49 protein-coding genes, 4 tRNA genes, 2 pseudogenes and 1 riboswitch (1 of these 56 running past the window's edge) are annotated in these 57,671 nt (G+C 60.9%); of the genes and pseudogenes, 26 read left to right on the top strand and 29 right to left on the bottom strand.

The features are described 5' to 3' along the window. The 7 genes from G7025_RS24070 to uvrB all read right to left on the bottom strand — a co-directional run. Positions 1-29: the start of a TetR/AcrR family transcriptional regulator gene (locus tag G7025_RS24070; protein ID WP_181081514.1), read on the bottom strand. The gene continues 511 nt to the left of window position 1, outside the view; the window shows 29 of its 540 coding nt (coding positions 1-29); the start codon lies at positions 27-29; the stop codon falls past the left edge of the window. 182 nt (positions 30-211) lie between these two features. Then, positions 212-287, bottom strand: a tRNA-Glu gene (locus G7025_RS24065). Between the two features lie 77 nt (positions 288-364). Beyond that, positions 365-440 (bottom strand) — tRNA-Ala (locus G7025_RS24060). A 49-nt stretch (positions 441-489) separates the two neighbouring features. After that, a tRNA-Glu gene (locus tag G7025_RS24055) sits at positions 490-565 on the bottom strand. A 78-nt stretch (positions 566-643) separates the two neighbouring features. After that, positions 644-719: transfer RNA gene (locus tag G7025_RS24050), tRNA-Ala, on the bottom strand. Between the two features lie 147 nt (positions 720-866). Continuing rightward, a complete protein-coding gene (gltX, locus tag G7025_RS24045; protein ID WP_181081513.1) occupies positions 867-2,348 on the bottom strand; it encodes a glutamate--tRNA ligase in 1,482 nt (493 codons plus the stop codon). Between the two features lie 186 nt (positions 2,349-2,534). Then, positions 2,535-4,550, bottom strand: a complete 2,016-nt coding sequence (uvrB, locus tag G7025_RS24040; protein WP_181081512.1) for an excinuclease ABC subunit UvrB — start codon at positions 4,548-4,550, stop codon at positions 2,535-2,537. A gap of 343 nt (positions 4,551-4,893) precedes the next feature. Between uvrB and G7025_RS24035 the strand changes: the two genes are divergently transcribed. Beyond that, positions 4,894-6,090 (top strand): amino acid aminotransferase, encoded by a 1,197-nt coding sequence (locus G7025_RS24035; RefSeq protein ID WP_181081511.1) that lies wholly within the window; start codon positions 4,894-4,896, stop codon positions 6,088-6,090. Positions 6,091-6,186: 96 nt separating this feature from the next. After that, positions 6,187-6,399 carry a hypothetical protein gene (locus tag G7025_RS24030; RefSeq protein WP_181081510.1) on the top strand — a complete coding sequence of 71 codons (213 nt, stop codon included), beginning with the start codon at positions 6,187-6,189 and terminating at the stop codon, positions 6,397-6,399. A gap of 45 nt (positions 6,400-6,444) precedes the next feature. Here the strand turns inward: G7025_RS24030 and ptrR are convergent, their stop codons facing one another. Further along, a complete protein-coding gene (ptrR, locus tag G7025_RS24025) occupies positions 6,445-7,317 on the bottom strand; it encodes a putrescine utilization regulator PtrR (RefSeq protein WP_181081509.1) in 873 nt (290 codons plus the stop codon). A 101-nt stretch (positions 7,318-7,418) separates the two neighbouring features. Here ptrR and G7025_RS24020 point away from each other — a divergent pair, with 101 nt between their 5' ends. The 3 genes from G7025_RS24020 (at position 7,419) to G7025_RS24010 (ending at position 10,712) form a co-directional block, all read left to right on the top strand. Continuing rightward, positions 7,419-8,810 carry an aldehyde dehydrogenase family protein gene (locus G7025_RS24020; RefSeq protein WP_181081508.1) on the top strand — a complete coding sequence of 464 codons (1,392 nt, stop codon included), beginning with the start codon at positions 7,419-7,421 and terminating at the stop codon, positions 8,808-8,810. Between the two features lie 73 nt (positions 8,811-8,883). Further along, entirely contained in the window at positions 8,884-10,326 is a 1,443-nt protein-coding gene (locus G7025_RS24015) for an ATPase domain-containing protein (protein ID WP_181081507.1), read from the top strand. A 23-nt stretch (positions 10,327-10,349) separates the two neighbouring features. Then, entirely contained in the window at positions 10,350-10,712 is a 363-nt protein-coding gene (locus G7025_RS24010; RefSeq protein ID WP_181081506.1) for a response regulator, read from the top strand. Positions 10,713-10,740: 28 nt separating this feature from the next. On the opposite strand, the gene G7025_RS24005 is transcribed toward G7025_RS24010, so the two are convergent. After that, positions 10,741-11,643: a LysR family transcriptional regulator gene (locus G7025_RS24005; RefSeq protein WP_181081505.1), complete on the bottom strand. Its 903-nt coding sequence runs from the start codon at positions 11,641-11,643 to the stop codon at positions 10,741-10,743. A gap of 111 nt (positions 11,644-11,754) precedes the next feature. On the opposite strand from G7025_RS24005, the gene G7025_RS24000 reads away from it, so the two are divergent. After that, positions 11,755-12,963 carry an MFS transporter gene (locus G7025_RS24000; protein WP_181081504.1) on the top strand — a complete coding sequence of 403 codons (1,209 nt, stop codon included), beginning with the start codon at positions 11,755-11,757 and terminating at the stop codon, positions 12,961-12,963. Between the two features lie 3 nt (positions 12,964-12,966). Here G7025_RS24000 and G7025_RS23995 read toward each other — a convergent pair whose 3' ends face one another. Both G7025_RS23995 and G7025_RS23990 read right to left on the bottom strand, forming a co-directional pair. Next, a complete protein-coding gene (locus tag G7025_RS23995) occupies positions 12,967-13,272 on the bottom strand; it encodes a protealysin inhibitor emfourin (protein ID WP_181081503.1) in 306 nt (101 codons plus the stop codon). Positions 13,273-13,300: 28 nt separating this feature from the next. Further along, positions 13,301-14,362 (bottom strand): M4 family metallopeptidase, encoded by a 1,062-nt coding sequence (locus G7025_RS23990; protein WP_181081502.1) that lies wholly within the window; start codon positions 14,360-14,362, stop codon positions 13,301-13,303. A gap of 132 nt (positions 14,363-14,494) precedes the next feature. On the opposite strand from G7025_RS23990, the gene G7025_RS23985 reads away from it, so the two are divergent. The 4 genes from G7025_RS23985 to G7025_RS23970 all read left to right on the top strand — a co-directional run bounded on the left by G7025_RS23985 (position 14,495) and on the right by G7025_RS23970 (position 18,557). Continuing rightward, entirely contained in the window at positions 14,495-15,424 is a 930-nt protein-coding gene (locus G7025_RS23985) for a DNA/RNA non-specific endonuclease (protein WP_181081501.1), read from the top strand. A gap of 36 nt (positions 15,425-15,460) precedes the next feature. Then, positions 15,461-15,654: riboswitch (cobalamin riboswitch) on the top strand. Positions 15,655-15,772: 118 nt separating this feature from the next. Then, the gene (locus G7025_RS23980; RefSeq protein ID WP_181081500.1) at positions 15,773-16,783 is read left to right on the top strand and encodes an ABC transporter substrate-binding protein; all 1,011 of its coding nucleotides are present in this window, start codon (positions 15,773-15,775) and stop codon (positions 16,781-16,783) included. Between the two features lie 8 nt (positions 16,784-16,791). Further along, the gene (locus tag G7025_RS23975; protein ID WP_169869018.1) at positions 16,792-17,796 is read left to right on the top strand and encodes a FecCD family ABC transporter permease; all 1,005 of its coding nucleotides are present in this window, start codon (positions 16,792-16,794) and stop codon (positions 17,794-17,796) included. Continuing rightward, the gene (locus G7025_RS23970) at positions 17,793-18,557 is read left to right on the top strand and encodes an ABC transporter ATP-binding protein (protein WP_181081499.1); all 765 of its coding nucleotides are present in this window, start codon (positions 17,793-17,795) and stop codon (positions 18,555-18,557) included. The genes G7025_RS23975 and G7025_RS23970 overlap by 4 nt, the downstream gene beginning before the upstream one ends. A gap of 741 nt (positions 18,558-19,298) precedes the next feature. Here G7025_RS23970 and G7025_RS23965 read toward each other — a convergent pair. After that, positions 19,299-20,243, bottom strand: a complete 945-nt coding sequence (locus G7025_RS23965; RefSeq protein ID WP_181081498.1) for an alpha/beta hydrolase — start codon at positions 20,241-20,243, stop codon at positions 19,299-19,301. Beyond that, positions 20,243-20,683 carry a tryptophan-rich sensory protein TspO gene (gene tspO, locus G7025_RS23960; protein ID WP_034099216.1) on the bottom strand — a complete coding sequence of 147 codons (441 nt, stop codon included), beginning with the start codon at positions 20,681-20,683 and terminating at the stop codon, positions 20,243-20,245. The genes G7025_RS23965 and tspO overlap by 1 nt, the downstream gene beginning before the upstream one ends. Positions 20,684-20,875: 192 nt before the next feature. Between tspO and chrA the strand changes: the two genes are divergently transcribed. Beyond that, positions 20,876-22,069: a chromate efflux transporter gene (gene chrA / locus G7025_RS23955; RefSeq protein ID WP_308811983.1), complete on the top strand. Its 1,194-nt coding sequence runs from the start codon at positions 20,876-20,878 to the stop codon at positions 22,067-22,069. Here chrA and G7025_RS23950 read toward each other — a convergent pair. After that, positions 22,058-22,630 carry a nucleotidyltransferase family protein gene (locus G7025_RS23950; protein WP_181081496.1) on the bottom strand — a complete coding sequence of 191 codons (573 nt, stop codon included), beginning with the start codon at positions 22,628-22,630 and terminating at the stop codon, positions 22,058-22,060. The two genes, chrA and G7025_RS23950, sit on opposite strands and share 12 nt — an antisense overlap. A gap of 133 nt (positions 22,631-22,763) precedes the next feature. Here G7025_RS23950 and G7025_RS23945 point away from each other — a divergent pair, with 133 nt between their 5' ends. Beyond that, entirely contained in the window at positions 22,764-23,366 is a 603-nt protein-coding gene (locus G7025_RS23945) for a hypothetical protein (RefSeq protein ID WP_181081495.1), read from the top strand. Positions 23,367-23,732: 366 nt separating this feature from the next. Continuing rightward, positions 23,733-23,963 (top strand): DUF6124 family protein, encoded by a 231-nt coding sequence (locus tag G7025_RS23940; protein WP_034136847.1) that lies wholly within the window; start codon positions 23,733-23,735, stop codon positions 23,961-23,963. Here G7025_RS23940 and G7025_RS23935 read toward each other — a convergent pair. Next, positions 23,960-24,193, bottom strand: coding sequence for a hypothetical protein (locus G7025_RS23935; RefSeq protein ID WP_181081494.1), 234 nt, complete (start codon positions 24,191-24,193; stop codon positions 23,960-23,962). The genes G7025_RS23940 and G7025_RS23935 overlap by 4 nt on opposite strands. Before the next feature lie 132 nt (positions 24,194-24,325). Continuing rightward, entirely contained in the window at positions 24,326-24,625 is a 300-nt protein-coding gene (locus G7025_RS23930) for a hypothetical protein (RefSeq protein ID WP_094066784.1), read from the bottom strand. A 573-nt stretch (positions 24,626-25,198) separates the two neighbouring features. Here G7025_RS23930 and G7025_RS23925 point away from each other — a divergent pair. From G7025_RS23925 to G7025_RS23895, 7 genes and pseudogenes are all read left to right on the top strand, one after another. Then, complete coding sequence (locus G7025_RS23925; RefSeq protein WP_181081493.1) at positions 25,199-26,836, top strand: restriction endonuclease; 1,638 nt, start codon at positions 25,199-25,201, stop codon at positions 26,834-26,836. A 443-nt stretch (positions 26,837-27,279) separates the two neighbouring features. After that, positions 27,280-31,071, top strand: a complete 3,792-nt coding sequence (locus G7025_RS23920; RefSeq protein ID WP_181081492.1) for a hypothetical protein — start codon at positions 27,280-27,282, stop codon at positions 31,069-31,071. Between the two features lie 224 nt (positions 31,072-31,295). Beyond that, positions 31,296-31,856: a Crp/Fnr family transcriptional regulator gene (locus G7025_RS23915; protein ID WP_181081491.1), complete on the top strand. Its 561-nt coding sequence runs from the start codon at positions 31,296-31,298 to the stop codon at positions 31,854-31,856. 169 nt (positions 31,857-32,025) lie between these two features. Then, complete coding sequence (locus G7025_RS23910; RefSeq protein ID WP_181081490.1) at positions 32,026-32,961, top strand: SDR family NAD(P)-dependent oxidoreductase; 936 nt, start codon at positions 32,026-32,028, stop codon at positions 32,959-32,961. A gap of 563 nt (positions 32,962-33,524) precedes the next feature. Next, positions 33,525-33,659, top strand: a pseudogene (locus tag G7025_RS26895) (GNAT family N-acetyltransferase); the annotation flags it as partial. Positions 33,660-33,845: 186 nt separating this feature from the next. Beyond that, a complete protein-coding gene (locus tag G7025_RS23900; RefSeq protein ID WP_181081488.1) occupies positions 33,846-34,898 on the top strand; it encodes a DUF1176 domain-containing protein in 1,053 nt (350 codons plus the stop codon). Between the two features lie 305 nt (positions 34,899-35,203). After that, positions 35,204-36,073 carry an AraC family transcriptional regulator gene (locus G7025_RS23895; RefSeq protein ID WP_181081487.1) on the top strand — a complete coding sequence of 290 codons (870 nt, stop codon included), beginning with the start codon at positions 35,204-35,206 and terminating at the stop codon, positions 36,071-36,073. An 8-nt stretch (positions 36,074-36,081) separates the two neighbouring features. On the opposite strand, the gene G7025_RS23890 is transcribed toward G7025_RS23895, so the two are convergent. From G7025_RS23890 to G7025_RS23880, 3 genes are read right to left on the bottom strand one after another with little or no spacing between them, the layout of a single operon-like run. Further along, entirely contained in the window at positions 36,082-36,747 is a 666-nt protein-coding gene (locus tag G7025_RS23890) for a hypothetical protein (protein WP_258197729.1), read from the bottom strand. A 3-nt stretch (positions 36,748-36,750) separates the two neighbouring features. Next, positions 36,751-38,112, bottom strand: coding sequence for a M48 family metallopeptidase (locus G7025_RS23885; RefSeq protein ID WP_258197728.1), 1,362 nt, complete (start codon positions 38,110-38,112; stop codon positions 36,751-36,753). 3 nt (positions 38,113-38,115) lie between these two features. Further along, on the bottom strand, positions 38,116-38,544 hold the full coding sequence (locus G7025_RS23880) for a hypothetical protein (protein WP_181081486.1): 429 nt from the start codon (positions 38,542-38,544) through the stop codon (positions 38,116-38,118). Between the two features lie 173 nt (positions 38,545-38,717). Here G7025_RS23880 and G7025_RS23875 point away from each other — a divergent pair, with 173 nt between their 5' ends. Then, positions 38,718-39,665: a helix-turn-helix transcriptional regulator gene (locus G7025_RS23875; protein WP_181081485.1), complete on the top strand. Its 948-nt coding sequence runs from the start codon at positions 38,718-38,720 to the stop codon at positions 39,663-39,665. A 12-nt stretch (positions 39,666-39,677) separates the two neighbouring features. Here G7025_RS23875 and G7025_RS23870 read toward each other — a convergent pair whose 3' ends face one another. The 3 genes from G7025_RS23870 to G7025_RS23860 form a co-directional block, all read right to left on the bottom strand. Further along, a complete protein-coding gene (locus G7025_RS23870) occupies positions 39,678-40,418 on the bottom strand; it encodes a BPL-N domain-containing protein (protein ID WP_181081484.1) in 741 nt (246 codons plus the stop codon). Between the two features lie 109 nt (positions 40,419-40,527). Beyond that, the gene (locus G7025_RS23865; protein WP_181081483.1) at positions 40,528-40,893 is read right to left on the bottom strand and encodes a hypothetical protein; all 366 of its coding nucleotides are present in this window, start codon (positions 40,891-40,893) and stop codon (positions 40,528-40,530) included. Between the two features lie 74 nt (positions 40,894-40,967). Then, a complete protein-coding gene (locus G7025_RS23860) occupies positions 40,968-42,425 on the bottom strand; it encodes an MFS transporter (RefSeq protein ID WP_181081482.1) in 1,458 nt (485 codons plus the stop codon). Positions 42,426-42,550: 125 nt separating this feature from the next. On the opposite strand from G7025_RS23860, the gene G7025_RS23855 reads away from it, so the two are divergent. Continuing rightward, positions 42,551-44,314 (top strand): S8/S53 family peptidase, encoded by a 1,764-nt coding sequence (locus G7025_RS23855; RefSeq protein ID WP_181081481.1) that lies wholly within the window; start codon positions 42,551-42,553, stop codon positions 44,312-44,314. Between the two features lie 76 nt (positions 44,315-44,390). Here the strand turns inward: G7025_RS23855 and G7025_RS23850 are convergent, their stop codons facing one another. The 4 genes from G7025_RS23850 to G7025_RS23835 form a co-directional block, all read right to left on the bottom strand. Next, entirely contained in the window at positions 44,391-45,017 is a 627-nt protein-coding gene (locus G7025_RS23850) for a glutathione S-transferase family protein (protein WP_181081480.1), read from the bottom strand. Positions 45,018-45,127: 110 nt separating this feature from the next. Then, the gene (locus G7025_RS23845; RefSeq protein WP_181081479.1) at positions 45,128-46,867 is read right to left on the bottom strand and encodes an OPT family oligopeptide transporter; all 1,740 of its coding nucleotides are present in this window, start codon (positions 46,865-46,867) and stop codon (positions 45,128-45,130) included. A gap of 402 nt (positions 46,868-47,269) precedes the next feature. Then, positions 47,270-47,728, bottom strand: coding sequence for an REP-associated tyrosine transposase (locus G7025_RS23840; protein ID WP_181081478.1), 459 nt, complete (start codon positions 47,726-47,728; stop codon positions 47,270-47,272). A gap of 410 nt (positions 47,729-48,138) precedes the next feature. Next, the gene (locus tag G7025_RS23835; protein WP_258197727.1) at positions 48,139-49,038 is read right to left on the bottom strand and encodes a hypothetical protein; all 900 of its coding nucleotides are present in this window, start codon (positions 49,036-49,038) and stop codon (positions 48,139-48,141) included. A gap of 117 nt (positions 49,039-49,155) precedes the next feature. Between G7025_RS23835 and G7025_RS23830 the strand changes: the two genes are divergently transcribed. Beyond that, complete coding sequence (locus G7025_RS23830; RefSeq protein WP_375139351.1) at positions 49,156-50,277, top strand: lactonase family protein; 1,122 nt, start codon at positions 49,156-49,158, stop codon at positions 50,275-50,277. Positions 50,278-50,333: 56 nt separating this feature from the next. On the opposite strand, the gene G7025_RS27290 is transcribed toward G7025_RS23830, so the two are convergent. The 3 genes from G7025_RS27290 to G7025_RS23815 all read right to left on the bottom strand — a co-directional run bounded on the left by G7025_RS27290 (position 50,334) and on the right by G7025_RS23815 (position 54,160). Beyond that, positions 50,334-52,391, bottom strand: a complete 2,058-nt coding sequence (locus tag G7025_RS27290) for a methyl-accepting chemotaxis protein (protein ID WP_181081476.1) — start codon at positions 52,389-52,391, stop codon at positions 50,334-50,336. Positions 52,392-52,722: 331 nt separating this feature from the next. Then, a complete protein-coding gene (locus G7025_RS23820) occupies positions 52,723-53,418 on the bottom strand; it encodes a tRNA (adenine(22)-N(1))-methyltransferase (protein ID WP_181081475.1) in 696 nt (231 codons plus the stop codon). Positions 53,419-53,449: 31 nt separating this feature from the next. Further along, on the bottom strand, positions 53,450-54,160 hold the full coding sequence (locus G7025_RS23815) for a FadR/GntR family transcriptional regulator (RefSeq protein WP_181081474.1): 711 nt from the start codon (positions 54,158-54,160) through the stop codon (positions 53,450-53,452). A 317-nt stretch (positions 54,161-54,477) separates the two neighbouring features. Here G7025_RS23815 and G7025_RS23810 point away from each other — a divergent pair, with 317 nt between their 5' ends. The 3 genes and pseudogenes from G7025_RS23810 to G7025_RS23800 all read left to right on the top strand — a co-directional run. Further along, positions 54,478-55,839 carry an MFS transporter gene (locus G7025_RS23810; protein ID WP_181081473.1) on the top strand — a complete coding sequence of 454 codons (1,362 nt, stop codon included), beginning with the start codon at positions 54,478-54,480 and terminating at the stop codon, positions 55,837-55,839. A 19-nt stretch (positions 55,840-55,858) separates the two neighbouring features. After that, entirely contained in the window at positions 55,859-57,184 is a 1,326-nt protein-coding gene (gudD, locus tag G7025_RS23805) for a glucarate dehydratase (protein WP_181081472.1), read from the top strand. A 246-nt stretch (positions 57,185-57,430) separates the two neighbouring features. Then, positions 57,431-57,671 (top strand): annotated as a pseudogene (locus tag G7025_RS23800) (IS110 family transposase); the annotation flags it as partial.

The following is a 57,671-nucleotide window of genomic DNA, read 5'->3' as shown; positions in this document are numbered from 1 at the left end:
TCGCGGGTTTGCGCTTTTTTATCGTTCATCGTATGCCTCCGTCTTCATGGGTTGAATATTATTACCATAATAATATTCCGCAAGCGACCGGCATGACCATTGGTCAGAACGACAGGAAGGTATCGAAAAAGAAAATTGGCAAACGCCAGACAAACAAAAGGGCCATTCAATAATTGAATGACCCTTAAAAATCCCGCAGAGCGGGTAATCGTGGCGTCCCCTAGGGGACTCGAACCCCTGTTACCGCCGTGAAAGGGCGGTGTCCTAGGCCACTAGACGAAGGGGACACAAACCTTCTATACATTGATCAGATCGACTCTGATCGATTCAAGGACGGTGTGGCCGGAACCTTGAACCTGTAAATTGGTGGAGCTAAACGGGATCGAACCGTTGACCTCTTGCATGCCATGCAAGCGCTCTCCCAGCTGAGCTATAGCCCCGATTTTTCGCCTGGCGGCGCAGCAGACCTTTCGAGCTGCTTGTTGAAACTGGCGTCCCCTAGGGGACTCGAACCCCTGTTACCGCCGTGAAAGGGCGGTGTCCTAGGCCACTAGACGAAGGGGACAAAACCTTCTGTACAACGGATCAGAGCTGAGTTCTGATCGATTCAAGGACGGTGTGGCCAGACCTTGAACCTGTAAATTGGTGGAGCTAAACGGGATCGAACCGTTGACCTCTTGCATGCCATGCAAGCGCTCTCCCAGCTGAGCTATAGCCCCTCATCGGTGAGGACGGGGCGAATCTTAATGGCGGTTTGGAAACGTGTCAAATTTATTTTCAACAATTTCCAAAATTTTTTGCCGGGATAACAATCACTTACCGACGAAACCCCGGAAAACCGGGGTTTCGTCGTTACCGCCGCGTGCTTAGGCGATAGCGCCCAGCAGCTTTTCCCACTCTTTGTTTTCTTTCTTCGACACACCACCCAGCAAATCAAGCGCTTGGCGCAGACGGAAACGCGTCAGGTCCGGGCCAAGAATTTCCATCGCATCGAGCACGGACACCGAACTGGCCTGCCCGGTGATCGCCGCAAACATCAGCGGCATGGCATCGCGCAATTTCAATTCCAGGGACTCGACCACCGCCTGAATCGTCGCAGTGATCGCGTCCTTCTCCCACTGCCGCAGGCTCTCCAGCTTCCAGAGGATCAACTGCATCAACTGGCGAACCTGGTCACCTGACAGCTTCTTGGATTCGAACAGCTTCGGATCCGGGTTCACACCCCCGGCAAAGAAGAAACTGGCCAACGGCGCGACCTGGCTGAACGTCTCCACCCTGCCCTGCACCAGCGGCGCGATCTTCATCATGTATTGAGGATTCAACGCCCACTGCTGCACACGGCTGGCGAACTCTTCCACCGGCAAGTCGCGCAGCCATTGGCCGTTGAGCCACGAGAGTTTCTCGATATCGAAGATCGGCCCACCCAGCGACACACGGGACAAGTCGAAGTTGTCGACCATTTCCTGCAGCGAGAACTTCTCGCGCTCGTCCGGCATCGACCAACCCATGCGGCCCAGGTAGTTGAGCATCGCTTCGGGCATAAACCCCATGCGCTCGTAGAACGTCACCGAGGTCGGGTTCTTGCGCTTGGACAGCTTGCTCTTGTCCGGGTTACGCAGCAGCGGCATGTAGCACAGTTGCGGCTGTTCCCAACCGAAATATTCGTAGAGCAGGATCAACTTCGGCGCCGACGGCAGCCACTCTTCGCCACGCAGCACATGGGTGATGCCCATCAGGTGGTCATCGACCACGTTGGCCAGGAAGTACGTGGGCAGGCCGTCGGTCTTCATCAGCACCTGCATATCCATGCGGTCCCACGGGATCTCGACATCACCGCGCAGCATGTCCGGCACCACGCACACGCCTTCGCTCGGCACCTTCATGCGGATCACATGGGGTTCGCCGGCGGCCAGGCGGCGTGCCACTTCTTCCTTGGACAACAGCAGCGCGCGGCCGTCGTAGCGCGGGGTTTCGCCACGGGCCTGTTGCTCGGCGCGCATCTGGTCGAGTTCCTCGGCCGTGCAGAAGCACGGGAACGCGTGGCCCATGTCGACCAGTTGCTGGGTGTATTGCTTGTAGATCTCGCTGCGCTCGCTCTGGCGATACGGACCGTGCGGGCCGCCCACGTCCGGACCTTCGGCCCAGGTGATGCCCAACCAGCGCAGCGCATCGAAAATCTGTTGTTCCGACTCGCGGGTGGAACGCAGTTGATCGGTGTCTTCGATCCGCAGGATGAATTCACCGCCGTGCTGCTTGGCGAAGCAGTAGTTGAACAAGGCGATGTAGGCAGTACCGACGTGGGGATCCCCAGTAGGCGATGGCGCAATGCGCGTGCGGACGGTGGTCATGGCAGGTCTCGAATGGGCGATATAACTGAAAATTGAAACAAGGGGCGAATGGTAACAGCCCTGGGGGATTTCTGGAAAACCGCGGCGTGGCTATCGGGGGCAAGCCCCCTCCCACGGTTGAAATGTGTTCACAGATCCAAGTGTGAAGGGGCTTGCCCCCGATAAGGCCAGTCAATTCAGCGCAGATCAAACCGCCAACAAGCGCTCACGCAACTTGCCAATCTCGTCACGCGTCTGCGCCGCTGCTTCAAACTCCAGGTCGCGCGCCAACTGGTACATTTTCTCTTCCAACTGCCGAATCCGCTTGGTGATCTCACTCGGCGAACGCAGTTCGTTTTCGTACTTGGCGCTCTCCTCGGCGGCCTTGGCCATGCCCTTGCGCTTCTTGCTGCGCGAGCCGGGCACGGTGGCGCCTTCCATGATGTCGGCGACGTCCTTGAACACCCCTTTGGGCGTGATGCCGTTCTCCAGGTTGAACGCGATCTGCTTGTCGCGACGCCGCTGGGTCTCGCCGATCGCCCGCTCCATGGAACCGGTGATGCGGTCGGCGTACAGAATCGCGCGGCCATTGAGGTTACGCGCCGCGCGACCGATGGTCTGGATCAGCGAACGTTCGGAGCGCAGGAAGCCCTCCTTGTCCGCATCGAGAATCGCCACCAGCGACACTTCCGGCATGTCCAGGCCTTCGCGCAGCAGGTTGATGCCCACCAGCACATCGAAGGTGCCCAGGCGCAGGTCGCGGATGATCTCCACGCGTTCCACGGTATCGATGTCCGAGTGCAGGTAGCGCACACGCACGCCGTGGTCGGCCAGGTAGTCGGTCAAGTCTTCGGACATGCGTTTGGTCAGCGTAGTGACCAGCACCCGCTCTTCCAAGGCCACGCGCTTGTTGATTTCCGAAAGCAGGTCGTCGACCTGGGTCAGCGCCGGGCGAATTTCAATTTCCGGGTCGACCAGGCCGGTCGGCCGTACCAGTTGCTCAATCACTCGGCCGGCATGTTCGGCTTCGTAATTACCCGGCGTTGCCGACACAAAAATCGTCTGCGGGCTGATGGCTTCCCATTCGTCGAAACGCATCGGTCGGTTATCCAGCGCCGACGGCAGGCGGAAGCCGTACTCCACCAAGGTTTCCTTGCGCGAGCGGTCGCCTTTATACATCGCGCCCACCTGCGGCACGCTGACGTGGGATTCGTCGATCACCAGCAGCGCATCCGGCGGCAAGTAATCGTAGAGGGTGGGCGGCGGCGCGCCGGATTCGCGGCCCGACAGGTAGCGCGAGTAGTTTTCGATGCCGTTGCAGTAACCCAGCTCCAGGATCATCTCCAGATCGAAGCGGGTGCGCTGCTCCAGGCGCTGGGCTTCCACCAGCTTATTGTTGGCGCGCAGGTATTCCAAACGCTCGGCCAGCTCGACCTTGATGCCTTCGATGGCGCCCATCAGGGTTTCACGCGGCGTCACGTAGTGGCTTTTCGGATAGAAGGTGAAGCGCGGCAGTTTGCGGATCACTTCGCCGGTCAATGGGTCGAACGCCGAGAGGCTCTCCACCTCATCGTCGAACAGCTCAATGCGGATTGCCTCCAGGTCCGATTCGGCCGGGTAGATATCGATCACATCGCCGCGCACACGGAAGGTGGCGCGGGCGAAGTCCATATCGTTGCGGGTGTACTGCAGGCTCGCCAGGCGACGCAGCAGCTCGCGCTGGTCGAGTTTGTCGCCGCGATCGACGTGCAGCACCATCTTCAGATAGGTTTCCGGGCTGCCCAGGCCGTAGATGCACGACACCGTGGTGACGATGATTGCGTCCTTGCGCTCCAGCAGCGCCTTGGTCGCCGACAGGCGCATCTGCTCGATATGGTCGTTGATCGACGCGTCCTTCTCGATAAAGGTATCGGAGGACGGCACGTAGGCTTCGGGCTGGTAGTAGTCGTAGTAGGAAACGAAGTACTCGACCGCGTTGTTCGGAAAGAACGCCTTGAACTCGCCGTACAACTGCGCGGCCAAGGTCTTGTTCGGCGCCAGCACCAGGGTCGGGCGGTTAACCTGGGCGATCACATTGGCAATGCTGAAGGTCTTGCCCGAACCGGTCACCCCGAGCAGCGTCTGGTGGGACAGGCCGGCCTCGATGCCTTCGACCATCTGGCGAATGGCCTCGGGTTGATCGCCGGCGGGTTCGAAACGGGTGACCAGTTGGAAATCCGACATAACGTACCTCTTGAAGTCACCCCAGACTGTAAAGCGGTCGGGGACGAAATAGACCACCACCCGCGAAGATTCAGAGCGGGCCGTAGGAAATAACCATGATAGCCATACAAGTGGAGGCGAATGTGATGGCTTTCAAGGCAAACGTCTGACCCTAGGTTTTCGATCAAGGTTGCAATATGACTAACGGTCGGCAAATAAACCGAAAAACTTGGCCGAAAAGCCGTTTCGGTGGTCGCCCTCGGCACTGATGGCCTCTATACTAGCTCCCCGTTTGTGCACCGCTCTAGTGCATTCGGCTGGAGCGCGACACGTCCCTCCTACCCCCCATAGAGCTGCCGCAAAAATGAGCCTGTTCTCCGCTGTCGAAATGGCACCACGCGATCCTATCCTGGGCCTCAACGAAGCATTCAACGCCGACACCCGAACCACCAAGGTCAACCTTGGCGTGGGCGTTTACTGCAACGAGGAGGGGAAGATTCCACTCTTGCGTGCCGTTGCCGAAGCGGAAGCCATTCGTGTGGCGCAGCATGCCGCTCGTGGTTACCTGCCGATCGATGGCATCGCCGCCTACGACAAGGCCGTGCAAACCCTGCTGTTCGGTCAAGCGTCGCCACTGCTCAGCGCTGAGCGGGTAGTCACCGTGCAAGCCGTTGGCGGCACCGGCGCGCTGAAGATCGGCGCGGACTTCCTCAAGCAACTGTTGCCGGGCGCCGTGGTGGCCATCAGCGACCCGAGCTGGGAAAACCACCGCGCGCTGTTCGAAACCGCCGGTTTCCCGGTGCAGAACTATCGCTACTACGATGCCGCCACCCACGACGTAAACCGTGCCGGCCTGTTCGAAGACCTCAACGCCCTGCCGCCGCAGTCCATCGTGGTGCTGCACGCCTGCTGCCACAACCCGACCGGCGTCGACCTGAGCCCGACCGACTGGCAAAAAGTCCTGGACGTGGTCAAGGCCAAAAACCTGGTGCCGTTCCTCGACATGGCCTATCAAGGCTTTGGCGACGGCATCGACGAGGACGCCGCAGCCGTACGCCTGTTCGCCGAGTCGGGCCTGACCTTCTTCGTGTCCAGCTCGTTCTCCAAATCGTTCTCGCTGTATGGCGAACGCGTGGGCGCGCTGTCGATCGTCAGCGAATCCAAGGAAGAAAGCGCGCGCATCCTGTCCCAGGTCAAGCGCGTGATCCGCACCAACTATTCCAACCCACCGACCCACGGCGCGGCCATCGTCGCGGCGGTGCTCAACAACCCCGAGCTGCGCGCCCAGTGGGAAGCCGAACTGGCCCAGATGCGCCTGCGCATCCGTGGCATGCGTGAGCAGATGGTCGCCGAACTGGCCAAGGCTGCACCGGGCCACGACTTCAGCTTCGTCGGCCGCCAGCGCGGGATGTTCTCCTACTCCGGCCTGACCGTCGAGCAAGTCACCCGCCTGCGCACCGAGTTCGGTATTTATGCGTTGGATACCGGGCGGATCTGCGTGGCAGCGTTGAACCAGGCCAACATCGATGCGGTCACAAAGGCAATCGTTCAGGTCCTGTAAACCTGCTGGTTGCACAAGGAGGGGAAGCCGATGGTTTCCCCTTTTTCGTATCCAGCCCCTAGACTGAACCCGACCGCCCCCTTCTGTGAGAGCCCTATGCGAAACGATGACCTGGATCTGCGCGCCGACCCCGACGATATGGACCCCTTCCCCCCGCGCGCCACCCACCACCCCAAGCGTGAAAAAAGCCTGGTGCTGCAGGTGGCGCTCGGCGTCTTCCTCGGTGGTCTGGCGTTGTGGCTGGTGCAACTGGGTGCAACGGCAATCATGGCGAAACTGGCCGTGGGCACCTTCCAGTTCGGCGGCTGATGACCATCAGGTGGGAGGGGACACACCCACTCCCATCTTGATCACTCAGGCGACAGCCAGGCTGCGCTCCTCCAGCAGCTTCACAAAACTGTTCAAACTCTGCGACACCGTGCCGCGCCGCCAGATCAACCAGGTATTCAATACGCGAAAGGTATCAGCCAGCGGCCACACACTCACCGCCGCCGACCCCGGCATGCTTTCCAGCATGCTGCGCGGCATCAGTGCCAGCCCGGCGCCCGCACTGACGCACGCCAACATGCCGTGGTACGACTCGATTTCGAAGATTTTGCCCGGCACCGCGCCATCCTGGGAAAACCAGCGCTCAAAGTGATGCCGGTAAGAGCAATTGGAGCGAAACGTGTAAATGTTCTCGCCATTCACATCCTGCCCTCGCCTGATCGGCGCATGGTGCAACGGCGCGATCACCACCATCTCTTCCTCGAACACCGCTACGCCTTCCAGGGTCGAGTGCAGCACCGGCCCGTCGACAAACGCGGCCGTCAGGCGCCCCGACAGCACGCCTTCGATCATGGTGCCCGAAGGCCCGGTGCTCAAGTCCAACTCAACCTTGGTGTGCTTCTGGTTATAGGCCGCCAACAACGCCGGGATGCGCACCGCCGCCGTGCTTTCCAGCGCGCCCAGGGCAAACGCGCCCTGGGGCTCCTCGCCCGCCACCGTGGCACGGGCTTCCTGCACCAGATCGAGGATGCGCCGCGCATAACCGAGGAAATTCCACCCGGCCGGCGACAGGCGCAAACGGCTCTTCTCGCGGATAAACAACTCGACGCCCAGGTCCTGCTCCAACTGCTTGATGCGCGTGGTCAGGTTCGACGGCACCCGATGGATCAACTGCGCGGCAGCGCTGATACTGCCCTGCTCGGCAACGGCCTTGAAAATTTCCAACTGCACCAGATCCAAGTCATTCTCCGATCGTGAACGTATTGCTCACTATTATTCAGTTCTCAGAAAAGATCCAGGCCCGTACGCTGAACCCATTCCCCCTTCAGCAGGACGGCACCATGCACGCAGTTACCTCTCAGACCCACGCCCTCTCGATTAACCCGGCCACCGGCGAAACCGTCGGCAGCTACCCCTATGAAACGGCGGCGCAGTTGGACGCCGCTCTGGACCGCGCCACCGCCGCGTTCCGCACTTGGCGCCGCCAGCCGGTCGGCCAGCGTGCCGAGCTGCTGCTGGCCCTGGCCACCGCTCTGCGCGATCAGGCCGAAGCCATGGCGCAGATGATCACCCTCGAAATGGGCAAACCCATTGCACAGGCCCGTGCCGAAATCGAAAAATGCGCCCAGCTCAGCGAGTGGTACGCCGCCCACGGCCCGGCCATGCTCGCCCCGGAACCGACCCTGGTGGACAACGGCACGGCCCACATCGAGTACCGCCCGCTGGGCCCGATCCTTGCCGTGATGCCCTGGAACTTCCCAGTCTGGCAGGTGCTGCGCGGCGCCGTGCCGACCCTGCTCGCCGGCAACACCTACGTGCTCAAGCACGCACCGAATGTGATGGGCAGCGCCTACCTGATCAAAGCCGCGTTCCAACAAGCTGGTTTCCTTGATGGCGCGTTCGAAGTGATCAACGTGACCCAGGACGGTGTGTCCACCGCGATTGCCGATCCCCGTGTCGCCGCCGTTACCCTCACCGGCAGCGTGCGGGCCGGCATGGCCATTGGCTCGCAGGCCGGCGCCGCGCTGAAAAAATGTGTGCTGGAACTGGGCGGTTCCGACCCGTTTATCGTGCTCAACGACGCCGACCTCGACGCCGCCGTGCAGGCCGCCGTCATCGGCCGCTTCCAGAACAGCGGCCAGGTTTGCGCCGCCGCCAAGCGCCTGATCATAGAAGAAGGCGTGGCGCAGGCATTTACCGCCAAGTTCGTCGAAGCCAGTCGTGCCCTGGCCATGGGCGACCCGACCGCCACCAGCACTTACATCGGCCCGATGGCGCGCTTCGACCTGCGCGACGAACTGCATGGGCAAGTCCAGGCGACCTTGAACGAGGGCGCTACCCTGCTGCTGGGCGGCGACAAAGTTGAGGGAACCGGCAACTATTATCAGCCGACGGTCCTGGCGGACGTCACCGATCAGATGACCTCTTTCAAACAAGAACTGTTCGGCCCGGTAGCCTCGATCATCACTGCCCGCGATGCCAACCACGCCGTGGCCCTGGCCAATGACAGCGAGTTCGGCCTCACCGCCAGCATTTTCACCGAGGATCCGGCCAAGGCACGCCAGATCGCCGACCAACTGGAGACTGGCGGTATCTTCGTCAATGCGTTCAGCGTTTCCGATCCGCGCGTCGCTTTTGGCGGTGTGAAAAAGAGCGGGTTCGGCCGTGAGTTGTCGCACTTTGGCGTGCGGGAATTCTGCAATGCACAGACGGTGTGGCTGGATCGCAAGTAGCCCCATTGAACAAATGGCGTTAGCATCCTGTCCACTCGGCTTAACAGCATGTTTTTAGGGTCAGGATCGCACTGTGGAAAAGCTAAATCGCCTTCAAAGCGGAATCGAAGGGCTGGATGCTCTGCTCAAGGGAGGGCTGGTGTCTGGGGCGTCCTATATCATTCAGGGGCGCCCCGGCTCCGGTAAAACCATCCTCGCCAACCAGCTGGGGTTTCATCATGCGCGCAACGGCGGCCGAGTCCTGGTCGCCACGCTGTTGGCGGAATCCCACGACCGCCTTTTCCAGTTCCTCTCCACCCTGAGCTTTTTCGACGCCGCCCGCGTCGGCGCCGAAATCCAATTCGTCAGCGCCTTCGACACCCTGGAAAACGAAGGCCTCGACGAGGTGGTGAAGTTGCTCCGGCGTGAGATCAGCAGGCAGAAGGCTACCGTTATGGTCGTAGACGGCTTGTTGAATGCACGCTCCAAGGCCGACTCGCCGATCGACACGAAGAAATTCATTTCCGAACTGCAAGGGCACGCCGCCTTCGCCGGTTGCACGGTGCTGTTCCTGACCAGCTCGCGCCTGGACGACGGCAGCCCCGAACACACCATGGTCGACGGCGTGATCGAAATGGGCGAGGAGCTGTTCGGTACCCGTTCGGTGCGCCGTATCCAGCTGCGCAAGACCCGCGGCAGCGGCGCGCTCACCGGTCTGCACGAATGCGAAATCACCAACGACGGCCTGGTGGTGTACCCGCGCCTGGAAAGCCTCTATGGCCGCCCTTCCGCACCGGACAGCGCCGACCTGACGCGCATCCCCAGCGGCATCACTTCACTGGACGCGATCCTTGGTGGCGGCCTGCACAGCTCCAGCGTGACCCTGGTAATGGGCCCGTCGGGCATCGGCAAGACCACCCTGGGCCTCAAGTTCCTGTCCGAATCGACGGTTGAAGCGCCGGGCCTGCACTTCGGTTTTTACGAAAGCCCGCAACGTCTGCAGCTCAAGGGCCTGTCCCTGGGCATCGACCTGCAGCAGATGCAGGACAGCGGCGCCCTGAGCGTGGCCTGGCAGCCCACCACCGAAGGCTTGCTCGACGGCCTGGGCGCACGCCTGCTGCGACTGGTGGAAGAAAAAGGCATCAAGCGGCTGTTTATCGACAGCCTCAGCGGCATGACCCGGGTGTCCACCAACCCGGCGCGCATCACCGATTTCTACAGCGCATTGATGAACGAACTGCGCGCCCGTGGTGTCACGGTATTCGCGACCTGGGAAATGCATGACCTGTTCGGTTCCGAGGTCAGCTCACCGGCATCCGAGCTGTCGAGCATTGCCGACAATCTGATGCTGATGCGTTTCTTCGAGATTCAGTCTGAACTTAGAAGGACGCTTTCCATTCTTAAGGTCAGAGACAGCTTCTATGACCCCTCGCTGCTGGAGGTGGTCATCCGCGACCAAGCCGTTGATCTAAGAAAGGTTTCAAGAAATGCCCCCTCAGTGGTGTCCAATTCAGCGCTGCCTGGTTCAGCTTTTTAAGTCTTTGTGTGGGTTGGACTGACATGACCACCATCCTGGTCGTCGATGACGAATATCTGATCGCCGACATCCTTGGCTTTGCGCTGGAGGATGAGGGGTTCATGGTCGTTACAGCGAGCAACGGACGCAAGGCACTGGACGTGCTCGAGCGCGAACGCCCGTCGTTGATCATCACCGACTTCATGATGCCGGTGATGGACGGCCAACAGCTCGCCGAAGCGGTGCGCGCCCTGCCGAACGTCAATCATCTGCCGATCATTTTGATGAGCGGCGCGCAGGCGCACATCGGCATGCAGCGCTCGGACCTGTTCGACGCGGTACTGGCCAAGCCCTTCAATATCGACCTGATTGTCGCCGAAGTGAAAAGGCTGCTGGCCTCGACTTGATGCCTCCCGCAGCCGGATACAGAGGGCCTTAACTCAGCCCCGCCATCAAGGCGTCCAACACCACGCGCACCTTGGGCAGTGCCTCGCGGCGCTTGACCCAGGCCACGCTGATGGCTGCGCCTTCGGTGGCCAACTGCGGCAGCACCTCGACCAATGCCCCTTGCTGCAACGGTTGCTGAATCAACCACGATGGGAATTGCGCAATACCGCAACCTGCCAGCGCAGCCATCATCAACCCCTCCCCATTACCGACCACCAACTGCGGCATAACCTGCCTGTGCCGGACCGCCCCCCGTTCATCCGCCACGTTCCATGGGCTGATGCGCCCATCCACCCAGCCATAGGCGATGCAGCGATGCTGGTCGAGGTCCGCTTCCAGCAACGGGGTGCCATGGTTCGCCAGGTAGGCCGGTGAAGCACACAGGGTGTGCCATTCACGGGCGAGCACACGGTGCCCCATCGACGGCGGCCAGGCCTCGGCGCCACCGATACGCACAACAATGTCAGCACCTTCCTTGATCGGGTCCACCAGCCCCTCGCTGAACGAAATATGCGGGATCAACAAGGGATGAGCCTGCAAGACCGGCAGCAGGACCGGCAGCACCTGTGAACGTCCGAACGCGCCGGGCAGGTCGATGCGTACCCGCCCACGTGGCTCGATATGCTCGGCCTGCAGGCAACGCTCGGCCTCTTCGAGGTCGGCGAGCACGCCCGTGCACGTGCGATAGAACGAGCCCCCAGCCTCGGTCAACGACAGGCGCCGCGTGGTGCGCTGGAACAGTCGTGCGCCCAGGCGCTTTTCCAGGCGCGCGATGCTTTTACTGACGGCGGACGCAGTCAGGTTCATCTTTTCGGCGGCGGCGGTGAAGCTGCCGAAATCCGCCACGCACACAAACACATCGATACCTTTCAAACGTTCGGAGGAGAACATGCACGTTCCGTATTCATGAATTGAGTTCACAGCACTTGATAAAAACCATCCTAAATCAGAACCACGCTCCACAGTAATCTCTGGTGGGTTAACCCAACGCTTGAGGCCAGGATGCTGACCACACTGAAAAACTACCCCCGTACCGTTAACCTGCTGCTCTGCGCCGCCCTGGTGCTGACATTGGCCCGTGCGATTACCCTGCCCTATCTGGTTATCTATCTGTCGCGCCAATTTGCGCTGAGCGTCGCCCATATCGGCCTGGTGATCGGCAGTACGTTGATCGTCGGCTCGCTGCTGAGCCTTTATGGCGGTTTCCTGGTGGACAGAGCGCGCGGCTACCGATTGATCCTGGGGTGTTGCGCAGTGTTTACCGCAGGTTTTCTGGGCGCATATGGGGCGCGCGACCTTTGGGTGTTCTACCTGTGCCTGGTCTCGATCAACCTGGCGTATGCCGTCATCGACATCGCGGTGAAATCCGGATTCGGCAGGCTGCTGCCCGTCGCCGAGCGCAGCGAAGCGTTTTCGATCAAGTACACCCTGACCAATATCGGCTATGCCGTCGGGCCTTTTCTAGGTGCCGGCCTGGCAACCCTGGCTATCAGCCTGCCCTTCCTTGCGTCGGCCGGGCTGGGGGCGGGGTTCCTGGTGATGTACTACGCAGCGGGCGACCGAACCCTGGCACCGGTTGCGGCCAGCCAGCCGACCGCGCCGTTCCTTGCAGTGGGCAAGCTGCTGTTGAGTGACTACCGGCTGGTGTGCTTTACCCTGGGCGGCCTGCTCAGCGCCGTGGTGTTCGGGCAATTCACCGCGTATCTGTCGCAATACCTGGTGGTCACCACCACCGCCGAAGCAACGTACCGGATTATCAGTAGCGTGGTGGCTACCAATGCGTTGATGGTGATCAGCCTGCAGTATGTGATCGGCAAGCGTATTTCCCACCGGCACCTGAACCTCTGGCTCATGGCGGGGCTCGGCCTGTTCCTGGTAGGGCTGGCGGGGTTTGGCCTGTCCACCAGCCTGGTGGGGTGGGTGGCCGCGATGGCAATTTTCACCCTGGGTGAAATCGTCGTGTTTCCGGTCGAATACATGTTCATCGACAACATCGCGCCCGAGCCGCTGCGCGGCATGTACTACGGCGCGCAGAACCTGAGCAATGTCGGCGCGGCATTGGGGCCGGTGTTGTGCGGGATCGTGCTGGCCACACAGCCCGCCCACTCTATGTTCTACATGCTGGCGCTGTTCGTGATCGCCGGCGGTGCGTTATACCTCTTCGGCGCCTCGCTGGCCGCGCGTGCGCGAACGCCCGCATGGCCAACGTGAGCGTCAGCAACGGGTATGCCGACGCACGCACTGCACCAGCCCGTCCAGCTCCCGCGACTTCACCGGCGCCAGTACGCAGACCGTGTGCTCGCGCTCGCCTTCGGACACCGTCAGGGTGTAGTGCACCTGCCCGGGGTTGCCGGGAGGCGGTGTGCTGCTTTGCGGCAACTGGAAAAACTTCGATGCTTCCACCAGTTGGCGCAACTCCTGCTGGTCCGGCTCGGGCAGTGAGTCCAGTTCCACCGTGCGGGGCTTGGCCAGTCCGGGAAAAAACGCCGGCCCACCGTTTTCCTTGATCGAAATGTGCATCGCTGTTCCTCACCGCCCAGGCGGTTTGTCAGACATTAATGCCGACCGCTTTCCAGCCTTCCTTGACTGCTTTGTGCTCCTCCTTGTTCTCGCCGTACAGTCGGGCGGCAACATCATAAGTAATACGCGCAAAGCGCAGGAACCCGGAATTGGGTCGCAGTCGCGCATCGCGCAACGCGTCGTACCAGATGCGCCCCGCGCGTTCCCAGGCAAACCCGCCAATCCGGGTGGCGACTTGATAGAACGCATGATTGGGGATACCGGAGTTGATATGCACGCCCCCGTTATCGTCGTAGGTTTGCACAAAGTCGTCCATATGCCCCGGTTGCGGGTCCTTGCCCAGCAGTTTGTCGTCAAATGCAGTGCCGGGGGCCTTCATCGAACGCAGGGCCGTGCCTTTGATTTTGCTGGTAAACAACCCCTGGCCGATCAACCAGTCGGCGTCTTCTGCCTTTTGCTTCAACGCGTACTGTTTGATCAACGAACCGAACACGTCCGACAGCGACTCGTTCAACGCACCGGATTGATTGAAGTACATCAACTTGGCTTCATCTTCGGTGACACCATGGGCCAGCTCATGACCAATCACATCGAGCGCCACGGTGAAGCGGTTGAACAACTGCTGGTCGCCATCGCCAAATACCATCTGGGCCGAATTCCAGAATGCGTTGTTGTAATCCTTGCCAAAGTGAACCGTGGCGTCCAGGGCCATGCCGGCGTCATCGATGGAATTGCGGTCGAATACCTCATCGAAAAAATCGAAGGTGGCGCCCAGGCCGTCGTAGGCTTCGTCCACGGCCGCATCGCCACTGGCGGGCTGCCCTTCGCCTCGGACCAGCTTGCCCGGCAGGCTATCGGAGCCTTCGGCGGTGTAGATCGACCGCCTTTTACCCGCGCCCATGGCCAGCGCCATGTGCGCCGGGCCTTTGGCAGGCACTGCAAGCATGCGCAGCGAACGGAATGTGCTGTCCTTGGCACGCGTGCGCAGGGCATTTTCCCGTTGCGCTTTATCGCCGTGGCGTGCGATCTGGTCGAGCATGTACGGCGGGATCAGGCAGAAAATCGGATTGCGGCTAGGGTGAACACACATAGGCTTGCTCCATAAGGCGTGTGGTGAATATCCGGTTGACCGTTCCAGCATAGCCTTGCGGACACTGCCTGGCCCAAATTGTCATGAATCTGTGTTGCAGTAGTATTTACCCAAGGCCCGCAAGGAATCGCTATGCCCGCACGTAAAGCCACAATCGACCTGTCACACCGCCCACGCCTCGCCGACCTGCGCCCGCTGGTCGCGCCCGGCCCGAGCCTCCTTGAGGCCAGGGCCGCGACCGCGCGCGTCACCGCCGCCAAGGACTTCAAGGACCGTCGCGGTTATGCCGAGGACTTTCTCAGCAGCTTCGCGGTGCCGTGGCCCACGGTCGACGACTCAATCGCCGACGACGTGCAGCCCGGGCGCCTGGACTACACGCATTTTTCGATCACCCTGTCGCGCTCGCGGCGACTGGCACTTTATGTGGGCGTCAATATCGACGGCGAACACCACGTGGATATCGTGCGCAGCAACGATACCTGGGCCTACGATGGCCGCCTGCCGATCGCCGCGCAGATCGGCGAAGACCTTTATGCCGGCAACGGCCTGGACCGTGGCCACCTGGTGCGGCGCCAGGACCCCAATTGGGGCGACGAGGCGAACACGGCCAATTTCGACACCTTCCATTTCACCAACTGCTCACCGCAGATGAGCGGCTTCAACCAGAAGACCTGGCTGGAACTGGAGGACTACATCCTGGACAACACCCAGCGCTGGAAAGCCCGGGCGACAGTATTCACCGGCCCGGTGTTCGCCGACGACGACCGCGTCTACCGTGGCGTTAAAATCCCCAAGGCCTTCTGGAAAGTGGTGGCCTATCTGGGCGACGACGGCAAGCCTTCCGCCAGCGCCTACATGATCGACCAAAGCCGTGAGCTGGGGCAGCTCGATCTGGTGTTCGGCCCACTGCGTACCTACCGACGCAGTGTGATCCAGATCGAACAACTGACCGGTATCCGCTTCGCCAACCTGGCCGACTATGACGGTTTCAGCAACGAAGAGCGCGCCACCGGCACGCGAATCGAGACGCTGATCCACGGCCCGCAGGACATTCGTCTGTGACCGGGCGCTCTTCGGGCTATATCGCCTCGCCCTGATCGACTACCATACCGCGCCGGTTCCCGAACGGGACTAATAGGGAATCCGAAGCGCGGTACACCCGCGCCAATCGGAACTGCCCCCGCAACTGTAGGTGCCGAGCCTGCTCCCCACTGCCACTGGACGCGTCCGGGAAGGCTGGAGCGTGGCGATGACGCATCAGTCAGGAGACCTGCCGGCCCAGCAAGATCACTAACCGGCGGGGTGTCCGGGAAGGACCTCCTTGCCCGGCCCTTGGCGCCGGTGTTCAAGGGCGTGTTTCCATGAGCGTACCTCCCCCGTTGCACGTACGGTCCACACGGAGAACGCCCCATGCTGCCACGCGCTACCGCCCTGCTCGCCGGCTTCGGCCTGGCCACCCTGGCTCACGCCGCGCCCACTCACTACCCGCTGACGGTGCAGAACTGCGGCAGCACGCTGACCTTTGCCCAGGCGCCCGCGCGCAGCGTGACCATCGGCCAGACCGCCACCGAGATGCTTTACACCCTCGGCGTGGGCGACAAGGTGGTCGGCACGTCGCTGTGGTTCAACCCGGTGCTGCCGCAGTTCAAGGCGCAGAACGACACCATCGAGCGCCTGGCCAATAACGAACCGAGCTTCGAGGCGGTGATCGCCAAGCGTCCGCAACTGGTGGCCGCCGAGCTGGAATGGGTGGTCGGCCCCCAGGGCGTGGTGGGCACCCGCGAACAGTTTCATGAGCTGAACATCCCGACTTACCTGCTGCCCTCCGACTGCGAAGGCAAGGACAACCTGGTGGGCGCCGACGGCACGCGGCTGGAGCCGTTTCGCATCGACACCATTTACAAAAGCATCAGCCAATTGGCGGCCATCTTCGACGTCCAGGACCGTGGCCAGCAACTGAACGACAGCCTCAAGGCGCGCCTGGCCAAGGCCGTCGCCACGGCCCAGGGCAAGGGCCTCAAGCAGGCCAGCGCGCTGGTGTGGTTCTCCAGTTCCGAGATGGCCAGCGACCCGTACGTGGCCGGGCACAAGGGCGTGCCCGAGTTCATGCTGCAAACCCTGGACCTGCGCAACGTGGTGCAGTCCGACGAAGAGTGGCCCGCCGTCGGCTGGGAAACCATCGCCAAGGCCAACCCGACCTTTCTGGTGATCGCCCGCATGGACCGCCGTCGCTACCCCGCCGACGACCATGAAAAGAAACTCGCTTTCCTGCGCAGCGACCCGGTCACGCGCAACATGGACGCGGTCAAACATAACCGCATTATCATCCTCGACGCCCTGGCCTTGCAGGCCAGCGTACGCACCTTCGATGGCCTGGAACAGCTGGCCGGCGCCATCGACGGCTACGACCTGCCGCAATGACTGCCAGCCTGCTGCGCACCCTCCTCGCCCTGGCGCTGCTGCTCGCTGCGGTACTCGCCGGGGTAGCCATCGGCGAAACCGCCATCGAACCCCAGGTGGTGTTGCAGGTGCTCGCCAACAAACTGTGGCACGCCGGTTATGTGCTCGACCCCATTGATGAAGGCGTGGTGTGGAACTACCGCCTGACCCGCGCCCTGGTCGCCGCCGCCTGTGGTGCGGGGCTGGCCACGTGCGGGGTGATCCTGCAATCGCTGCTGCGTAATCCGTTGGCCGACCCGTACTTGCTGGGCATCAGCGCCGGCGCGTCGACCGGCGCGGTGCTGGTGGCGCTGATGGGCGTGGGCGGTGGACTGGTGTCGCTCTCGGCCGGTGCATTCGTCGGCGCGATGGCGGCATTTGCCCTGGTGATTCTGCTTGCGCGCGCCAGCGGTTCGTCCAGCGGCACCGGCCAGATCATCCTCGCGGGCATTGCCGGCTCGCAGCTGTTCAATGCCCTTACCGCGTACCTGATCACCAAATCGGCCAGTTCCGAACAGGCGCGCGGCATTCTGTTCTGGCTGCTGGGCAACCTCAGCGGCGTGCGCTGGCCGTCGGTGTGGCTGGCGGTGCCGGTCGCGCTGCTGGGGTTGGCGGTGTGCCTGTGGCATCGTCGCGCGCTGGATGCGTTCACCTTCGGCAGCGACTCGGCGGCGTCCCTGGGCATCCCGGTGCGGCGGGTGCAGATCGTGCTGGTGGGCTGCGCGGCGCTGGTCACGGCGGTGATGGTGTCGATTGTGGGTTCCATCGGCTTTGTCGGCCTGGTGATCCCCCACGCCGTGCGCCTGCTGCTCGGCACCGGACACTCGCGCCTGCTGCCGGCCAGTGCGTTGGGCGGCGCGTTGTTTCTGATCGCCGCCGATGTGCTGTCGCGCACCTTGATCAAAGGCCAGGTGATTCCGGTCGGCGTGGTCACGGCGCTGGTGGGTGCGCCGGTGTTTGCGCTGATCCTGATCGGCCGGAGGAACGCGCGATGACGGTGTTGAGCTGCACGGCGCTGGGCTTCAAGGTGCGTGACGCCGAGCTGCTGCGCGGGATCGATCTGCAGGTGGCTTTGGGTGAAACCCTGGGCATCGTCGGCCCGAACGGCTCCGGCAAGTCCACCCTGCTCAAATTGCTCGCCGGCCTGCGCACGCCGTCCAGGGGCGAAGTACGCTTGGGCGAACAGCGCCTGGGCGACCTGTCGCGCCGCGCCATCGCCCAGCAACTGGCGGTGGTGGAACAGCAGGCCGACACCGACGACGCCATTCGCGTGTTCGACGCCGTGGCCCTGGGCCGCACGCCCTGGCTGTCGGCGCTGAGCCCGTGGGCCGCCGAGGACGACGCCATCGTGCGCCAGGCCCTCGTCGACGTGGACGCCACCCACCTGAGCCAGCGCGCCTGGCGCAGCCTGTCCGGCGGCGAACGCCAACGCGTGCACATCGCCCGCGCCCTGGCGCAACGGCCCCGGATCCTGCTGCTGGACGAACCGACCAATCACCTGGACATCCAGCACCAACTGGCGATCCTCAAAGGCGTGCAAGCGCTGCCGGTGACCACCCTGATCGCCCTGCATGACCTCAACCAGGCCTTGACCTGCGACCGCCTCGCCGTGCTGGATCGTGGGCGCCTGGTGGCGCTGGGCAAACCGCTGGAGGTGCTCACCCCGCAACGCCTGCAAGACACCTTTGGCGTGCAGGCGCACTACCTGACCGACCCGGTCGATGGGGCGCAGATACTGCGATTGCGGTCCAACTGATCGAACAGCCAGGGCGTGGAGCGGATTCTGGAGGTTGCTCTATATGGTTGGTGGATAGGCTTGTTGCGGTGAGCGGGCTTGTCGAATCGTCGCACCGCCCGCGCTGGGCTGCGGAGCGGCCCCAAAACCTGGCGACGCGGTTTGTCTGAGTGAACGCGGTGGTCTCACGAGGGGCCGCTTCGCAGCCCAGCGCAGGACAAGCCTGCTCACCACAAAAAACCGCTCATCACGTCACGTCGACGTGGGGCGGATTCTGGGGGTTGCTCTATATGGTTGGTGGGTAGGCTTGTTGTGGTGAGCGGGCTTGTCGAATCGTCGCACCGCCCGCGCTGGGCTGCGAAGCGGCCCCAAACCCAGGCACCTCGGAGTGTCAGATGAAACCACATTGTCTGGAGTGGGGCCGCTTCGCGGCCCAGCGCAGGACAAGCCTGCTCACCACAAAAAACCGCTCATCACATCACGTCGACGTGGGGCGGATTCTGGGGATTGCTCTATATGGTTGGTGGATAGGCTTGTTGTGGTGAGCGGGCTTGTCGAATCGTCGCACCGCCCGCGCTGGGCTGCGAAGCGGCCCCAAACCCAGGCACCTCGGCGTGTCAGATGAAACCACATTGTCTGGAGTGGGGCTGCTTCGCAGCCCAACGCAGGGCAAGCCTGCTCACCACAAAAAACCGCTCATCACATCACGTCGACTCACCACGAAAAGAGTCGTCAGGCCCACTATCGATGTGATGCGCGGTGTTAGAGCGAAGACTGTTCCCTAGTGAGGCAACCGCTGATCCACTGTCGGCTATACGCCAATACCGCATCCGCCATGCCCACCGGAAAGTGAATAAACCCGTGGGCCGATTCCGGCAGCAAGTGCGCCTGCGCCTGCGGCCAGCGTTCGGCGAGCAACCGCGTGTCGTCCAGCAGCGGGTCCAGCTCGCCGACGAACATCAAGGCCGGCGGCATTCCCTCCACATCACCGTACAAAGGCGATAAAGGTGGCTGCCGACGCTGGTCATCGCTCAGCCCCGGCGTCAGCAGGCGCAAGGCGTCCACCATCCCTGGCCCGTCCAGCAGCAACGTATCGGGGCCTGCCGCCCGCACGCTGGGGCTGCCGGTGAGGTCGTACACGCCGTAATACAGCACCGCGCCGCTGATCCGTTCGAGCAGCGCCGGCCATTGTTTCAATGCAAGCAGCGTCGCGGCCGCCAGGTGCCCGCCGGCCGATTCCCCGACGACAATCACCGGCAACCCGGCAAACTCCGGCTCACCGAGCAGCCAACGCACGGCGGCCAGGCAGTCCTGCATCAAGCCCTGGACCGGTGTGTCGACCGCCAACCGATAGTCCACCGACACCACGGTCACGTCGCAGGCGCGCACCATGCCCAGGTTGAGGTCGTCGTCCATTTGCGCATTGCCGATCACCCAGCCGCCACCGTGAATATCCAGTACCACGCCTTTGGGCGGGCCGCTGGGACGCAGGATGCGCACCGGCACCTGCATGCCGTCCTGGCGGATCAAGCGGGTTTCAGCGGCTGGGCCTTTCTTGATTTTCTGGCTGATGCGCAACAACGTCTGCAACACGCGCGGCGTGACGCGATTGCGGATCTTGAAGCGCGGCATCCACCCCAGTTTCTGGTTGAAGCGGCGCATCTGGGCCAGTTCGGTCGCACTGGCGGGCCATGGCTGCAGGGCCATCAGCGGTTATTACGCAGGATCGAAAAATTCAACGCCGCCGCTACACACAGCCACGCCAGGTACGGGAACAGCATCAAGCCGGTGAGCAGGTCCAGGCGCACGGCCAGCACCACCATCGCGGCGACAGTAAGCCAGAGCAGCACGATAATCACCATGCCCGCCAACAGCCGGTGGGCGCCGAAAAACACCGGGGTCCACAAGGTATTCAAGGCAATCTGCGCCGCCCACAGCGCCAATACCATCTGGCTGCCGGGGATCAGGCTCAAGCGATAACCGGCCCAGGCCAGCAGCAGATAGATGATCGTCCACGCCACCGGAAACAACCAATTGGGCGGTGTGAAGCTCGGTTTAACCAGAGAGTCGTACCATGCGCCGGGCTTGAAAATAATGCCGGTACTGGCGGCGGCGGCGCAGGCGAGCAGGAAGATAAAGAAGGTCATCGTCGGTCCTTGGCTGAGGTCAGCGGGGCGAGTGGAAAGAAAACCAAGCGGTCTGCATGCTTCAAATGACTCAAGCAGGCGCGCATAAATTCAATGCGGGTCGGAAATTCGCGTCGGATCGCGCGCTTTCAGCCGTCATTAAAATTGAGTACCGTGCCTTCAACCCGCCATCCCGAGAGCCCACGCTTGACCATTCCCATCAGCGATCGACACAGCAGCCCCTGGGCGGTGTTCCTGATTTTCCTGCGCCTGGGGCTCACCTCGTTCGGCGGCCCTATTGCGCACCTGGGGTATTTTCGCGAGGAGTTCGTGACCCGGCGACGCTGGCTGAGCGAGCGCAGCTATGCCGAACTGGTCGCCCTGTGCCAGTTCCTGCCCGGCCCGGCCAGCAGCCAGGTCGGCATCGCCCTGGGCCTGACCCGCGCCGGTTACGGCGGCGCGGCGGCGGCGTGGGCCGGGTTTACGTTGCCGTCGGCGCTGCTGCTGATCCTGTTTGCCTTGGGCTTGGCCCACTACGGTACGGCCGTGCCCGCCGGTGTGCTGCATGGCCTCAAGGTGGTCGCGGTGGCGGTGGTCGCCCAAGCCGTGTGGGGCATGGCGCGCAACCTGTGCCGGGGCGTAACGCGGGTGCTGCTGATGCTGCTCGCGGCCGCAGCAGTACTGTGGCAACCCTCGGCGTGGGCGCAGGTGGGCGTGATTGCCGCCGCTGGATTGGCCGGTCTGGTGCTATTCAAACCTGCACTGGCCACTGAACCCGACGCACTGCCCATCCCCCTCAGCCGACGCGCCGGGGCCTTGTGGTTACTGCTGTTTGCCGTGCTGCTGGTGGGCCTGCCGGCGCTGGCGCATGGGCTGCCCCATCACAGCCTGGCGCTGATGGACGCCTTCTACCGCAGCGGCGCCTTGGTGTTCGGCGGCGGTCATGTGGTGCTGCCGTTGTTGCAAGCTGAAGTGGTGGCGCCGCAATGGCTGAGCAATGACGTCTTCCTCGCCGGCTACGGTGCCGCACAAGCCGTGCCGGGGCCGCTCTTCACCTTCGCGGCCTTCCTGGGTGCCTCAATGAACCAAGCCCCCAGCGGCTGGCTGGGCGGCGTGGTGTGCCTGCTGGCGATCTTCGCGCCATCTTTCTTGCTGATCTTCGGCGCCCTGCCCTTCTGGCAAAGCCTGCGCCACAGCCCACGCACCCAGGCCGCGTTGGCGGGGGTCAACGCGGCGGTGGTTGGCCTGTTGCTGGCGGCGCTGTACCACCCGGTGTGGACCAGCGCGATCTTCAACCTGTACGACGTCGCCCTGGCAGTCCTCGCGCTCGTCGCACTGATGGTCTGCAAACTGCCGCCGTGGCTGGTGGTGGCTGGCTGCGCCGCCTTGGGTGGCCTACTCGGCTGAACCGGGCGCGACGATCCTGAGCCAGGGCCAGCGCGCCTGATAACTGAGGGCCTTTTGCGCAAACAACGCGGGTTCCGAGTGCAGCGGGTTGATGCGCAGTACGCCCTCGGCCACATCCTGCAACCCGTAAGGTGCATACAACTCACCCGTCGCCACCTCCAAAGCGATGCAGGTGCCGGCGACCAGGTAACGATCCACGCCGTCGCGGGCCGAATGCAACTGGGGGTAAGGTCGACCAAAACGTTGGCCGTACCACAGGTGAACCCGCGCCTGATTCCTGACCTCGACATTCACCCCCAAGTCCTTGAACAACGCCTGCGCCGCGCGAATCACCGCGTCTTCAGCTTCGTAGGACAGGTCTGGGTCGAAGTAAAAAACGTCGTAGTCCTTCACCCCCTGATCGGCCGGTCGATTCGCCTGATGGTTCCACACCGCCTGGAACAGGCAGCCCGCCGTGAGCATGCACTGCGCCACACCCAGGTCGGGCAGGCGCGCGGTGATTTCTACGTTAAGCGGGTTGGCCATGGCCAGGGAAAGGAAAGTGTCGACAGTCAATGTCATGGGCGCTCCTGCGGACGGCGGTGCTTATTCAGGCGAAGGCGGCCACAATAATGCACCGCTGTAAATGGCGGAAACATTTACTCAACGTGACAGTCTCAGTGCCGACCCGCCCTCAATCGTCAAGGATAAAACGATGCGACTCAACGCCATGGCCCTCGCCGCCAGCGCCCTGCTGCTCACCGCCTGCAGCGACAGCCCGTCCGACACGGACATTCAAACGGCGCTCCAACCCCAGCTGCAAGGCCCTGCCTGCGTCAGCGCGCCAATGTTCAAAAGCTTCCCGGTCACCTTGAGCGAAGGCTTCAGCGCCGCCGTTTCCAGCGGCAACGCACCGGCGTTCGACGCCCTGGTCGACGCCGGCCTATTGGCCAAAAGCGACAAAACCTACAGCCTCACCGAAGCCGGTCGCACGGCCTACACCGAACAAGCACCGGGCTTCTGCTATTCCAAAGGCTACGAAATCGCCAAGATCAAGGACATCAGCCCCAACCCCGACCCAATGGGCGCCGCCGTGGACAAATCCTGGGTGGTCACCCTAGATATCCGCCAGATGCCCATGGCCGCCTGGGCCAAAACCCCGGCCCTGGCAAAACTCACGCGCCACCCGGAAAACCTTTCCGAAGCGCCCAAGACCTACCATGTGACGGTCGGCCGCGTGAAAGGTGAACAGGGCCTCAAGCTGATCGACCCCAGGTTTTCCATCATGCGCGGTGTCAGCGTCAGCCAGGGGTTCTGATCGGAGCATGTGGACGGTGTTGGCGAAAATCGTCTGAAGGCAAAATCCGAATACCCTGCGACGCCTTGCTCCCTTGCCTACGCCTGCGTCAGAATCCGCCGGCTTGTGCGCTGGGGTGGCCGTCTCTAAGGTTGCCCGGTCGCTGAATTTCTCAGGGATCGGGTTTAGTAGCCCACGATTCAACCTAACGATTGCATAAGCATCATCTGTCAGACGCTCCGGCGTCTGTGCTTGATGGCGGCTGTGCGCAGGGCACCTCCGGGTGCGCCGGTTTTGTTAGGTTCCACCGGTCTACTAACCTGCGTACAGCTGCCTCCCTTTTGTTTAGTAGCGAACGGGAAGCGGCCTCGAGCAAGGAACTTAACCATGGTTATCGATTCAACCACCCTCTTCAGCGTCACCCCCGACGCCAGCACCGAAAGCCTCATCACCAACAGCTACGAAACCTTCACCAGCGTCAGCACACTGCTGCTCGACCTGTCCGAAGACCTCAGCGGCAAACACCGCGACATCGCCCTGGCCATCCACCAACTGAGCGAACTCGGCGTACTGCTCACCGCCCGCCTCCTCGACCGCGAAGCGCCCTGCTCGGCTTAACCTTTCAACTCATCCGCCCGATGGCTCGCCGCGTCGTCGTAAGCCACATACAACGACTCGGCGACCTGGCTCTTGATCGCTTTGCTGGCTTCCAGCCCAAGCACAAACCCTTCGGCTTTACCCCCGGCGCGGTTGAGTTCTTCATGGGTGGCGGCGCCGGTAATGGCGTCAAGAAGCTTGGCGGCATGCGGGCCGACGCCTTTAGGGAGGGAAATATGCTCGATGGACATTGCGGTACCTATTGAGGAAAAGAACGGTAGCGCGTGGAACCACTGCCGGGGCGTGCATGGTAGACCGATTGCAGGCGTGATGGGCCGGTTTCGGCCATGACCGGCCCGCCCACTTGCTCAGCGGCAGCGCGATTACTGATAAGTGTCCGCCTCTTGCGCCGGATAAAACTCGCCCTCCTTGCCCATCTTTACCAGCCGTTCGCGCACGATCACCTCAACACGGGCCACCGCAGCCTGATCGTCAGGATCGACCAGTTGCAAGCACAGGCGCCGAACATTCTGATCGTGGGTGCCCTCACTGAGCATCTCGTGGGTGAACACTTGCTCACCACGCCATAGACACAGCTGCGTATGCGTGTCGCCGAGCCAGATCTCGTTGACCGATCTGAGGTCAGTGGTCGCCAGTTGGTCCACGGTGATTGTCTTATCCATTACGCCGTACCTTACCGATGAATAGGTACAGGTAGACTGAAAGGCACAGCGGGTCGTTCCACGCATCGGCGGGTCGACCGGACCTATGGTGTTGAACTGCGGTCTGGTTCAGGGTTGAACGGGCAGCAATTGCAGGGGCAAGGAAGAAGAGTCCAGGGGAACCAACACTGACTTGATAGGTTGACTCACAAAGGGCCGTATGCAGATATAGCTCTTTGTGACGGGCAGAAATCGGCCGATTGTGTTGAAAAAGTCGCCTTGCCCAAACGCTCGAATACTGATGGGTGAAAAGACCTCTTTTGCACGCTGCTACGTGAAATCTGAGTCCTGAACCTACTGCCAAAAATTCAGATTTCATTCTCAGGCGCGTACTTTTCCGCTGTGGAATTATCATTCGACTTTTTCAACAGAATCGGCCAGAAGCGGACATCGGCTAGCAATCGCTGTCGGCTAAAAGCGGTCACCTCAAACTGAAAAAATTGATTTTTGGTACGCAACCCGAAACGTCCAACTCCGTATTCAGCGAGGATTATCTTTTGATACCATCATGCCACTAGTAAGGAGGCGGCATGTATGGCAAAGCGAAGTGGATTCGAGAAAGTAATCCGAGCAATTGCCCGGGAGACAGCGAAACAGCAGAGGCTGAATGAGTCAGAGCGCCGTGCAGTTGTCCGTGCAGCTGATCGTGCTGAACGCCAGCAGCTCAGAGCGCATGCGATTCGCGAGCGTGAACGGGTTCGATATGATCGCGAATCTGAGCGAGCTGCAAAACAAAATTACTTGGAGTTTCGCGAGCAGGAAGTCCGCGACGGAAACGCAACCACTCTATTTTGGATAGAAGGATTGCAATCCATTTTGTCGGCAGCATTGATGGTGGATGATACTGTTACATTCGACTCCCTTCGAGTCACTGACAAACCGCCCCCCTTTACTCCAGCGAAAGCGTTGACTACTACTGTCGCGGGGCCTTCACAGGAGTTCTTCACCTCGAAGGTTGCTCCGTTGCCCTGGTATCTTTCGTTTATACCAAAATTCAAAGTCCAACATGCTGATAAGCTGAGGGCCGCATTAGAACAATTCAACGCAAGTGAAGAAGAATGTAGAGCTCAGAATATGCAGCGTCTGGAAGCGCTGGAAAGCGCGCGGAATATCTATGACGACGGTTTGTCCGCGCTCCTTGAAAAAAAGGCACTCCGCGACTCCGAAGTCGATGCGTTCCGTTACTCCTACTATGAAGGAGACCCGGAGTCGATTATTGCTTATTGCAGCATGGTTCTTGAAAAATCTGATTATCCAGAAGGCTTTCCGCAGAATTTTTCTTTGGCCTTCGTGCCTGAATCAAAACAACTTGTAGTCGAATACGAGCTGCCTACATCGGAGATCATTCCTGAAGTTTCAGAGTACCGCTACGTAAAGTCCAAGGACGAGGTCACTACTAAGCAACGCAAACCCGCAGAAATCAAATCTTTATATTCCGATCTTGTCGCAAGTATTGCACTCAGGTGTATCCATGAGCTTTATGAGGCAGACCAAGGAGAGTTTATAGAGGTATGTTGTTTCAACGGCTACGTAAATACTATCGATCCTGCGACCGGACTTGGTGTGCAGCCACATCTCGTATCAGTACGAGCTACCCGTGAAACGTTTACGAAAATCGATCTTGCACGCGTTGATCGTTCCATTTGCCTTAAAAATCTCGGTGCGCATGTTTCGCGATCACCTAGCGAGGCACAACCGATCAGACCAATAATTGAATTCAACATGGTCGACAAGCGCTTTGTTGATCAACAAGATCTTGCGTCTCAACTCAGCTCAGCCACAAATCTTATGGATTTGAACCCCTATGAGTTTGAAGCGCTCGTAGCGAATTTGTTTGGAAAAATGGGATTGGAGTCAAAACTCACTAGATCCTCCCGCGATGGAGGAGTCGATTGTATTGCGTACGACCCTCGTCCGATTTTAGGTGGAAAGGTGGTTATCCAAGCAAAGCGGTATAAACACACCGTCGGCGTCTCAGCAGTTCGTGACCTCTACGGAACGATGATGAATGAAGGTGCCAATAAGGGAATTTTGGTTACAACTAGCGGTTATGGTCCAGATGCATTCGAATTTGCTAAAGACAAGCCGATCGAGCTCATCGAAGGCGGAGGGCTACTCTTTCTCCTTCAAGAAATTGGAGTGGAAGCGCGAATTTTGATGCCTACGGAGTAAGTCGAACGGCTCAAATACTTTTTCACCCATAATGACCCGTGCGGCGTTCTTTCGAGCCCAAAGAGTCGAAGCAATTGTCAGCGTAAGTTTACTGGTCGCTTAGAGCTGTCCGATATCGACGTTTGCTTCAGACATCGGCAAGCGACCGCTGCCGTCATTGGATCCTAAAAAGCGACCGCTATCGGCCAAGAGCTGCCGGTCATCCATAACCGCATTGCTCCACCCTCGATGATCTTCACTGAAGGCAGTGGACCATGCGCATGAAGGAAGATCCTAACGAAGAAATGTCCGAGATCTATAGGTCACGCAGATGCTCAGTGCATCAGGCGTAGCAAACTCTGCGGACGATGCTGCCATGTGCCTTGGTGGATGGCATGATGACATGACTGCACCGTCATTGACGTGAGGTGCACAACATTCATGGACAAGACAAAGGACGGCAGATGGAAACTACATCGGATGTATCCCCTTCAATTGATATGAAAGCCTTTGAACAGCTTTTTGCCAAGCGGATGAGATGGGCATCACTCCACCTGCCCCTGTCTGAAGTAGAGAGTGTTGTTCCTGATTTATTGATGGATCTTAAGAAGTTTGAGCAAGGTACAAGCCTTGCCCTGCTGGCCGGACTGCTGACTCATCCCGATTACCAGTCAAATACATTGCGCTTGGAGTTGTTGGTCGCATTGGCTTTCGTGAATGCTCGTGGTGTGGAACAACCTGACCTGGTGGATGCCGCTAGGTGGTTTGAAATGATTGATCAGTCTGAGGCGACTTCGGGGGAGGATGCTGCTGAAGATGTCTTCGTGACCCTGGTTGCGGATGACCAGGAAGACTTTTTACTGCTCGAAGGCCTCTGGGAGAATGCAGGCTTCTACACCCAATGCTGCGTGGACCTGCTGTCAGGGATGCCTGACACGCCTCAATATAAACGTCTTCGCAAGGAGGTACGCGCATTGTTGGTAGTCGCGGATGAGGTCTGTAAGCAATCAGGCCTGACCCGGTATCAGACTGGTTCAGATAAGATCATGGCCCAGTTGATTGTTGAAGACCTACCTCAGGCGTTTGAACTCCAACGACGTGCCTTTTTAGGATTCGAGGCCCTAAGTTCAAGAGGCGTCCAACGTGAGGACCTGGAGCCTTTTTTCAATGTTGAAAAGGATTGCGAAGCGCTGCGAACACATGAGCCGGGACTCAGTCAGCTTGATCGCCAACCTCTGTTGGAAACGGCCGATGGACTTATCGCAATGTTGCCTACCGCGATATCGATCGCTCTGCGTGATCACGTGATCGCGTACGTGTTAGCGACCAGTCAGGTACAAAACTTCAACCGAAATTACGCCAAGCTGTTGAGCCGTAAGGTCTTCGAGACTCAGCTGTTCGGCACTTTTTCAGGATGTCCGGTGCATTGGCGCTCTTCAGGAGTCGATCAATATGCCAGCGCCTTGATTGAGTTCGACTACGGGCACGTTCTAGCAATGCACTTCATTTTGCCGTCAATAGCAACCCATCGAGATGGTGGGTTCAAATATACGGCGGCTCCACGTGACAGCATGACGCGAGATCTTGAAGTGGCCGTTGCGGCGACAATGGCCCAATCAAAGAAATCTTTCCATGCAGGTATCCACCTGTTCGTACTTTGCGGTTGGGGCAAAGGGATGGGCATTCAAATACCACGCATAGATGACTTGCGTTGGAAAACCGAAACAATTGCGCTCGCCGACCTGATTCGGCTAAGCGATCTTGATTCTATGGCGATGGGGCGATTCTGGCGCTTACAAACGTCCGTAGACACCCTGCAGCCAGCAGGGGTTGAAATCATGAACCTCAACGGTCTCGTGAATTTAATCGGCTGGGTCGAATTGAATGACGGGCACTTGATTCCCCATGCGCAGTTGGAAGAAGGGAGAATCAGCCCAGAATCGCCGCTGGTCATTTCTCCTCCTCTCAATCTCTTACGTGACGTCCGCGCGCGCGCGGACTATACGCGTGATTTTCATGTCCGAATGGATAGCAGTGGAGCGGCTCACTACTTGGAGCGCTTACAGAAAAAACCGTATTTCCCGAACTCCGCAGATTCACGCATCTATGTTTCCTTGACCGCGTTAAAGCAGGGTGAATTGGTTGCTGCGTGCCTGGGGAAACCCACGACTTGGGTACGCCTCGCTGCCCCTGCAGTCACTTCACGCGATTTGGTTTACCGGCTTTGGGAAATGCTTGTCGCACGCGTAGCCCGCATCGTCGATGCTACGGAAGAACTCGCATCTCTGTCCGCCACATACTCACTGTTATTTTGCTTTGAGGACTCACAAGAAGAGTTTGAGCGCTACGACGCTGAGGTCCCGCAAGACCTCGGTACCCTTATCCGTTTTCGAATCACGTCCGCTCACGAGGCAACCATTACCTTCTTGCCAGGTTATGTTCATGCATTTCAGAATCCGCAAAACATTGCTGAACGTATACTCAGCAAAATCACTATCCAGGCTTTAGCCGCGCTGGTAGCGAAAGCACCGATGAGCGCTGTTGCGAGCGATATTCTGGCTCGAGCCGTGCCGAATGATCGCGGCCGACATTTTCACCGCATGCATGCTCACGCCTTCACTGACTATGTACGGGACACACTACCGGCTAAACCTCTTGTTTGCGACGACATTGATAGCGCCACGTTACGGCTCGGCCTTGGTTGGACGGTTCACGAGGGATCCAATCACATCGAAGGGGACGCTGAATGCCGTGCATTCCTAAATGCCTTGGTCGATAAACGGGTCGAGCATGTGATGGCTCAACTGCAAACTCTGAATCGCTACAAGCTGACCAAACGCTTACTAATCAATCATGCGGTCGGAGAGGCTGACGAGCAGCATTGGAAACGAACATCCGCCGCAGTCCTTGGTTTGCATGGTGACACGCCTGCCACGCGCAGCACGGTCGTCGAAAAGCTCTCGGCCTTGGCGACTACGCAGATATGCAGCCGAATCCTGATTGAAATGGCCATCTGTGCATGCCCTTTAGGCGATGGCCGAATTCCCTCAAATCTGGAAATTGAAGCTCTTTTCGCCGAGATATCTCTGTTGAACCGCTTGGGTAGCTGGTCCGATGGAATTTACTACGGAGCTTTGGAGCCTCGACTGAAAATTTCGCCGCTAGGGGAAATCTTGCTGACCGACGCGTTCGCTGAAACTGTGGTAACACCTATGCTCAGTACAGTCATGGGCGACCGCTATGTTCGCTCAACGCCAGACCATGATCGGTATTATGCGGCTCCAGTGACCTTGGACTCCACGGCGAATCTTTTGGAGGATGAGTTCCTCCAAGCTTGGAAGAAGGAAATGGGGTTCACTATTGACGACGGCCGAAAAATGCTGGATGTGCTAGAAAATGATGGGATCGTCAAACAAGAGGCGGTGCTAATGATGACAAAAAGTCAATTACTAAACTTGCTGGGTAGCGCCGCTGACCAGCCAGCAGCGCTCCACTTCCTTGACCGCTTCGCCTTAGTCACGCGGGACTCTTGGAGTACGCCACCCAGTGGCTTCAAAGGGCGGGACATTCTGCCCTGGAGATTTGGCCGTCGTCTCTCAGTAGTAAGTCGTCCCATAGTCCAATTGGACCTCAACGACGATCCGACATATTTGGTTTTGCCTTCGCTCGTGCGTCGTGGCTTTTTTAACGTGCTCCGCGGCGCTCATGCCGGAACAATCGACCAGGACTTCTTCACCACCCCAGAGATGCGTGATGCATGGTGGGGCAAGGCCAACGAAGGTCACACATTCAATGCAGAGGTCGCAGAGATGCTCCGGTCTACCGGCTGGCAAGCGCTAGAAAACATCGAGCTTTCAGCGATTCTCAAACAAAAACTGGAACGCGCTTACGGAGATGTTGATGTGCTGGCTTGGCACAATGACCGCCCAGAGGTATTGGTCATCGAGTGCAAGGACCTTACCTTCCGCAGAAACTACTCGGAAATCGCTGCATTACTTTCGGATTACAAAGGGGCGCGAAAGAACGGTAAGCCAGACAAGCTACTGCGCCACCTCATGCGGGTAGACCGCCTTCAGCAAGGATTGACACAGCTAGGGCGCTATATCGGTATCGAGACCCCAAGGATCTGTTCATGCCTCATCGTAGGTGGCATCGTGCCTATGCAATTCGCCAAAGTTCCAGCACTTGAAAGTACTTTTGTAGGAGATTTGGAGACGCTTTTACAGCACCTCGATCATTCGAGCGCCAAGTTATAAGAAGCCCAAGATCTATCTCCTAAGAGCAGCCTCGTGTTATAGCTTCCAGTGAAAGATTATGCGTCGAACATGGGCGGGTATGGGCGCCCGCCTGACCTTATGGTCAATCTCAACGGCAGCTTTTGGCAGCTTTTGGCCGATTTCTGCCGTTCGTGACGGGCAGCAACCGGCCAGAAGCGGCCTGTCGACACCGGCGCCCCCATTCCTTGTGCGGTACTGCGTTCATGCAACTAGACACTGTCCTAGGCGACTTCTTCCTAACGTACGGCAAACACCTCCACATAGAGGCCAACCATGCCCTATTACGGTCGGGAGACTTCGCTAAAAACCTCTACCTCATCAAAGCTGGTGCAGTGCGGATCTGCGTGCGCGACGCAGAAGGAACGGATACCAGCGTCCAATTCTTTTTTGAGGGCGAGGTCGTAAGCTCTCTGGAGAGTCTGGTTAGCGGCTGTCCAAGCGAGTTGGAAATTATCACGATGGAAGCGTGCCACCTGTGCGTGCTAGACCGGGACACCGTTCTGGCGCACACCCTTTCGAAACCAATCTTGCAGACTCAGTTGCTGGCACTCACGCAGTTGCGACTGGTCGACTACATCAAGCTCTACACCAGTGCCATCTCGCAAACCCCTACAGAACGATATCTGGGCATGCTCTCCACTCAGCCAGATCGATTGGCAAGAATTCCCATGCACGTGCTTGCAGGTTATTTGGGGGTGACCCCAGTTCACTTGAGCCGAATTCGGCGAAAGCTGAAAGCGAGCGCAGACAAAACCGGCATCTGAACATATGTAAATGACAACATAACGCCAGAGAAGCACGATTGGCCTTCACCACTGCTCTGACCAATCTGCGGCAGCTAACGGGCTGATGTTTCGACATAGCCCGCTGCCCTTGGTTACCACAGTAGCGATGAGACTTTTCAAGCATCCATCCACTTCTGGAGGTATCTCGATGGCATTGAATTTACTGGCTGTACTGCAGATTTCCGGCGCAGCATTTCTGACTTGGGCATTAGTCAAGCTAGCACGCTGGCTTTGGATCTACCTCTGGCTACCAGCGCGATTCAACGGCGAATCTTTAGCCAAACGCTACGGTAAAGGAAGCTGGGCATTCATCACTGGTGCCAGCGACGGTTTGGGTAAAGCTTTCGCCCGCGAATTAGCCCACTGCGGCTTTAACCTGATCTTGGCAGCACGTACCCAGTCCAAACTTGATCGCCTCCAGAGCGAGTTGCAGGAGTTGGGGGTTCAAGTTAGAACTGTCGCGCTTGACCTGTCGGATTCGGCGCCACACACCTATCAAGCCCTGGCCGCCGCCGCAGAGGATGTTGATCTCTCGGTGCTGATCAACTGTGTAGGCACCACAGTACATCGGCGTTATGCGGATGTGCCGACTGCAACTCTACGCCGTTTGCTGGCTGTGAATGTCAGTACCACCGCTATCGTGACCCATACGTTGCTGCCTGGACTTCTCAGGCACAGCTCCTCGACAGGAAGACGTGCGGCGCTTCTGAACGTAGGCTCCATTGTGGGACGCTTTTATTGGCCGGGTACGCAGATCTATGGAGCCTGCAAGGCTTTCGTTGATCATCTCACTGTTCCGCTGGCATTTGAGTATTCAGATCAACTCGACGTTTTGTCCTTTCAGCCCACCGTCATGGCGACAGCTATGGCAGCAGGCACAGAACCAGCTGCCATTACCATTCCAGCAGAATTGGCTGCCAGCGCAGCGCTGTCTCATTTAGGCCACACACTCTCATCTCATGGCCACTGGCGACACGGTCTAATGGCAGCCCTTGTCACTATCCTTCCCGCCCGTGTACGAAATGCAGTGCTGCTCAGCGGAGCGTTGGAGATGGGGAGAGTTGAAATGGCCAAGGGCGAATAGGCCCTAGGCGTCGAGCGTCCCCTTTGCTTGCTTCTCGACAATGCACCCCAGACCCCAACAGCAGCTTTATGGCGGTAGCTGCTCTTCGCTAAGGGCCGCTATGGGGTCGATTTTTGCCGGTCACCACAGTCAGAAAGCGGTCAGAACCAGGCGACTCGCGCTGGCTTTTTTGCCGCATCAGTCACTGCTGTAAACCAGATGAGGGTAGTTACCGTCCTCGCCTTTCACCCATCGAAACGCAAGAAATCTGGTCATTGCTATCCAAGTAATACATCCCTTCCAAGAAGCCGACCATCGGCGTGAGCCCGAGTAATGGTTCAGACTCAAATGTGATAGGGAAAGAACTCCGTTTCGCTTCATCTGAGGCTTCATCCCAGGATGGGTTTAACAATTCCTGCCCAGAACGAAACAACTGTGCCGTCATTGAGGAACAGCGTGGGTTGTCGATGGTTAATATGTTCAATCAGACTCCAGTGCACGTATCCCAGATAGCGAGTGCCATCGGCACCGAAAAACTCGGCTCGCACGATCATCGCCAAGCCTACTTCCTCGACACAAGATCGATTAAAGTAAGTGCCCTCAAAGAAAGCGCCTGGAATCGTTTTTATACCCGATATGGTTTCCAGTTCGTCCAAAGCAGTGAGTTCGACAATTATTATGTCCGTCACAATCTTACGGTGAGCGGCCCAGCGTGTTAGTGGGTTGAAGGCAGAGGTCGGTGGCAGATCCCATTGTTTAAATGTGGTCGCACCCCGTTTGCATGCTTCTACTTGCAGCGCCGGTTGTTCAATGCGGCGATTCTGTTGTGACTGACGGCCATTCAATAGGTATCAGCAAAAAACTCTGTCTTAATAGGCGCTTACTTGTACAGAGGCGTCTGTCTGATGATACGTAGCATTTTCACATTCCTTTTGGCGGCAGGCATTGGCTGCGTTCATGCTGCCGAGAAAGTCCCGTTGGCGCGTGACATCAAGGACTGGATTATCGGCTGCGATAACACACGAACATGCACGGCGATCAGTGCCGTGCAGGAGCGCGATGACACGGGCTTTTCAACGTTCAGCATACGAGTCACACGTGAAGCCGGCCCGCAAGGCGCCTTGCATGTCGGGGTGTTCAGCTATACAGAAACCCGTGGCCAGCCAACACTTGATGACAAACCGCTGAAGTCTCAATTTGAACGTGGCGAACTGAAAGAAGGCGATACCCCCGAGGTTTATGCACTCAACGGTTCGTCAGCCCAAGCCCTGATCACAGAGTTGCGCAATGGGAACTACCTGGTGCTGCCGGTCAAGGAGGGCAAATCGTACGCATCGCTAAGCGGGATGAGTGCGGCGCTGTTGCTGATGGACTCGGTTCAGGGGCGGGTCGGCACGCAGGACGCATTGATCTCCAAGGGCCCGGCGCCCGCTAGCAGCGTGCCGTCAGCCCCTGCCGCTCCGATAGCGCCAATTTGGCAGGCACCTGCCGCGCTAACTGCGGACAAAGCAAAACAGATCGCGGATGCCGTGGTCGTTGCTACGCGCAAGGACTGGCAAGAAGATCTGAATGAAGACATCACGCCAAAAGCCAGCGCCTACGCCTTGAGTTCAGATCAAGCACTAGTGATCATCGAAACCGGCTGTGGGGGCTACAACTGCTTCTACAGTATTTACCAAGCACCCTTGGACCACCCAGAGCAGGCGCGCGCAGCGCTAATCGCCGAAGTGCCAAACCTGCCGGAACGAGAGCCCCAGGGCTTCGTAGAGTTTGATCCGGCCACGGGTGTACTTAGCAGTCAGGAAAGAGCGATGAGGATGGGCGGTTGTGGTACTACGCTGCGCTGGCGTTACGACGGTAGCGGTTTCACGCTCACGCATGCGGCTGAAATGATCCCTTGCATGGGGCTGGATCAGGCTTATTGGCCTGTGCTGTGGCGTAGCCAGGGAAGTCGCTGATACTGCGAATATCCCGCAAAGGAGGCCGCTTGGCGGCGATGTGCCGATATCTGCCAGCTACCAGATACACGGGCATTATTCAGGAAGCGAACAAGCGTGCTTAAGACTATGGGGGCAGACCACTAATAGCCCAGCGCAGGGCAAGCCTGCTCACCACAAAAACCTGGTGTTCTCAGGTTATGTTTTCACCGAACGCGTTGTGTAGAGCCTCTTACCCCAATCTCACCTTGAGCAAACCCGGCTAGGCACGCGCGCCCCGCTATAGTCGACTCTATCGCCGACCGCCCTTCCAGGAGTTTCTCCCAGTGTCCGAAACGCCGACCCAACTCGCCTACACCAAGCGCTTCAACGCCGTCCTCGCCTACATCCAGGCCAATCTCGAAGGGGACCTGTCGGTGAATACGTTGAGCCGGGTGGCGAATTTTTCGGCGTTTCACTTCCATCGACAGTTCACCGCGTTTGTCGGCGTGCCGGTGTCGCGTTATGTGCAACTGATGCGCCTGCGTCGTGCGGCCCATAGCCTGGCGACCGCTGCCGATTATTCGGTGCTGGAGGCCGCGCTCAGTGCCGGTTTCGATAGCCCGGAGGCATTCAGCCGGGCGTTCCGGCGGGCGTTCGGTATGGCGCCGAGTGCGTTCAGGAAAGCGCCGAACTGGCAGACCTGGAATGCGGTGTTCGCTATCCCTCACTTTTCCAGGACGATCATCATGCAATTACGCATTGTAGAATTCCCCGAAACCCAGGTGGCCGCGCTTGAGCATTGCGGGCCCGCCGGGCTGGTCAATCAGACGACCAGCCGATTTATCGAATGGCGCAAGCAGAGCGGCCAGTCGCCGGTGGCGTCGAGCCGCACGTTTGGCATTCCGTATAACAACCCCGATACCACCGCGCCGGAGGCGTTTCGCTTCGCCGTTTGTGGCGAGATTGACGCGGCGGTGGCACCAAACGAGTTTGGCGTACATGCGCGCGTCATTCCTGCCGGGCGCTGCGTGGTGGTGCGGCATGTGGGCTCGCCGGATCATATCGGCGAAACCATCTATCCGATTTACCGCGATTGGCTGCCTGCCAGCGGCGAGGAGCTTCGCGACCACCCGCTGTTCTTCCATTACCTGAGCGTCTACCCCGAGACGCCGCAGGATCAATGGCAGACCGATGTGTATGTGCCGCTGCGCTAGCGGACCGATCAAGCCCGCTGGGCCTCCTGGCGCAACGCATCGAGGTGACGTTGCGCATGGGCGGCCTGGCAATAGCCGTTGAGGATCTCTGCGATCTGGTCGCAGTCCAGGGTGCGGCCGTCCTGCATCAGGCCGGCGGACTGGATGCGGATCTGCGGCTGAGGCTTTTTCAGGGCCAGGGCCTGGTTGCCGAACAGCTGTCGCGCGGAGCGATGAACAGGCAGGGGCGCATCGGCACGCAAAATCAGTTTCTGCACCGTCAGCCAGCCTTCCTCACTGATGGAAACATCGACAATGTCCACCAGATCCACCGGCGCGCTGAGGGTGTCCACAAACAGCTGGCGGCGGGTCAGGCGCATAAAGGCGTGTTGCCCGGCGTTGCGGTGCTGCCACGTCAACAACACAAACAACACCGCCATCACTGCGGCACACACGCCCAGGCCGGTGGAACCCCGGTGGAGCGCGAACCCCAGCAAGCTCAGGGAAACCAGCAAAAACAGCGGGCCGCGCACCTTGTACCGGCGCGAGTTGGTGAATTCGGTCTGCTCGGGCACGCGCTGGATAACCTGCTCGAGTTCGGCGACCGCACGCTCGCGCTGAGCATCGCGGGAGTCGGCGTATTCCTGGCTGAGTGTGCTGGCCAGATCCGACAGCGGATCGGAGGGTTGGGTCATGGGTCATTCTCCTTGGGCGATGGATAGTGGCGGTGATAAGGGCTGCGCGGCAGGCGCGGACGACGCCTGGGTGAGCTGGCTGAACCAGTGGCGGTCGTGTTCGGTGGGCACGCGCGTGGCCTCGGCCAGCAGGGCGTCATCCAGCACCACGCCCAGTTGCTGCAGGCGCAGCACTGTCGGCGGGTGCGTATCGAAAGGGTGCGCAATGGCATGGTCCAGCGCCGCTTCGTTCAAGCGCAGCGGTGTGCGACGCAGGTGGTCGGCCAGGGCCTGGATCAGGTTGGGGTGACGCTCGCTGAGCAGCGTGTTGATTTCGGCGTCCAGCGCGATAACCCGTAGCAGCGCCTGGCAGAACAACCGCTCGCCACCGATGTTGCCGCCCACCCGATCCGCCAGCAGTTCCTGGGCGCGGCCCCAGTGGTGCACTGCCAGTTGAAAGTGGTGCAGGAAACGCTGCGTCATCCAGATCGCCGGGCGCTCGATCCACGCCGGGTCGGCATCCCCCGCACTGATAAACGAAAAGTGCACGCACATCAGGCTGAAATGCGCGCCGATTTCGCTGCCGCGCTCGGTGTCGCGACTGCTGAAATGCCCCAGCTCATGGCCGATGATCGACGCCGTCTCGGCCTGGCTCAGGGTTGAGAGGTAGGTCAGCGGCAGGTAAAGAGTACGCCCGGTGAGCAGATCACCGGCCGGTTGCAGCGCCACATCGACACTGGTGACAAAAAACGATTGGTCGATGCCCACCACGATATGGTCGGGCACCGGCGCGCCGGCGGTATGGGCCAGTTGTTCGATCCAGCCCCACAAGGCCGGGGCCTTGTCGCGCCCCATGGCTTGCCCCAGAAACGCCGAGGACGGCCGGTCCAGGGCGTGCCATTGCCGGCGCAACCGCTCGATCAGCAGGCACCCGACCCACAGCACCGCAATCACCGGCACCGCCACCAACAGCATGAACCAGCCGCCGGCCTTGAAGTGGCTCCAGCCCCAGCTCAATTCATATAGCAGGCTTACCGCCAGCGCGCCGACCAACAGCCCGGTGTAGGCCACCAACCACTGCCCCAGGGCACGCCAGCAGAGGAACAGGCGGTCGTAGAGAAAGTCCCTGGATTGCCGCGCGCGCCAGGCGTCCAGCCGCAGCTTCAGCCACGTCGCAGGCCCTGCCACCAACGCGGCGAGGGCCAGCCAATACGCCAACCCGGCCAGAGCCTGACGCACGCGGAGCCAGGCGTAGTCGCCGCCGATACCCTGCGCCTCGCGCAGCACTTCATCGGCGCGCCAGCTCTGCACACTGGCCCACCCCATCAGGGCCAGCGGCAGCAGCAGCATCGTCAGCGCCCATGACCACCGTCCGAATCGGCTCATTGCTCAATTGGCCTGCAGGTAGTCAGTCAGGAACGCCTGCGCATTGCCTTGGCTGGACAGGAATTCGTCATAGCCGACGTTCAACGCTTGAGCTTCGCCGGGCAAGTACAGCTCGCCCCAGCCCTGTTGCAGCACCAGCACCACAAACTTCTGGCCGTCCACGGTGGTGGAATAGCGGGTGTCCTTACCGGTCTTTTCCACGGCCATTTTCTGGATCTTCATGTTCCAGTCGTGGTCTACGCCCTCCACCTGCACCAGCGCCTGATTGTCGCTGCGTGCACCGATGCGCAGGGTCCAGACCTTCACACCGCCCTCGCCAGCGTAGGCCAGCACTTTTTCCGCGACTTCCGGGCGATTGTCAGCGTGGGCGATCCCCGCGAACACGGCCAGCACCAAGCCCAACAGGGCCGCCCATTTGCGATAAATCAACATCATCGGCTTCCTCGACAGTTCAAAGCCGACCATTGAAATCAACGCACAAGGCTCTGCCAAGCGGTGCGGCCGCTGCGCACAACAATAAGGCCGTGGCTCACAACAACTGATCCCTTTGCGTGATGTCGGTATGATGCATACGTTGCCAACCAGCCTTGACGGAGGCTTTTTCAATGGACCGCCGCAACCCGTATCTGGATACCCAATTCTGCTTCGATCACCCGGAGGCCCTGGACCAGGCCGGCGTATTCGACGACAGCGCGCGGCAAGTCATGGGCAGCGCGATCGGGCATTACCGCGCGCAGACGGTGCGGTCGCACTTGCAGTATTTCGACTGTGACCTGCAGTTCCCCGAACCGTTGAGCATCCACAAGGTGCTGCCCGACAGCCTGTGCATCGTTCAGGTATTGGGTGGGCAGTGGCAACATCGGGTGGACGGCGTGCTGAATGAATACACCCCCGGCGCGCCCCATGTGCTGGGCTTGAGCGAAAGCATGGAAGCCATGGACCAGATGCCAGCGGGCAGTGGTGCGCGCATGGCCGGGCTGCGCATCGGCGGCGACTACCTGCGCGAAATGGCCGAAGAAGACGCGTCACTGCAGCCGTTGGCGTCTCTGCTCGATGATGGCATGCACTTTTCAGCGCTGAACGGCTGCCGCGCACTCGGACGTTTGCTCGAGCGGCTTTATCATTCGCCCTACCAGGGCGCGCTGGAGCGGCTGAATCAGGAAAGCCTGAGCCTGGCCGTGCTGGTCGAACTGGCCACGCATCTGGCGCCGCAGCCGGCCAAACCCGTGGCCGCGTTGCGCAGCCATTCGGACCTGGCGCACGAAGCACGCTTTCAGCTCGACGCCAACCTGATGAACCCGCCCGGCACGCTGGCGCTGGCCCGGGAGCTGGGCGTGGGGGAAACCACCCTGAGACGCGCCTTCAGCCGCGTGTACGGCCAGTCGATGCTCGATTACGTGCGCCAGCAGCGCCTGGAACTGGCGCGCACCCTGCTGCGCCAGCGCAAATGGCACGTGGCGCAGATTGCCCACCGCTTGGGGTACGCCAACCCGGCCAACTTCAACCATGCCTATAAGGCGCATTTCGGCCATCCGCCGGGGGCTGAGTCCTGATATTCGGTGCGCCTATTCAGCCGCCTTGCGCACCAATACGCCAAAGAGTTCGCCTCTGGGCATCCTGCTCAGCGCAATGTCGGCGTCCTCGAACCACTCCTGCCCCGCCTCCGGATGCGGGCCGCTCAGCACCACCACACCTTTCGCATAGGTGTACCGCGCCGCCGCGACATCGCTATTGGCATAGGTGGCAATCACCGTATACGGCGCGCGCGCATCGGCCTTGGGAAAATAAGGTCCATCCTGATAAAACACGCTGTCGGCCTTGCCATCCCATACCACCCTCACCGCCGCGTCCTCAATGCCCTTCACTTCAAAACCAGGCCGCCCGGCTTCGGAATCAAGGTCGTAGCGGATCAAACCGAAGTTGCCCTTATCGGCCAGATAAGCCCCCATGCACAACCCCAGGTAGCGCCCGCCCCTGGCCACGTATTCGCGGATGGCTTGCACGCGCGCCGCACCTAAACTGTCCAGCGCCGCAGGAATGTCCTGGCCTCCGCCGGGCTGAACATACAGGTCATAACGCGCGAGGGTTTGGGGGGTGATGTCGACCGCTTCGTCAGCCCCCACAAAATCGATCTGGTAATCGGGGCTGAGCCGCAGCAACGCCTGTTTGACGTTTTCGGAACAGTCCTCACAGCCCGCCGGGCCACGGTAGATGGCGACATGTGTGAGGGGTGTGGCGGCTTGCGTCCAAGGCGAGTGCAGCGTAACGAGTGCGATAAACACGGCGGCGATGGCGGGGAGCTTCATGCTTGCAGGCTCATTCAACGTGGGGTCGGGTCGGTAAGAAGCCTAACGCGAAGCCATCAAGCAATACGTAAACAGTTGTAAATCGGCCTGAGATCCTGATTGGCGCCGGTCACTGCACCTCCTCCGACGGCGCGCCGTAAGCCTCGCCGATCTCCACCCGGTCGGCCTTGACCCAACCGGTGTAGTCCTCGCCATCCTTGGCGACGAAGTTCACTTGCACCCACGACTGGTCTTCCAGCATGGCGTAGACCGTCAGGCCGTCACCGGGGATCACGAACAGCGTCTTGTTGGCACAGGCCTCATCCGGCGCGGTATGAAAATGCGCACGCCCGGTGCCGATCACCTTGCCCTGCACCGAAGGATGAAACTCAGGCGCCGTGCCGGAGATTTTTTCCGCCAGGGCGGAACAGTCGACGGCGGCCTGGCTCAGGCCGCTGAACAGACACAGGCACAACAGGCTCGAACGCAGAGGCATGGGGCGAATTCCGTGGGATGTAGCGTGGGCGTGTGATGCCGCAAATTAGTGGATAAACCGAAGCGGCACCAGCGTTATCTGGCCTGCGACAGCGGCCTGGCCACCGTCTCCAGTGCCTGCCGCTCCGCCGCCACGCCCCAGACCGCCTGCACCACCGCCGCGCCACACATGAGCACGGCGCCGATCAGATAGCCGATCAACAAACTGCCGCGCTGTTGCGTCTGGATAAGTTGCCCGAACAAGGTCGGCCCGATGATCCCGCCCAGCCCGGTGCCGAATGCGTAGAACACGGCGATGGCCAGTGCGCGGATTTCCAGGGGGAAGGTCTCGGCGACGGTCAGGTACGCCGAGCTGGCGGCAGCCGAGGCGAAGAAGAAAATCACCATCCACGCGATGGCTTGCTGGGTCACGTCGAACCAGCCTTGCGCAAACGCGTACCCGCTCAGCGCCAGCAGCACACCGGACACCGCATAGGTCAAGCTGATCATCACGCGCCGGCCGATCACATCGAACAGCCGCCCCAGCAGCAGCGGCCCGCAGAAGTTTCCCAGGGCCAGCGGCAGCACGTACCAGCCGACCTGTTCGGCGGGCACCTGGTAGAAGTCGGTGAGCACCAGGGCATAAGTGAAGAAGATCGCGTTGTAGAAAAACGCCTGGGCGGTCAGCAGGGTCATGCCCACCAGCGCGCGGCGGCGAAAACTGACGAACAGGGTGTGGAAGATTTCGCCCAGAGGCGTGTGGTCGCGTGGGTGCAGGCGCAGGCCGGGGCCGCTCACGGCAGGCAATGCATGCCCCTGGTGGCGCAGCCGGGTTTCGATGCCTTCGACGATGCGCCGGGCTTCGTCGTGCTGGCCGTGAATCAACAGCCAACGCGGGCTTTCCGGCAGCCACAGGCGCATGACCAGAATAATCAGGCCCAGCGCAGCGCCGATGCCGAAACACAGGCGCCAGCCGAGGTCGCCGCCGACCACGTTCGGGTCAAGCAACACGATAGCCCCGCCGGCGCCCAGCGCGGCACCCAGCCAAAAAGTACCGTTGATGGTGAGGTCCACCCAGCCGCGATAACGCGCCGGGGTGAATTCCTGGATGGTCGAATTGATCGCCGTGTACTCGCCGCCGATGCCCATGCCGGTAAGGAAGCGAAACAGCAAAAAGCTTTCCAGGCTGAAGGAAAACGCCGTCGCTGCGGTGGCACCGATGTACAGCCACAAGGTGATGAAAAACAGTTTGCGTCGCCCCAGGCGGTCGGTGAGCCAGCCGAACAGCAGCGCCCCGAGCACGGCGCCGGCGATGTACACGCCGCCGGCCAGGCCGATGTCGAAATTGCTCATGCGCAGGTCAGGGCTGTTTTTCAAGGCGCCGGACACCGAGCCGGCCAGGGTCACCTCCAGGCCGTCAAGCAGCCAGGTGATACCCAGCGCAAACACCAGCAAGGTGTGGAAGCGGCCCCAGGGCAAGCGGTCGAGCCGCGCCGGCAAGTCGGTTTCAAAGACGGCGCCGGGTGTGCCGGCAGGCAGGTGTTGATCGGTCATCGCGACATCCCTGGTGCAGAACCTTAAGAAATAGGAGCCAAGCGGCGCCGCAGGAGTTCAAAGTCTTGGAACGCAGCGCCCTGCGCCACAGTCGGAACAACACCTCCCGGCAAAGAACCAGCCCCATGCCCTTCAAATCCAGCGCCCTCGCGACCCTCCTCACGTTAACTGCCAGCGCCGCCGCGTGCGCCCAGGAGCCGCTGCGCCTGGAAAACCTCAAGCGCTGCGGTAACCTGCTGGAGAACCGCCAACAGGACTGGTGCCTCAGCATACGTGGGCTGGGCGCCGCCACGCCGCAGCTGAAACTGGCGGGCAAGGCGCTGCCCGCGCCAGCCGTTGAGCGTGATGGCGACACCCTGCGCCTGCACCTCGACAGCAGCCACTACCAGAGCGGCCCGTTATGGCTGGAGGACGGCCCGCGCACCAGCAACGCAGCCTGGCTGACCCTGCGTCACAGCCACGTGGTGGCCGCACGACCCGATGAAGTGGCGAAGAACATGGACGGCCTGACCACCTATGTCGACCTGGTCAGCGTGCTGATCGAAGAAGACCAGAACGGGCGCCAGGAAGCCGAGCGTCTGGCGCGCAAGTATGGAGCGACGGTGGTCGGAGCCATCGCGCCGCTGAATGTCTACCAGCTGCGAGTGCCGGCCAAAGACCTGACGCAGCGTGACGCACTGGTGCTGCGCCTGGGCAGCGAGACCGGGGTGGATGCGGTGGTGATCGAAGAGTCCGGCGCCGAAGAGCAGGAACAGGCCGCGCCCCAGGCGAAACCGAACAAACCCGCGGCGGACTCCGACGAGTGGGCCGCCAACCGTTTTCTCGATGCGGTTGCCTACTATCAGCGACGCATTCCCGGTCACCACACACCGATTACGCCACAACCGATCCGCATCGGCGTGATCGAGCGCGGTGTGGATTTCGACACTGCGGACTTCGCCGACGACCTCGGCGCCTGTTCGCCCAAACGCACCTGCGTCTACGCCCGCGACAGCACCAAGCCCGACAGCCATGGCACCACCGTGGCCGGCATCCTCGCAGCGCGCTGGGACAAGGGCGGCAACCGCGGGTTCCTGCGCGGCCTGGATAAGGCCAGCGGCGGCTTCGAGGTCATCGTCGACCGCAATTCCGACGCCGGCATCACTGCCAACATCGCAGCTTCAGTCAACCTGGTGGAGGACGGCGTGCGGGTGCTGAACTGGAGTTGGGGTATCCATCGCGTCGGCACCCAAGACGTCAATGGCAAGGAGGTCGATTCCCTGGTGCGCTCGGGAATCGCCATGGGCGGCTATGAGGAACTGCTGGAGGAGTTTTTCCTGTGGCTGCGCAAGGAGCATCCCGACGTGATCGTGGTGAACTCGGCCGGCAACGGCTCGTCATTCTCCGGCACCGATGACTACCGCCTGCCCTCCTCGTTCATCACCGAACAATTGCTGGTGGTGGGCGGGCATCAGCGCAGCGAACGCGCCGACGTGGCGGTGGATGACCCCGGCTATGCGGTCACGCGCACCTCTTCGAACGTCGACATGCGCGTCGACATCACCGCCGCCGCTTGCACCCACGCCTCGACCCCGGGCGCTGATGAGCAAGGCGCCGTGCATTGCGGCACCTCGTACGCGACGCCGATGGTCGCCGGCCTCGTGGCGGCGATGCTGTCGATCAACCCGCAGTTGCAGCCCGAGCAACTGCGCATGCTGCTGCGCCGCAGCGCCATGACCATCGGTGACAACCATGACTTCGAACGCAGCGACGCCCAGGACCTCACCGCGCCGATCCTGCCCTCGGAACGCAACTATCAGCTTAACGACAAAGATGTAGGACGCTCGGCTCGCCTGGACATGCAAAAGGCCCTGGACCTGGCGGTGCAAAGCCGAACGCGAGTGCGCTGAGGCGCCGGGCCTTCAAGCCCGGCGAACAGGCCATGGCAGCGGCACGGTCGACGCCACTGCCGCCGGCATCATGCGGTCATTTGGCGAACGCGTACTCGCCGCCCTGCTCCACCGCGTTGCGATAGGCCGGGCGCGCCTGCAGGCGCTGCAGCCACGCCGCCAGGTGCGGGTAGGCTTGCAACTTGCCCTGTGCCTGAGCGATTTCACCGATGAAACTCATCTGGATATCCGCGCCGCTGAAGTCTTCACCCACCAGGTAAGGGGTGCGCTCCAGCACGTCGTTCAGGTAGCCGAGGTAGTTGGCCAGTTCCGATTCGATCCGCGGGTGCAACGGCGCGCCGGCATCGCCCAGGCGCCCCACATACAGGTTGAGCATCAATGGCAGCATCGCCGAGCCTTCGGCGAAGTGCAGCCACTGCACGTATTCGTCATAGGTGGCGCTGGCCGGATCGGGTTGCAGGCGGCCCTGGCCGTGGCGGCGGATCAGGTAATCAACGATGGCGCCGGATTCGATCACCACATGCGGGCCGTCCTCGATCACCGGCGATTTGCCCAGTGGGTGGACCGCCTTGAGTTCAGGCGGCGCGAGGTTGGTCTTGGGGTCGCGCTGATAGCGCTTGATCTCGTAAGGCACGCCCAATTCTTCAAGCAGCCACAGGATGCGCTGGGAGCGCGAGTTGTTCAGGTGGTGGACAGTGATCATGCAGACTCCGCGAACGACAGTAGGTGTGTAGCAACAGACTACGCCAACGCGCCCGAGTGCCGTCTATTAAGCACCTGAATGAGGCGTGTGCAGGCCGAGCCGTATCGACCTCACCCGTTGACCATCGCCCACAGCGAAGCGCCGACGCCGGTGATGCTTTCCCCGGCGATCAAGCCGGCTGCGGCGGTGATCGCGAAGCGTTCGGTGAGGCTCGGCCAACGGCAACTCATCAGCCAGGTGAGCACGGCGCCGAGGGCCATCATCAGCGACACTGACGCGGGCAGCACGAACGCCAGGCCCAACGCGGCGGCGCTGGGCAGGTAACGCGTACGGTGTGCCGGCAACGTGCTGTCCAGGAGGCCGAGCAGCACGCCGATCACGCCGCCCAACGCTATGGCCCAACGGATGCTGGCCGACAGCGAGTCCAGCCCATGGGTGAGGGTTTGCGCCACGGCCTTCCAGGTAGCGACGGCCGGCGCCGGCCACTGCTCGGTCAACAACATGGTCTGCGGGTCGGGGATCAGCGCCAGGTAGGCAAATACGCCGACGATACTGCCGATAAAAATCCCCAGGATCTGCGCGATCACCTGCTTGTGCGGCGTGGCGCCAATCGCCTTGCCCACCTTGAAATCATTCATCAAGTCGGTGCACTGCCCGGCTGAACCACCGGCGGTGTTGGCACTCATCAGGTTGATCGGCACCTGGCCCGGCGCGACGATGCCAAAACTCAGCTGAGACAATTGCCCGATGGCGCCAATCGGCGGAATACCCGTGGCGCCCACAACCCGCGCGGCCACGGCGGCCAGGCAAATGGCCAACGGAATGGTCAGCAGCGCCATCCACAGGTTGATGCCGAACAACAGCGCCTGCAGGCTGACCACCAAGGCAATCGCCAGCACAAATCCAGCGGCCGGACCGGGCTTGGGCACACGCCAAGCCTGCGCCCCGGTAGAGCGGCCGGACGCATATAGCGCCCACAACCGAATGGCCAGGGACGCCAAGGTCGAACACACCATCAGGCTCACGCCCGGCCACAACAGCCATTCCACCAGCACGGCAAACTGCGGCCCGGTGCTGCCGGCGGGCAACGTCACCAAGCCTTCGGCCAGCAGCCATGGCGCAAGCCCACCCCACGCGAGCAAGGCGCCGAGCAATAGCGTCAGACCGACGCGAAGGCCGATGATGCCGCCAAATCCCACCAGCAACAGCGAAGGGTCGGCAGTGAACGTCAGGCGCTCCAAGTGAGCGCTCGGCGACCAGCGCGGCAGCGCCCACAGGAACGTGTCGACCCACTTGACCAGCCCCGACAACACCGCCGCGCCCAGCAGTACTTTCAAGCGCGTCGCGGCCTCGCGGCCGTGGTTGTAGATGTGCAACAGGGTTTCCAGAGTGGCCATGCCTTCGGGGAATTTCAGCCCGTCGTCATTGAGCAACGAGGGCCGCAGGTACCAGGCGATCCAGATCCCCAGGAAACTCACCGAGAACACCCAGGCGATCATCGGCAACGCGTCCAACTGGTTACCGGTCAGCAAGGTATAAGCCGGGATCGGCGCCACCAGCCCGCCGGAGATGATCGACGCGGCGGCCGAGGCGACGGTCTGGTTGATATTGCTCTCGTGCAACGTCCACGGCAGCCCCTGCGACGAACGCCGCGCCAGGCCTTGCCAGATCGCGTAGCCCACCAACAGGGCGATGATCGACATATTGAACGACCAACCGATTTTCAACCCGGCATAGACATTGGAAGGCGTAAGCAGGATACCGAGCAGCGTGCCGGTGACGACGGCACGCAGGCTCAGCTCGCGTTGGATAGGGCCGTGCTCAGGGAGCGCTGGCGGGGTGGAAGGCATGCGGAGTCCTTTCAGCAAAAAAAGAGCGACCCAACAAGTGAGCCCCCTCAGCCTCGAAGGTTCCTGAAACGACACCCGAACCTCTGTTTGTGCTGAGCGGACTTGCTGCTATGAACAGCCTTGTTGGATTGAGAGAGCTTGATGTGGTGAGCAGGCTTTTTGTGGTGAGCGGGCTTGCTGTGGTGAGCAGGCTTGCCCTGCGCTGGGCTGCGAAGCAGCCCCAAAACCAGCGACGCGGTTTGTCTGGGTGAACGCGGTGGTCTTATGAGGGGCTGCTTCGCAGCCCAGCGCGGGGCAAGCCCGCTCACCACAGCAAGCCCCGCTCACCACAAAAGACGCTCTCGCCACAAATAAAACGTATGGACGCACACCCTCCCAGATGTTCCAAAGCCCGCTGAGATATCAGAGCCAGGCGGCGTCCCATAACGAAAAATCTCCGACCCGTTCCACCAGGCCGGCCCGCAGGGGATTGGCAATGATGTAGCGAGCCATCTTGCACACATCGTCCTGCGCACGTACCGCCCTGTCGTGATAACCGGGCTGCCAGACCCGCTCCTTGCTTTGGCGGCGTCGGTTGATGGTCAGCGTACTGCGCGACTTCACGCGCCTTATCACATCGGGCAAATTCCGTTGCTTCAACTCAAATAGCCAATGCACATGGTCTGGCATGATCACCCAGGCCATGGAATCGACCAGGCCCAGTTCATGCGCCTGCCGCAGCTCGATAACCAGCAGGCGACCCAGATAGAGGTCCGTAAATAAGGGGCGACGGTGATTCACGACGAAGGTCACCAAGTAGCTACGTCCATGTTCCGAATAGCGACCGTGACGCAGGCGATGGGATTGAGGTGTGGAGCGCATTGTGTGGCTCTATGTGACTGTTCTGAAGAGCTTTAACGCTAGCCCGAGATGAGTGACGAGCCCATGTCAGTTGATGACCGGATGTATCCAGACTTGCTCGCCTACAGCCCGGCAAGCTGGCCGTAAGCAGCGATGCCCTTTCTGGTGAGCAGACTTGTTGTGGTGAACGGGGCTTTTGTGGTGAGCGGGCTTGCTGTGGTGAGCAGGCTTGCCCTGCGCTGGGCCGCGAAGCGGCCCCTCATAAGACCACCGCGTTCACCCAGACAAACCGCGTCGCTGGTTTTGGGGCCGCTTCGCGGCCCAGCGCAGGGCAAGCCTGCTCACCACAGCAAGCCCGCTCACCACAGCAAGCCTGCTCACCACAACGAGCCCGCTCACCACAGCAAGCCTAAAGCCCCGCTCACTACACCCTAACAGTCGGCCGGCTCTGCGCTGGCCTGCGCCTTGTCCACCAGTCGCTGTACCCAGGCTGCATCCTGGGGGTTGATTACGCCGTAACGGTCCGGCGGGAAAAAGTGCCAGTGGTGCGCAAGCTCCGTCAGGCGCTTGTGTTCGTCGGCCGACAACCAGTACGTGGTGCGGGTCAACGGTATCGGTTCGCCATCGAAGCGGCGCCCGAGCATCACATTGGTGCGGGGGGCGAAGGCCACGGCCAGGTTCTGGGCGGGGTGCAATTGTTTGTCGAGGGCTGGCATACATCCGACACGGTTGTAGGTGAAGTTGCCGGCGTATTCTTCCTTGAGCACCAGCCAGTGGCCCGCCGCCGTTGTGGCCACGATCCACTGTGAAACTCCGCTGCTCTGGGTACTGCTCCACTCGCCATCCTTCCACTGCGTCAGCGTGTTGCAGTCCGGGTCGAAGTCCGACACCCACAGACACGTACCCGCCACCAGCCTGTGGCGTTCCAGTTCCACCAGGCCCTGGCCCGGCATCGCCGCCCAGTAGCGTATGACCGGGTCGCGGCGGTCGCGCAGGTAGTTACGCAGGCCCCAGGCCCCGATGACTGTGAGCGTCACCAGCACTTGCCAGCCAAAGGTACTGCCGACGATGCGATCAACCGCCAGTGTCGGCATGAACGTGGCGCTCAATAGCCACAAACCCGTCAGGAATACCAGGAAAGGCAGGATCGCACCCAAACACAGCGGCGCCATCAGCACCGTGAGCCAGTCAAAGCGTTGCCCGCGCGCGCGCTCGTAAGCCCACGCCTGCTCCTCAGCGAGCATCGGTGCCTGTTCGCGTGGGGCGATGTCGGGATCGGGAGTATGAAAGCGCCAGTAGCGCGTGTAGGGGTCTTCGTTCATGGCGCTCATCATGCCTTCCCCGCAGGGTCAGCGACACCGCTGATTACGTCGATCACACAGGCATTGCTCCAACCGCGATACAGTCATACGATGACTGATCACAACCATAAAAATAAAGGATCACCTGTGAACACGCCCCTCCTCCTGGCTACTGCAGTCATCTGCGGCCTCAGCGCCCACGCCAACGCGGCTACCTTCGCCTATATCTCCAGCCCCGGTGACGGGCTGATCTCCCAATACAGCCTGAACGAAAGCAACGGCGTATTGAGCCTGATGAGTCAGGTGGCGGCCGGCGATCAGGTCAACCCGATGGCCCTGAGCCCCGACGGCAAAACCTTGTATGCCGCGTTGCGGGTCAAGCCATTCCAGGTGCAGGCGTTCAACGTTGACCCCACCACCGGGCGCTTGAGCGCAAAAGCCCAAGCGCCGCTGGCCGAAAGCATGGCGTACCTGGCCACCGACCGCACCGGGCGTTATCTGCTCGCCGCCTCGTATGGCGCCGACACCCTCAGCGTGCAGCCCGTCGATAAGGCCGAGCCGATCCTCACCTACAAGACCGGCCTGCACGCGCACTCCCTGCGCACCGACCCGAGCAATCGCTTTGCCTACGCGGGCAACCTGGGCACGGACCAGGTGCTGCAATACCGTTTCGATGCCGACACCGGCGCCCTCAGCCCCATCGGCAGCGGCTACGTGAGCGTGCCGGCCAATACCGGGCCTCGGCACCTGGCGTTTTCTGCCGATGGCAAATTTTTGTACGTGGTGGGCGAAATGAGCGGCACCGTCACCGCGTTCGCCATCGACCACAGCAGCGGCGCGCTGACCCGGATCGGCGTAGCCAATGGCATCCCCGCACGCTTGAAACTGGCGCCCGGCCAAGTGCGGGACGCCCGCAACAACGACTTGAAAGACGACCCTACACCGCGAATCTGGGCGGCCGACCTGCGTTTGTCACCCGATGGCAAGCTGCTGTTGATGAGCGAGCGCACCAGCAGTTCGGTGTCGGCATTTGCGGTGGACACAGGCACCGGCGAGCTGCGTTTCCTGGACAACTACCCGGTCGAAGAAAAACAGCCGCGCAACATCGCGTTCTCGCCGAACGGGAAATGGCTGCTGGTCACGGGTGAAAAAAGCCAGAAGGTCGGCACCTATGCGGTAAGCCCAGGCGGCGCGCTGAAACGCGTGGGTGAAGCCGCGTCGGGCAAAGGGGCATTGTGGATCGAGGTGTTGAGCCCTTCGGCGCACTGACTCCCAGGTCTGAGCACACTTCAAGGGGGAAGGAGCAAGCCCCCTCCCCCTTTGGTTCAGCTCAGGCGGAACCGCGCCGTGTTATCGCTCAGGGCCTGGCTGCCTCTGCTCAGGGTGTCCGCCGCGCGGTTCACCGCACGGGCGCCGTCGAGCAAGCGCCCGGCGGCCTGGTCGACCTGCTGGATATTGCCGCTCACTTCATCCGCCGTGGTCGCTTGTTCCTCTACCGCCGTGGCGATTTGCGCCAGGGTGTCGGTGACGTTCTGTACCGCGCCGGCGATCTCGCCCAGCCGCACGCCAAGCCCGGTGACCGACTCGGCGTCGGTCAACGCTTGTTCGCACGCGGCGCCCATCAGGGTGACCGCCTGGGTCACGGTAGCGCGCAGGCTGTCCACCGTGCCGGCGATCTGTGCCGTCGAGGCCTGGGTGCGTTGCGACAGGCTGCGCACTTCATCGGCCACCACCGCAAAGCCACGCCCTTGCTCGCCCGCACGCGCGGCTTCGATGGCGGCGTTGAGCGCCAGCAGGTTGGTCTGCTCGGCGATACCGCGGATGGTGTCGACCACCGATTGAATCTGCTGGCCCTGGTCGCTCACTTGCTGCAAGGCTGCGGCCGTGTCGGTCAGGCGCTGGTTGAGTTGCTGGATGCTGGCCGTGGTGCGTTCGCTGTCGCGGCTGCTGTCCTCGGCGATGCGTCGGGTTTGCTGGGCGCTGTCCGAGGCCTGTTCGCAACTTCTGGCGACGCCCATGGAGGTGGCGGCCAACTGCGTGGCAGCGGCAGCGATCTGGCTGATCTGGTGTTGCTGGTCTTCGACTTCGTTGAGGGTGCTGCCCGATTGAGTGTTGAGGGTGATCACGGCCGAACCCAACTGCTGGGTTTCGTGATTGACCCCCAACAGGCTGGTACGCAGCTGCATCACCGCCACGTTCAATGCCGTGCTGATAGCCGCCAGTTCATCGCGCCCCTGCACGGCCACTTCCACGCACAAGTTGCCGTCGCGCAGCGATTCGGCCAGGGTGGTGATACCACTGGCGCTGCGTCGGATAGACGCTTGCAGGCTCATAAACAGGTACAGCGCGGCCAGGGCCAGCAGGCCGAACGTCGCCGCCACCGGGATAAATTGCTGGAGTGAGCGGTCGTGGTAATACGCCAGGCGGGCATCCAGGGAATTGAGCGACTGGTTGCGCAGTGCACCCAGGCTGCCGAGCATGGCGTCGACACTGCGGTCGAAGGCGGCGGTGTCGAGCTTGATGGTGCCGCCAAATACACCGTCGTCCAGCACTTTGAGTTCGCTATCGAGCACCTGCAGGCTGTTGTCGTACTGCGCGGTCCACGGTTCCATGCCCGCGTAGGGCTTGGCCTTGAGCGATACCGCGGCCTTGATCAACTGGTCCCGCGCATCGCCGATGCGGCTGCGCAGGTCACGCATCTGCAGGCGACTCTGCAAGGTGAACTGCCCCGACGCGATGGACGACTGGCCGATACCCGCCATACGGCCGATGCGCTCGATCAGGTCGGGCGTCTGCTGCGTGGCGATCTGCATCGTCAGGTAGGTTTCCATCCACGGGTCGAGGATCAGGCCGGCATCCAGTGCGATCTGCTCGCGCAACGCCTGCATGGCGCCGAGCGCCGATGTGAAGCGTTCGTAGCCGTCCGGCCACCAGCCCACGGTGCGCAGGGATTGGCTGTCCAGGCCCTTGACCGCGCCCTGCAAGGTGTCGAAGCGCGCCTGGATGTCCGCACTGGCGTTCTGCGCCTTGAGTGTTTCGCCCAGTGTTTGCAGGCTTTGCTGGATCGGTGAGTAGTTGGCATCCACGGCGGCCATGGCGGCTTTCGCGGCGGGCGTGGGCTCGCGCAGCAAATCGACGGCCTTCCAGCGCGCGGCCAGGTTGCGCTGGGCGGTCAATTGCGCGTCCAGGCTGTCGAGCGCCAGCAACTGGCTGACGCCGGAGCGCTCGCTGGATATCACGTTTAATTTGTCCCGGTAATCCTGACCGATCATCCACAGGCTACCCGCCAGGGGCAGCATGAACAGCAAAAACAGAATCTGGAATTTACGCGCGAAACCGAAACGTCCGAGCAGGCGGATACCGGGTGATAACAAGCTGTGCATGTCCGACTACTCCCTCAAACCACCCAGGCGATGCAACGCTGGGCGAAGCCTTGAAATGACTAACGGCAAAATGCCATGTCATTGATTATTCTGGGACTAGCAAGATACGGGCCGTCGACCCACAGCCCCGAAACAGGGCGGGTGATGTACAAAAATGCGCCGTAGCGTGCTCGAAAATGGGGCAAAAGCACTCAATCCTGGCAGTGACGGTGTAACCGCCGGGGACGGCCGGCACAAGGATGTTTGAACGAGCACGCGCTGCAAGCATCCGCCGTTACACGCAGGCTATCGGCTGCGTACCGCCCAAACTTGAAGGCGTGGTGAAGCGTATTTAACCCAGCAGTTCACGGATCCATCGCACCTGCAGGGCGATTTGCGCATGCTTGCCGTGCAGTACGCCCTGCTCCGACTGTTCAAGGCCGGCCAGAACCTTCTGCTTCAGACGCAACGCCCGTTGCCACTTGGCCAAAAACACCGGGCTGCGCGCCTGCATCTGCAGCGGGCCGAAGTACAGTTGTTCGGCGCTGTAGGCCACCGGCTCGGCGCGTTCGGCGACAATGATTTCGTAGTAGAAGCGGTTCTCGTGCAACAGCTCTTCGCAAAGGATCGTGTAACCGTTATCCATCAACCAACGCCGCAGCGGCGGTTCGCCGCCATTGGGTTGCAGGATCAGGCGTTCGCGGCCGCTCAAGCGGGCCTTGCCGCTTTCCAGAATGTCGCGAATCGTCTCGCCGCCCATACCGCACAGGCTGATCGCGGTGATGCCGTCGGCCGGTTCGATGGCGGCCAGACCGTCGGCCTGGCGCACCGTCACGCGCCCTTGCAGGCGGTTATCGCGCACGGTGCGTTGGGCTGCGCGGAACGGTGTACTTGCCACCTCCCCCGCGACGGCCGCGCTGATTGCGCCACGGCGCAGCAAAGCGACCGGCAGGTACGCGTGGTCTGAGCCGATGTCGGCCAGGCGCGCGGCCAAGGGCACGTGCGCCGCCACGCGCTCCAGGCGCCTGGATAAAGTGTGTTCGTTCAACTGAAGAGTCCTATGCGCGCGTTCGAGCGCCTTACTCGCCGGAAAACCGGTCCCGGCTGTTGGTCAAGTGCAGCACCATGGCGGCGCGGGCGGCGTCGGCGTCCTGGCGTTTGATCGCGTTAAAAATCGCCTCATGCTCCAGGTGGGCCAACTGCCCCAGTCTGGCGAAGTCCGCGCCGCCGCGCTCGGCGCCCTTGACCAGGCTGCGCGGAATCATGGCGTTGCCCAAGTGCTGCATGATCTCGGTGAAAAAAGTATTGCCGGTGGCTTCGGCAATCAACAGGTGGAAGCGTTTGTCTTCTTCCACACAACTGTCGTTGTTGGCCAGGGACGCCTGGTAGTCATCCAGGGCCTGGCGCATGGGAGCCAGTTGCGCATCGCAGCGACGCACGGCAGCCAACGCTACCGCCTGCACCTCCAGGCCCAGGCGCAATTCCAGCATGTTGCGCACGCTGGCCACTGTGTCCACGTGCAGACGCAAGCCAGGCTGGGGGCGTGCCTCCAGCACAAACGTGCCGATGCCGTGACGCGTCTGCACCAGCCCCGAGGCCTGCAATTTGGAAATGGCTTCGCGCACCACCGTGCGGCTCACGCCGTGCTCAAGCACGATGGTGGATTCGGACGGCAGCTTTTCACCCGGCTTTAACTGCCCCAGCAGAATGCGTTGGGTCAAGTCGTCGACCACGCCTTGGGCCAGGTTGGTGGAGCGCTTGTGAACGGCGGCTGGTGGTTGGATGGGCATTGCGACGGGTCCACGGGGTTGGGCTGGGAAGGAGCTTAACATTCCGTCCGGGCGGGGTGGCATACGAATCCGGAAAAGCTTAGCTTGTATGACAACCAACCAGATTGGGGCTTTTTCCTGCCGTACCTTTTTTGATCAGCGCCTTGCTCAACCCCGCTAAAAAAGCTTAATAAACGTCGCAATACAACCAATTTACAGGCTAAACGGCGGGCCTTATGAAATAAAAAATGCGTAACCACATTGCGAATTCCAGAATTCGACTTGTATGATGTCTATCAACTAAAACCCACATAAAAATAATCAGGGGGGAGTCTTGAATGGTTAACAATTCAAGCCATACAGCCGTTGCCTCAGAACGCAGTCCGGTCCTCGCGCGCGCCGTGAGCAAAGTGAAGAGCCATGTGCTCCCACTGTTCGTGGTCATGTTCATCCTCAACTACATCGACCGGGTCAATATCGGCTTCGTGCGCACGCACATGGAGCATGACCTGGGTATCGGCGCGGCGGCCTATGGCTTTGGCGCCGGGTTGTTTTTCATTGGGTATGCCCTGTTCGAAGTGCCCTCCAATATGCTGCTGCAAAAGGTCGGCGCGCGTATCTGGCTGACCCGCATCATGTTCACCTGGGGCCTTGTCGCCACGCTGATGGCGTTTATCCAGAACGAAACCCACTTTTATATCCTGCGCTTTCTGCTGGGGGTGGCCGAAGCCGGTTTCTTCCCGGGGGTGATCTACTACTTCACGCGGTGGTTGCCAGGTGTGGAGCGCGGTAAGGCCATCGCGATTTTCCTCAGCGGTTCGGCCGTGGCTTCACTGATCTCCGGCCCGCTGTCGGGCGCGCTGCTGCAGATCGAAGGGTTTGGCCTGCACGGCTGGCAGTGGATGTTCGCCATCGAAGGCCTGGCCTCGGTCGCCATCGGGTTCTTCGTGTGGTTCTGGCTCGACTCCAAGCCTCACGACGCCAAATGGATGACCCGCGAAGAACAGGACGCGCTGGTGGACGCCATCGACCAGGAACAACGCGAGCGCGAGGCGCTCACCAGCGTCAAGCCGACCCTCGGCAAGCTGCTCAAGGACCGCCAGATCCTGCTGTTCTGTGCGTTGTACTTCTGTATCCAGTTGACCATTTACGCCGCGACCTTCTGGCTGCCGAGCATCATCAAGAAGATGGGCGACCTCAGCGATGTGCAGGTGGGTTTCTTTAATTCGATCCCGTGGCTGATCTCGATCATCGCCATGTATGCCTTCGCCTCGCTGTCGGGCAGGTTCAAGTTCCAGCAGGCCTGGGTGGCAGCGGCGTTGTTGATTGCGGCGGCAGGCATGTTCATGTCCACCACCGGCGGGCCGATCTTCGCCTTTGTGGCGATCTGCTTCGCGGCGATTGGTTTCAAGTCGGCGTCCTCGCTGTTCTGGCCGATCCCCCAGGGCTATCTGGATGTGCGCATTGCCGCCGCGGTGATCGCGCTGATCAACTCCATCGGCAACCTGGGCGGTTTCGTTGCGCCGACCACCTTCGGGTTTCTGGAGCAAACCACCGGTTCGATCCAGGGCGGCCTCTACGGCCTGGCGGGCACTTCGGTGCTGGCTGCCCTCCTGGTGTTCTTCGCCAAGACCGCGCCCTCCTCCACCTTGAGCGCACCTGGCGCCGTGCCCAGCGCCGCGCTCGGCAAACCTCTTTAAGCTCACTCAGGAATCTGCCATGACTACGCCAATCGTCACTCACTTCCAAGTCATCCCCGTGGCCGGCCACGACAGCATGCTGCTCAACCTGAGCGGCGCCCACGGGCCGTTCTTTACGCGCAATATCGTGATCCTCAAGGACAGCAGCGGCCGCACCGGCGTGGGCGAAGTGCCCGGCGGCGAACGCATCCGCGAAACCCTGGAAGACGCGCGCAGCCTGGTGATCGGCCAACCCATCGGCCAGTACCAGCGCGTCCTCAACCAGATGCGCAGCACCTTCGCCTCGCGGGATGCCGCCGGGCGTGGCCTGCAGACCTTTGACCTGCGCATCACCATCCACGCGGTTACCGCCATGGAAGCCGCTCTGCTCGACCTGCTGGGACAGTTCCTCGAAGTGCCGGTGGCCGCGTTGCTCGGCGAAGGCCAGCAGCGCGATGCGGTGAAAATGCTGGGCTATCTGTTCTACGTCGGCGACCGTACGGCCACCGACCTGGCCTACCGCAATGAGGCCGACAGCGACGATGACTGGTTCCGCCTGCGCCATGAAACAGCCCTGACCGCCGAAGCCGTGGTGCGCCTGGCCGAAGCGGCCCAGGCCAAATATGGCTTCAATGACTTCAAGCTAAAGGGCGGCGTGCTGAGCGGCGATGCGGAAATCGAAGCGGTCACTGCGCTGGCCGAGCGCTTCCCGCAGGCGCGCATCACCCTCGACCCCAACGGCGCCTGGTCGCTGAAAGAAGCCATTCGCCTATGCCGCGACCAGCACCACTTACTGGCCTACGCCGAGGACCCGTGCGGCGCGGAGCATGGCTACTCAGGCCGCGAAGTCATGGCCGAATTCCGCCGTGCCACCGGGCTCAAGACCGCCACCAACATGATCGCCACCGACTGGCGCGAGATGGGCCACGCGATCCAGCTGCAATCGGTGGACATCCCCCTGGCCGACCCGCACTTCTGGACGATGCAAGGCTCGGTGCGTGTGGCGCAAATGTGCCACGAGTGGGGCCTGACCTGGGGTTCGCACTCCAACAACCACTTCGATATTTCCCTGGCGATGTTCACCCAGGTGGCCGCCGCCGCACCGGGCGACATCACCGCCATCGACACCCACTGGATCTGGCAGGACGGCCAGCGCCTGACCCGCGAACCGCTGAAAATCGAAGGGGGTTATGTGAAGGTGCCGGCCAAGCCCGGCCTGGGGGTGGACATCGACATGGACGCCGTGGCCCACGCCCACGAACTGTACAAAGGCATGGGCCTCGGCGCGCGGGATGACAGCGTGGCGATGCAGTTCCTGATTCCGGGGTGGCGGTTTGATAATAAGCAGCCTTGCCTGGTGCGCTGAAGCCTTCAGGTAAAGCGGATAAATGTGGAAGGGGCGGTGCGACGATTCGACTTGCCCCCGATAGACACAGGTATCCACACAAGTCTTAAAGGCTGACACATAACCCTGTGAGCGGGCTCGCTATGGTGAGCGGGCTCGCTGTGGTGAGCGGGCTTGCTGTGGTAATGGAATGGACGCCCCCTTCCTAACGGCATCTATGTGCCAAAGTTAAAGTGTTATCCACACTTAGCGGAAGGGAGCGTCCTCATGCAGATTACGACTGTTTCGGTTGACTTGGCAAAAGCCGTGTTTCAACTTCACGCGATAGATCAACAAGGAAAAACAGCGCTAAGGAAGCAGCTCAAACGTGAGCAGGTTGTCCCTTTTTTTGCCAACCTGGAGCCCTGCCTAGTGGGCATGGAGGCATGTGGCGGAGCCCACTATTGGGCAAGAAAACTGCAGGCACTTGGTCATACGGTCAAGTTAATGGCTCCGCAATTTGTGAAGC

It is taken from the genome of Pseudomonas lurida, from assembly GCF_013522705.1.
GTDB lineage: Bacteria > Pseudomonadota > Gammaproteobacteria > Pseudomonadales > Pseudomonadaceae > Aquipseudomonas > Aquipseudomonas quebecensis.
This window is presented reverse-complemented; position numbering and strand designations above follow the sequence as displayed.

Excerpts from the sequence above, each read along its gene's own strand:
- G7025_RS23810 (WP_181081473.1), top strand. The coding sequence starts at position 54,478 with ATGGTTAACAATTCAAGCCATACAGCCGTTGCCTCAGAACGCAGTCCG.
- G7025_RS23885 (WP_258197728.1), bottom strand. The coding sequence starts at position 38,112 with ATGAGCCGATTCGGACGGTGGTCATGGGCGCTGACGATGCTGCTGCTG.
- G7025_RS24030 (WP_181081510.1), top strand. The coding sequence starts at position 6,187 with ATGCGAAACGATGACCTGGATCTGCGCGCCGACCCCGACGATATGGAC.
- G7025_RS23870 (WP_181081484.1), bottom strand. The coding sequence starts at position 40,418 with ATGAAGCTCCCCGCCATCGCCGCCGTGTTTATCGCACTCGTTACGCTG.
- tspO (WP_034099216.1), bottom strand. The coding sequence starts at position 20,683 with ATGACCTTCTTTATCTTCCTGCTCGCCTGCGCCGCCGCCGCCAGTACC.
- G7025_RS23840 (WP_181081478.1), bottom strand. The coding sequence starts at position 47,728 with ATGCGCTCCACACCTCAATCCCATCGCCTGCGTCACGGTCGCTATTCG.
- G7025_RS23865 (WP_181081483.1), bottom strand. The coding sequence starts at position 40,893 with ATGCCTCTGCGTTCGAGCCTGTTGTGCCTGTGTCTGTTCAGCGGCCTG.
- G7025_RS23815 (WP_181081474.1), bottom strand. The coding sequence starts at position 54,160 with ATGCCCATCCAACCACCAGCCGCCGTTCACAAGCGCTCCACCAACCTG.
- G7025_RS23990 (WP_181081502.1), bottom strand. The coding sequence starts at position 14,362 with ATGTGTGTTCACCCTAGCCGCAATCCGATTTTCTGCCTGATCCCGCCG.
- G7025_RS23900 (WP_181081488.1), top strand. The coding sequence starts at position 33,846 with ATGATACGTAGCATTTTCACATTCCTTTTGGCGGCAGGCATTGGCTGC.
- G7025_RS23980 (WP_181081500.1), top strand. The coding sequence starts at position 15,773 with ATGCTGCCACGCGCTACCGCCCTGCTCGCCGGCTTCGGCCTGGCCACC.
- G7025_RS23940 (WP_034136847.1), top strand. The coding sequence starts at position 23,733 with ATGGTTATCGATTCAACCACCCTCTTCAGCGTCACCCCCGACGCCAGC.
- G7025_RS23965 (WP_181081498.1), bottom strand. The coding sequence starts at position 20,243 with ATGGCCCTGCAGCCATGGCCCGCCAGTGCGACCGAACTGGCCCAGATG.
- G7025_RS23930 (WP_094066784.1), bottom strand. The coding sequence starts at position 24,625 with ATGGATAAGACAATCACCGTGGACCAACTGGCGACCACTGACCTCAGA.
- gudD (WP_181081472.1), top strand. The coding sequence starts at position 55,859 with ATGACTACGCCAATCGTCACTCACTTCCAAGTCATCCCCGTGGCCGGC.
- G7025_RS24010 (WP_181081506.1), top strand. The coding sequence starts at position 10,350 with ATGACCACCATCCTGGTCGTCGATGACGAATATCTGATCGCCGACATC.
- gltX (WP_181081513.1), bottom strand. The coding sequence starts at position 2,348 with ATGACCACCGTCCGCACGCGCATTGCGCCATCGCCTACTGGGGATCCC.
- G7025_RS24005 (WP_181081505.1), bottom strand. The coding sequence starts at position 11,643 with ATGTTCTCCTCCGAACGTTTGAAAGGTATCGATGTGTTTGTGTGCGTG.
- G7025_RS23935 (WP_181081494.1), bottom strand. The coding sequence starts at position 24,193 with ATGTCCATCGAGCATATTTCCCTCCCTAAAGGCGTCGGCCCGCATGCC.
- G7025_RS23970 (WP_181081499.1), top strand. The coding sequence starts at position 17,793 with ATGACGGTGTTGAGCTGCACGGCGCTGGGCTTCAAGGTGCGTGACGCC.
- G7025_RS24000 (WP_181081504.1), top strand. The coding sequence starts at position 11,755 with ATGCTGACCACACTGAAAAACTACCCCCGTACCGTTAACCTGCTGCTC.
- G7025_RS24020 (WP_181081508.1), top strand. The coding sequence starts at position 7,419 with ATGCACGCAGTTACCTCTCAGACCCACGCCCTCTCGATTAACCCGGCC.
- G7025_RS23910 (WP_181081490.1), top strand. The coding sequence starts at position 32,026 with ATGGCATTGAATTTACTGGCTGTACTGCAGATTTCCGGCGCAGCATTT.
- G7025_RS23920 (WP_181081492.1), top strand. The coding sequence starts at position 27,280 with ATGGAAACTACATCGGATGTATCCCCTTCAATTGATATGAAAGCCTTT.
- G7025_RS23915 (WP_181081491.1), top strand. The coding sequence starts at position 31,296 with ATGCAACTAGACACTGTCCTAGGCGACTTCTTCCTAACGTACGGCAAA.
- G7025_RS23890 (WP_258197729.1), bottom strand. The coding sequence starts at position 36,747 with ATGACCCAACCCTCCGATCCGCTGTCGGATCTGGCCAGCACACTCAGC.
- G7025_RS23925 (WP_181081493.1), top strand. The coding sequence starts at position 25,199 with ATGGCAAAGCGAAGTGGATTCGAGAAAGTAATCCGAGCAATTGCCCGG.
- uvrB (WP_181081512.1), bottom strand. The coding sequence starts at position 4,550 with ATGTCGGATTTCCAACTGGTCACCCGTTTCGAACCCGCCGGCGATCAA.
- G7025_RS23875 (WP_181081485.1), top strand. The coding sequence starts at position 38,718 with ATGGACCGCCGCAACCCGTATCTGGATACCCAATTCTGCTTCGATCAC.
- G7025_RS27290 (WP_181081476.1), bottom strand. The coding sequence starts at position 52,391 with ATGCACAGCTTGTTATCACCCGGTATCCGCCTGCTCGGACGTTTCGGT.
- G7025_RS23845 (WP_181081479.1), bottom strand. The coding sequence starts at position 46,867 with ATGCCTTCCACCCCGCCAGCGCTCCCTGAGCACGGCCCTATCCAACGC.
- G7025_RS23880 (WP_181081486.1), bottom strand. The coding sequence starts at position 38,544 with ATGTTGATTTATCGCAAATGGGCGGCCCTGTTGGGCTTGGTGCTGGCC.
- G7025_RS23950 (WP_181081496.1), bottom strand. The coding sequence starts at position 22,630 with ATGACATTGACTGTCGACACTTTCCTTTCCCTGGCCATGGCCAACCCG.
- G7025_RS24035 (WP_181081511.1), top strand. The coding sequence starts at position 4,894 with ATGAGCCTGTTCTCCGCTGTCGAAATGGCACCACGCGATCCTATCCTG.
- G7025_RS23995 (WP_181081503.1), bottom strand. The coding sequence starts at position 13,272 with ATGCACATTTCGATCAAGGAAAACGGTGGGCCGGCGTTTTTTCCCGGA.
- G7025_RS23985 (WP_181081501.1), top strand. The coding sequence starts at position 14,495 with ATGCCCGCACGTAAAGCCACAATCGACCTGTCACACCGCCCACGCCTC.
- G7025_RS23855 (WP_181081481.1), top strand. The coding sequence starts at position 42,551 with ATGCCCTTCAAATCCAGCGCCCTCGCGACCCTCCTCACGTTAACTGCC.
- G7025_RS23860 (WP_181081482.1), bottom strand. The coding sequence starts at position 42,425 with ATGACCGATCAACACCTGCCTGCCGGCACACCCGGCGCCGTCTTTGAA.
- G7025_RS23945 (WP_181081495.1), top strand. The coding sequence starts at position 22,764 with ATGCGACTCAACGCCATGGCCCTCGCCGCCAGCGCCCTGCTGCTCACC.
- G7025_RS23835 (WP_258197727.1), bottom strand. The coding sequence starts at position 49,038 with ATGAGCGCCATGAACGAAGACCCCTACACGCGCTACTGGCGCTTTCAT.
- G7025_RS23850 (WP_181081480.1), bottom strand. The coding sequence starts at position 45,017 with ATGATCACTGTCCACCACCTGAACAACTCGCGCTCCCAGCGCATCCTG.